This is a genomic window from Xanthomonas sp. NCPPB 3583, from assembly GCF_041475715.2.
In the GTDB taxonomy this organism is placed as follows: Bacteria; Pseudomonadota; Gammaproteobacteria; order Xanthomonadales; family Xanthomonadaceae; genus Xanthomonas; species Xanthomonas euvesicatoria.
Window position 1 is genome coordinate 1,991,555 of sequence record NZ_CM191263.1, and the last position, 57,671, is coordinate 2,049,225.

The window sequence follows — 57,671 nt, forward strand, 5'->3', positions numbered from 1 at the left end:
TGGCGCTACGCAGCGACAGTTTTGTGGTGCTCAGCGGCGACGATGGCAGCGCGGCGCACGCAATGTTGTCCGGCGCTGCCGGGCTGATCTCGGTCGCCTCCAACGCCTTGCCGGCGGCGTACCGGCGCCTGTGCGATCTGGCCCGCGATGGACAGCGCGATGCTGCCACCGCCTGGGACGCGCGGTTGAGCGAATACCACAGCTTCTGCGGAATCGAATCCAATCCCATCCCGGTCAAGGCGCTGCTGCAGCGCGCCGGGATCGGCCACGGCCTGCGCTTGCCGCTGCTGCCTCTTTCTGCGGCGCACCAGCCTGCTGCCGACCGCCTTGCCGCCGACGCCATTGCGTTGGAAGCGCTTTCCAGCCGCGAAATGCTCGCGGCCTGACCCAGGAGATCTATCGATGCGTCATTCCGTTTCCCCCGTCCGCGTGCTGTCGCTCGCGTTGCTGGCGACCGCCACTGTCGCTGCCACGAGCGGTTGCAGCTGGTTTCACAAGGGCGCGCGCGGCGACTATGCGCTGGCGCCGGAAGCCCGTCCGCTGGAAGTGCCGCCGGACCTGAACCTGCCCGACACCTCCGGTGCGATGAAGGTGCCGACGCTGGCCTCCACCACGCAGCAGAACAGCAACACGCCGCCGTCGGCGAGCGCCAACAGCGGTTTTACCGTGCCGGGCGAGCGCGACGAGGTGTTTGCCAAGGTGGGCGCGGCGTTGGCCGATATCCCGGGCCTGACCATTGCCAGCAAGGCCCAGATGCTCGGTTCCTACGATGTGAGCTACGAAGGTTCCAGCTTCCTGGTGCGCGTGGTCAAGGTCGATGCGGGCAGCTATGTGTCGGCCGTGGACCCGCGCGGCATGCCGGCCACGGCGGCTGCGCCGGTGGCGGTGATCTCCTCGCTGAAGAGCAAACTGGGCGGCTGAGGCCGGTTCGGTTTGCTGGATGGCAAAACGGGCGCCTCAGGCGCCCGTTTTGCGTTAGTGCCGAGTGCACTGCGAGGTGCGTGCAGCGGTGTGGCTCCGGGCCGCGCCCGGTCGTGCAGCTCAGCGCTGCAGCAGCGGCAACTTGTTGGGCTTGCCATCCCATTCGGCGGCATCCGGCGCCGGCTCCTGGCGCACGGTCAGCACCGGCCAGGCCTTGGCGAGTTCGGCGTTGAGTGCCACGAAGGCTTCCTGGCCCGCCGGCACGTCATCTTCGGGATAGATCGCGTTGGCCGGGCATTCCGGCTCGCACAGGGTGCAGTCGATGCACTCGTCCGGGTCGATGACCAGGAAGTTCGGGCCGACGTGGAAGCAATCCACCGGACAAACCTCGACGCAGTCGGTGTATTTGCACTTGATGCAGTTTTCGGTGACAACAAAAGGCATGGCGGAATCCGGCGTTTAGCCTTCCAATTCTAAAGCAGTCGCGTGATGGGTGTGGAGTTGTTGGCGCTTTTCGTGCCGGGCTGTCAGGCCAGTCCGCGCTGCCTGGCCAGCGCGAACAACCCTGCCGCAGCCAGATCTTCCGGGTGCAGCCGGCTTTCGACGCCCAGGTGCTGCAGTGCCAATGCGTAGCGTTGCGCCAGAGCAGGGCTGCCGACCAGATGCACGATGGCGTGAGCGCCGCGGTGCGCGCGCAGTTCGTGGCCGATCAGCACGCCCGAGAGGTAGGACGGCAGCGCCGCGGAGGACAGGCGTTCGAACAGGCCGAGCGTGCGGGTGCCGAACAGGTGGTGGCTGAGGCCGCCGGGGTCGTTGCTGCGGTCGACACCTTGGAGGAATGCGTCAGCGTCCAGCGCGGCATGATCGTCGTCCATCAGCTTGCCCAGGATGCTGTGCTGACGCAGCACGGCGTACAACTCGCCGGTCATGACGGTGGCAAAACCCGTCAGCTGGCCGTTGGCGATCTGCGCCCATTTGCTGTGCGTGCCGGGCAGGCAGGCGACATGCGCGCCGTCGCCGAGCGCGGCGATCAGCCCGACCAGTTGGGTTTCTTCGCCACGCATCACATCGGGCACGCCGGCCTGTTCGCCGGTGCTGACGCCGGGCACGAACCACAGTGCGCGGCCGGGCAACAGGGCGTCGTAGCAGCGCATCGCCTGGGCGAGCGCGGCGGTGTCGGCCGGGCAGGGCAGGTAAGGTTGCTCGACCCAGCCATTGCGGCTGCCGATCATGCCCGAGAGCAGCAGTGGGCCGTCCCAGCCGTCGACCAGGCCAGCCAGCACTGCGTCGAAGCGGCCCTGGCAGGCCAGGATGCCGTCGCTACCGCGGCGCTGCGCAACGACCTTGCCGTCGGCATCGAGCAGATAGCCACGCAGGCTACTGGTGCCCCAATCGATGGCGATCATGCGCTCGCCACCCGGCTTTCGGGCAGGCCCGCGATGGCGAGGTCGCAGACAAACAGGCTGCCGGCTTCGGGCATGCGCGCGAGTTCGTCGGCGCTATGGTCCAGGCGCGAGCTGATCACATGCAGGCGGTCCAGTGCCGCGCCGCCGAAGGCGCTGCAGGTGGGATGCTTGATCGGCAGCTGCACGATGCGCTCCACGCTGCCGTCGGGGCGATAACGCACTACGCGCGACGCACGCCATTGCGCGTTCCACAGGTGGCCTTCGCTGTCGATGATCGAGCCGTCCGGCTCGGCGTCATCGCGATCGAGGGTGGTGAACACACGCGTGTTGGTGGTTTGCGCCGTCTGCGGGTCGTAATCGCAGCACAGGATCTGCGGGCGCACCGAATCGCAGTAATACATGGTGCGGCCGTCGAGGCCGAAGCAGATCGAATTGGGGATCGAAACGCCCGGCAGCGGCAGGGCGCGCAAGCCGTGCTTCAGCGAAAATTGGTAGAACGCACCGCGTGCGGCCTTGCTGTCGTGCTCGTCCATGGTGCCGAACACCAGGTTGCCATGCCGGTCGACGCGGCCATCGTTGCTGCGCGTGAGCGGGTTGTCCGCTTCCACATCGGCCAGTTTCTCGAAGGGCAGCGCGTCTTCTTCGACGGTGTCCGGATCGACAATGCCGATCGCCTTGGCCAGCGCGACTAGCACGCGGCCGTCGTCCATCAGGCCGATGCAGCCGGGGCGGTCGGGCAGCGTCCAGTAGCGCGACTGCGCGCTGGCCGGGTGGTGCCGCCACAGGCGTTTTTCGCTGATGTCGACCCAGTACAGCGCCTGGCGCTGCTCGCACCACAGCACGCCTTCGCCATGCGTGCAGCGGCTGTCGACCGCCAGCACGGCGGTGTGTTCGGGCGTGCTTACCATTCGGCGATGCTGCCATCACTGTGGCGCCACACCGGGTTGCGCCAGTCCGGCGGATTTTCGTTTGCGCGCTTGAGCATCTCTTCGTCGATCTCCACACCGAGCCCAGGTTTGGGCAGGGCCGCAATGCTGCCATCCACGCAGTGAAAATCGTCTTTGTTGATGACGTAATCGAGCAGGTCGGCGCCTTCGTTGTAGTGGATGCCGATGCTCTGTTCCTGCAGCACGGCGTTGTGCGAAACGAAGTCCACGTGCAGGCACGCGGCCAGTGCGATCGGGCCGAGCGGGCAGTGCGGGGCAAAGCCCACATCGTAGGCTTCGGCCATTGCGGCGATCTTGACGCATTCGGTGATGCCGCCGGCATGCGACAGGTCCGGTTGCACCATGCCGATGCCGCCGGCGCACAGCACGTTCTTGAATTCGAAGCGCGAGAACATGCGCTCGCCGGCGGCAAGCGGAATGGAAGTGCTGGCGGCCAGGCGTGGGTAATACTCGGCCTGTTCGGCCAGCACCGGTTCCTCGACGAACAGTGGCTTGAACGGTTCGAGCTCGCGCAGCAAGGCCTTGGCCATCGGCGCGCCGACGCGGCCGTGGAAGTCGATGCCGAAGTCGATGCTGTTGCCGAAGGCCTCGCGAATTTCCGCCACCTTGACCACCGCCGCATCGACCGCGCGCGCGCTGTCGATCAGCTTCATTTCTTCGGTGCCGTTGAACTTGAAGGTGTCAAAGCCCAGCGCGCGATAGTCGGTGATCTGCTGGATGATGGCGCCGGGGCGGTCGCCGCCCACCCAGCGGTAGGTCTTCATGCGGTCGCGCACCAGCCCGCCCAGCAACTCGTACACCGGCACGCCCAGCGTCTTGCCCTTGATGTCCCACAACGCCTGGTCGATACCGGCGATGGCGCTCATCAGGATGGCGCCGCCACGATAAAAGCCGGCGCGGTAGAGGGTCTGCCACAGGTCGTTGATGCGCGCCGGATCCTTGCCCACGACATAGCCGGCCAGTTCGTGCACGGCGGCCTCCACCGAACGCGCGCGGCCTTCGATGACCGGCTCTCCCCATCCGGTGATGCCCTCGTCGGTCTCGACCTTGAGGAACAGCCAGCGCGGCGCGGCGTGGTAGGTGGTGAGGCGGGTGATCTTCATCCTTGCAGTTCCTGGTAGGCCTGCACGAAGGCGCGTGCATGCGTCTGGGTTGTCTGGAGCGATTGGCCGGGCTTGTACAGTTCGCCACCGATGCCGGCGCCGGCAGCGCCCTGGGCGATAAAGCCGGCCAGGGTCTGCGGGCTGACGCCGCCCACCACGTAGACCGGGATGTGCGTGGGCAGCACCGAGCGCAGCGCGCGCACATGCGCGGCGCCATAGGTCGCGGCCGGGAACAGCTTGAGAATGGTTGCGCCGGCGTCGATGGCGTCGAACGCCTCGCTGGCGGTGGCGAAACCAGCCACCACGGTCAGGCCGCGCGACACCGCGTGACGGATCAGGCTGGGGCGCGTATTCGGGGTGACGATAAAGCGCGCGCCGATCTCGACCAGGGTGTCGACATCGTCATTGCGCAACACGGTGCCGGCACCGATCCAGGCGCGCTCGCCATAGGCCTGTTGCGCCAGCGCGATGCTCTGCTCCCAGCGCGGCGAGTTGAGCGGGATTTCGATCGCATCGAAGCCGGCGTCGATCAGTGCGCCGACATGGTCGAGCGTCTCTTCCGGCGTGATGCCGCGCAGGATGGCGACCAGGGGCAGGACGAACGGGCTGGCGGTGGTATCTGAAGTCATGCGGTTACTCGCGGTAGAGCGGAAAGCGGCGGTTGGCGACCGGGTGGCCGGCAACGTCGGGGGAGGCTGCGCGACTGCGGGTCGTGGCGTGGCGGCCGATGCGCAACATGGGAGCAGAACGTGTGACGACGAAGGCGATGGATTCCGACCTTGAGGGAGCGCCGCCTGGACACGCGTGCGCCGTCCTACGGCCTGCAATCAGCGGGCATGATGCCGTCATCGTTCTCCACCTCCGCATATTGGGCTGCGTGTTGCCGCCCGCGGACGGGCAGGTCACGTCTGTTCTGACCGCGCCCGGGAGGTAGGGGCTCCTGCTGCGGCGTTCGATAGCCTCGCGCGGGGAGATATGTGCTGCAAATGAAATTTTCGGCATATTCTATTCCTCCGACGAATACACGGCCGCAACCGCACGCTATGGCAAATTCCGGTACTCCCTGGTTCAACGCAGCCCGGCTCAAGACGCGCCAGCTCCTGCTGCTGCTGCATTTGCACGAACAGCGCTCGGTGTTGCGCGCGGCTGAGGCCGCTAGCATGACGCAACCGGCCGCGTCCAAGCTGCTGGCGGAAATGGAAGACATGCTGGGGGTGAAATTATTCGAGCGGCATGCCCGTGGCGTTGAGCCCACCTGGTATGGCCACGTGCTGATCCGGCGCGCGCGCGCGGCCATGTCGGAGATTGGGCGGGCGCAGGAAGAAATCGCCGCGCTACGCGCCGGGCGCATGGGCCAGGCTTCGATCGGCACGGTGGTCAATCCGGGCACCAACCTGGTGCCGCAGGCCATCGCCGAGGTCAAGCGCGAGTTTCCGGACATTCTGGTGCGTGTGGAAATGGACTACAGCCGTCCGCTGGTGGCCAAGTTGCTGGACGGGCAGCTGGACATCGTGATCGGGCGCATCCTCGGCCCGGAAGGTGTGGGCGAACTGGAGTTCGAACCGCTGGCCGACGAGCCGCATTCGGTGATCGCGCGTGCCGGGCACCCGCTGGCCAGCCGCGCCGGCCTGCAGCATGCCGATCTGGTACGGCATGGCTGGATCTTGCCGCCCGCCGACAGCGTGTTGCGCGCGCGCCTGGATTCGATGTTCATGGAGCACGGCGTGCAGACGCCGACCAATGCCATCGAAACCTCATCCCTGCCGGTCACCTCGACCCTGCTGCGCGGCACCGACATGCTGACCGCCCTGCCGGTGGAATCGGTGGCGCCGTTGATCCAGGCGAAATTGCTCACCGTGCTGCCGATCGAACTGGGCGTGCGGATGGAATCGTTCGGCATCATCCGACGACGCGACTACATCCTGCCGCCCGGTGCCGAGCGCATCTTGCAGGCGTTGCGCACCACGGCCCGACGTCTGTATCCCGCGCTACGAGTGCCGGACTCCCTTGCCTGACCAATGCGTCCCTCGCTATTCCGCAGCGGAATAGCAGCCTGTGAAATTTTCATTGGCTGGCGCTGCGTGGTGCGCCTATACGTGTGAGCCAGATCGCATGCTGAAGCGCACGTAACGTCGGGCACGCGATCGGCGGCCAAGCCGCCTGCTGGAGGGAATTGACGGGCGACATCGCCCGTTTTTTGCGTGATCACGCCGCGCGTCTGCGCGGCGACAACCCGTTTCAATCGTCTTGCGTCCTGGGAGGGATTCAGATGTACCAGTGTTCCAGCCATGCCTCGGCAGGTACGGGCGTGTTCGCCCGTCGTTTGCCTTCGTTGCGCCGTTCCGCCGTTCCGCCATGGCCATCAGCATCGGGCTCTTGCTCGCTGCGCCGGTCTATGCGCAGCAGGCGCAGTCGTCCCAGAATGCTTCCTCGAGCACCGCGAGCAAGGCCACCGACCTGGATGCGGTCGAAGTGCGCGGCGTGCGCGCCAGCCTGATCAAGTCGCAGTCGATCAAGCACGATGCCGAACAGATCGTCGATTCGGTCAGTGCCGAGGACATCGGTGCGTTGCCCGACCGCAGCGTCACCGAAACCCTGCAACGGGTGAGCGGCGTGACCATCGATCACTTCATGGCGCGTAACGATCCGGACCACTTCTCTGCCGAAGGCAGCGGCGTGATGATTCGCGGCATGACCCAGGTGCGCGGCGAGCTCAATGGCCGCGACAGCTTCAGCGCCGCTAGCGGCCGCGGTCTGAGCTTCGAGGATGTGCCGGCCGAACTGATGGCAGGCGTGGACGTCTACAAGAACCCGTCGGCCGAGATCATCGAAGGCGGTCTGGGCGGGACGGTCAACCTGCGCACGCGCATGCCGTTCGACCAGCCGGGCCGGGTGATCGGTGCGACCGCCGACGTGAACTACGGCGATTTCAGCAAGACCTACAAGCCATCGGGCTCGTTTCTCTTCAGCGATCGCTGGAACACCGGCCTCGGCGAGATGGGCTTGATGGTGGATGTGGCGCATTCGGAACTGGCCACGCGCAGCGATGGCATCCAGGTCGAGCCGTTCGTGCGTCGCACCGATGCGGCGCTGCTGGAAGGCACCAGCTTCGACAAGGTCTACGTGCCTGGCGGCGTCAACTGGCGGCAGCTCGATTTCGAGCGCAAGCGCAATGGCGTGGCCGGCGCGTTCCAGTGGCGGCCTAGCGACGACACCGAGATCTACGTGCAGTACATGCGCTCCAGTTACGACATGAACTGGCAGGAGCGCGCGGCGTTCTTCAACGACGACACCAACGCGATTGGCCCGGCCCCCGGAACTCAATTTACCTACGATGCCGACGGCCGCTTCGTCAGTGGCTCGCCGGCATCCAGTTCCTGGCGCGGCAACGTCACCGGCAACGATGGCGTGCGCTTCTACACCAACAACCGCTACGCGCAGCAGAGCACGACCACCTCGGATTTGTCCGGCGGCTTTACCCACAAGCTCACCGGCAACCTCACCGTGCGCGGCGATATGCAGCTGGTGCGCTCGGAAAGCGATTCGCTGGACTTCACCCTGTTCGATTCGATCTACCTGCCGGGCCTGACCTTCGATCTGAGCGGCAAATATCCATCGGTCGGGATTGCCGACAGCACCTACACCAGCAACCCCTCCAATTATTTCTGGAGTGCGGCCATGGACCATCTGGCGAAGAATCGCGGCCGCGAACTGGCCACGCGCTTCGACCTGGAATACGCATTCGACGACAGTGCCTGGCTGCGCACCTTCCGTGCCGGCATCCGCGCCACCGACCGCACCCAGATCAACAAAAACTCCGGCTACAACTGGGGTGTGATCAGCGATAACTGGGCGCAGATTCCCGACACCGCCAATGGGACCGGACTGGCCGATCTGGCCACCTACATGACCGGCACCTCGCAGCTGTATTCGTATTCCAATCTGTTCCGCGGCAAGATCGATGTGCCCAACAGTCTCTATTTTCCGAGCAACGCCGCAGTCAAGGACTACGCTGGTACCTCGAAGATGATTGAGCAGATCGTGGCGCTGCGCGGGTCGGGCTGGGCGCCGGACAAGTACCAGCTGCAGGACATCAACCGCCAGTTCGAACGCACCCAGGCCGCCTACGCGGTGATGTACTTCGGCAACGACGAAGCGCTGGGCGTGCCGGTGGACGGCAATATCGGCGTGCGCATCGTGCAGACCAAGACCGAGGCAAATGGCTACGGCCAGTTCCCCGACCTGTCGGGAAGCGCGGGTTCGGAAGAGCTGCGCGAGCAGTACACCGGGCAGTACTTCGCCAACAACGCCAAGGGCAGCTACACCAACGTGCTGCCGAGCTTCAACATGCGCTTCAAGTTCTCCGACGCGCTGCAGTGGCGTATCGCCGCATCCAAGGCGATGGCGCGCCCGGACTACACGCAGTTGCAGCCGTACCTGCTGCTTGCTGCAAACACCGAGTCCAACGGCACCGTTTCCAGGTGGACCGGTACTGCCGGCAATCCGAATCTGCAGCCGATGAAGGCCAATCAGTACGACACCGCGCTGGAGTGGTACTTCGACACCAGCGACATGATGTACCTGACGTTGTTCTACAAGAGCGTCAAGGATTACTTCTCCAACCAGACCGTCACCGAAAATTACGGTGGGCAGGACTGGCTGGTGACGCGTCCGTACAACATGGACAAGGGGCGCATCCGCGGCTTCGAATACGGCTACACGCAGTTCTTCGATTCTTGGCCGGGTTGGCTGAGCGGGTTCGGCGTCAATGCGAACTTCACCTTCGTCGACAGCAGCGGCGGCGCGAACACCGCCACCGACCCATACACCCAGACCACCGTCACCGGTGTGAGCCTGCCGCTGGAAGGCTTGTCGCGACGCAGTTACAACCTGGCCGGCATCTACGAAAAAGGGCCGCTTTCGTTGCGCCTGGCCTACAACTGGCGTTCGCGCTATCTGCTCACCGCCAGCGACGTGTCGACCAAGTTGCCGACCTGGTCGGACGATTACGGCCAGCTCGACGCCTCGGCGTTCTATCGCTTCAACCCGCATGTGCAGCTCGGCGTGCAGGCCAACAATCTGACCAACACGGTGACCAAGGTGTTGATGGGGCCGACGTCCTACACGGGGGGCGAGGTCGATAACCATCTGTATACGCGCAGCTGGTTCGTCAACGATCGGCGCTACTCGCTGGTGCTGCGCATGAACTGGTAAGTGCGGGCGATCACGCAGGCGACGTGCGCGGGCTCTCAGAGTTGAGCCCGCCACGTTCAATCTTGCGCCGTCACCCTGCGATGCCAGAGTTGCCGGGTTTTCTGGGGTTGTTATAGTTTTAGCGAATACCTTTCCAGGAATATTTCATTGGTCTGGCATGACGGCCGCGCCCTATGCTCCGGCCGCAGCTACCAGGTAAGCCTGCTCGGGTTTACACCGCATCTACGCAGCCACGGTCTTGCCGTCGGCAGATGCCAAGCCAGCACCAACGACGGGTCGGGCGCTCGCGCACCGGCCCGCTAAAAACTAGAAGTACATGCGTCCTGGGAGGGAGCACCATGTCAGTGCAACATCGCCACATTCCGGCAGGCCGGACTGTGGGTCAGCGTTCGATCCGTGATTTCCGCCGCTCCGTGATGGCTATCAGCGTGGCCACGCTGCTGAGTGCGCAGGCCTATGCGCAGGATGCGACCACCACCGCTACGCCGGCCTCGGCTGCGACCACGCAACAGCTGGACACCGTGCAGGTCACCGGTACCCGCAGCAGCGTGACCAAGGCGCAGTTGGTCAAGCAGAACGCAGAGCAGATCGTCGATTCCATCGTTGCCGAAGACATCGGCAAGCTGCCCGACAACAATGTGGCCGAAGCGCTGCAACGCATCTCCGGTATCCAGATTTCGCGCAACTATGGCGAAGGCAGCGCGATCGCCATCCGCGGCCTGACCCAGGTACGCACCGAACTCAATGGTCGCGACATCTTTACCGCCAACGACGGCCGGGGCCTGAGCTTCGAAGACGTGTCTGCCGAATTGCTCGGCGGCGTCAACGTCTACAAGAATCCGTCTGCCGACATGATCGAAGGTGGCCTGGGCGGCACCGTGGACCTGCGCACGCGCCTGCCGTTCGACTACGACGGCCGCAAGATCGCCGGCAGCGTGCAATACAACTATTACGACCTCGCCGACGACGGCAAGCCGGCGTTCTCGGGCCTGTTCAGCGATCGCTGGCAGACCGGAATCGGCGAGATCGGCATCCTGGTGAACTACTCGCAGCAGAAGAGCCCGTTCCGCCAGGACACCATTTCGATCGAGCCGTGGTACACCCAGACCGATCTGCCGGGCTACGAAGGGCAGGGCGTGTCGGTGCCGCACGGCGCCGGCATCAACACCACCGTCGGCGAGCGCGAGCGCAAGACCGGCGCCTTTGCGATGCAGTGGCGTCCGAACGATGCAGTGGAGGTCTATACGCAGGTGCTGCGTTCGGACTACGACTTCAGCTGGCACGATTATTCGTTCTTCGCGCTGACCGGCGCCAACCCGATGCAGGGCTTGCCTGGCATCCAGGTCAATAACCGCAACGAGTTCGTCAACGGCTCGTTCCAGAATGTGCCGACCGAATCCAATACCAGCCTGACCGAGCGCCACTCGGTGACCACCGATTACTCGCTGGGTGCCAAGTGGACGGTCAACGAAAAGCTGACCCTGAGCACCGACTTCCAGTATGTCGATGCCACCACCACCGGCACGCGCTACATCCTGTCCACCGGTCAGGTCACCAGCCCGCAGTTCAACGTCGATTTCCGGGGCGATCTGCCGCGCTTGTCGGTGACCGATGCCAGCGGTGCGGAAGGCTACCTGGCCGACGTCAACAACTACAACGGCTGGCGCTATCACCTGGACAACAAGGACGACAACAAGGGCACCGAATTTGCCTGGCGTTCGGATATGGATCTGGCCTTCGACAGCGACTTCGTGCGCAGCTTCAAGGCCGGTGTGCGTTACACCGACCGTGATGCCGAGACCAAGGGCAACATCTATCGCTTCATGTGCATCAACAACTGCGACGGCGCACCGTTTTCGCAGTACCCCGGCATCGGTGTGATGACCAATCCGATCACCGACTTCTTCCGCGGCCAGAGTCATGCCTTCGGGCCGACCCTGACGGCATCCGATGCGGCAGTGGCGAACTATCAGCAGACCCTGGCTGCCTTCGGTGCCAGCCCGCTGGAATTTGCACCCAACAACATCAACACGCAGAACGAGAAGACCTACGCGGCGTATGGCGTGCTGCGCTTTGGCGTGGATGGCGAGATTCCGTTCGATGGCAACATCGGCGTGCGCGTGGTGCGTACCGAAGTGGGCTCGCAAGGCGTGCGCACCGGCACCGATGCCGAAGGTGGTGGCCTGATTCCGGTGGATGCGCAGCAGACCTACACCGACGTGCTGCCCAGCTTGAACCTGCGTTGGATGCTGAGCGATCAGCTGCAGTGGCGGTTTGCCGCCTCGCGCGGTATTTCGCGTCCGACCTTCGACAAGCTCAACCCGAACCTGAGCCTGAGCACCGGCACCTCGAACGGCGCTTCCACTTTCACCGGCACCGCGGGTAACCCGAGTCTGGAAGCGGTCAAGGCCGACCAGTTCGACACCGCGCTGGAGTGGTACTTCGGCCAGGGCTCGATGATGTACGGCACCCTGTTCTACAAGAAGGTGGAAGGCTTCATCGCCAACGCCGTCTTCAACGAGGTGTACGACGGCCAGGTGTGGCAGATCACCCGTCCGGTCAATGGCGATTCGGGCAAGATCCGCGGCGCCGAACTGGGTTACACGCAGTTCTTCGACTTCCTGCCGGGCTGGTTGAGCGGCTTCGGCCTGCAGACCAACTACACCTACGTCGACAGCGAGGCGCCGAGCCCCACCGCCACCGACACCAACGGCCAGTCGCTGACGGTGCCGCTGGAGGGCCTGTCCAAGAACAGCTACAACGCGATCCTCAGCTACGAAACGGCGCGCTTCCAGGGCCGTGTGGCCTACAACTGGCGCAGCGACTGGCTGGTGACCACGGCGGGCAACGGCACCGGCAACCTGCCGGTCTACAACAAGGGCTTCGGCCAGCTGGATGCCTCGCTGCGTTTCAACATCAATGATGTGTGGTCGATTTCGCTCGATGGCGTGAATCTGCTCGATACCCGTCGCGAAAGCTATCTGGGCACCGAGTCGCGCTACCGCGATTTCGTGATCAACGATCGTCGGTATGGCCTGACGTTGCGGGCCAGCCTGTAGAACGCGCCGTAGGAAGTGCGTCGCCGGTCCGGCGAGCTGTGCAGGCAGCTCGTTGGGCCGGTGTTTTTCCTATCGATGGCCAGGCCATCGATCGCGAGGGGAGCCGGAGGAATGATCGCCGTGATCGATCCGCCTACTAAGCGCCGTTTTTCCGCAGCACATGCGTGGCTGACTGCTGTCTGCCTGACGCTGGTGGTGCTCTTCATGCCGTCCGAGGGATCTGCGGACGAGCCCGGCACGCCGGCACCGTATCAGTGGCACAGCGTGGCCATCGGGGGAGGCGGTTTTGTCACCGGCGTGCTGTTTCATCCCGCCGAACGCGATCTTGCCTATGCACGCACCGATGTCGGTGGTGCTTATCGCTGGGACGCGCAGGCGCAGCAGTGGGTCGCGCTGACCGATTGGTTGGGGGCCGACGACTGGAATCTGATGGGAATCGACGCCTTTGCGGTCGATCCTGCCGACCCGAACGCGCTGTACCTGGCTGCTGGCACCTACATGCACGAACGCGCCGGCAATGCGGCCGTGTTGCGTTCGTTCGATCGCGGGAAGCATTTCGAACGCGCCGATTTGCCGTTCAAGCTCGGTGGCAATCAATTGGGCCGCGCCAATGGCGAGCGGCTGGCGGTGGACCCGCACGACGGCCGTGTGCTGTTGCTTGGCTCGCGTGACGCAGGCCTGTGGCGCAGCGACGATCGCGGCGCGCACTGGACGCGGGTGGAGACCTTTCCAGCCGATGCACTGGCAGGGGCCACGGCACGCAACCATGTCGGAAGCGAACAGGCCGTGGGCATCGCCTTCGTCGTCTTCGACGCCGCCAGCGGCCGTGCTGGCAATCCGACACCACGCATCTATGTGGGCGTTTCCACTGCGCAAACCAGCCTGTACGTCTCCGAAGATGCGGGGCGCACCTGGGCGGCCGTGGCCGGGCAACCCAAGGGGCTGCGCCCCAACCACATGGCCGGTAACAACGCTGGGCAGTGGTACCTGAGCTATGGCGATCACCCTGGCCCGGATCTGATGGCCGGTGGCGCGCTGTGGAATTACGACGCGATGCAGGGCCGCTGGCGCGAGATCAGCCCGATCCCGCAACCGGCGAGCGGCGATGGCTTCGGCTGGGGGGCGGTGGCAGTGGATCCGCAACATCCGCAGGTGCTGCTGACCAGCACCTTCCGCCGCCGCGCGCCGCGCGATGAGGTGTTCCGCAGCGATGACGGCGGGCGCAGCTGGGTTCCGCTGTTGGCGGGTGCGCAGTTCGATCACAGCGCCGCGCCGTGGACCGCGCACGCAACGCCGCACTGGATAGGCGCGCTGGCGATCGATCCGTTCGACGGCAACCACGCCCTGTTCGTCACCGGCTACGGCATCTGGGCCTCGCGCAACCTGCAGACGTTTTCAACGCAGCCGCCGCTGCAGTGGTGGTTCCAGGACCGTGGGCTGGAAGAAACCGTGCCGCTGGATCTGCTCAGCCCGATGGCCGGTGCGCACCTGCTCAGCGCGCTGGGCGATATCGATGGCTTCCGGCATGACGCGTTGGACACCGCACAGTTGCAGTATCTGGGCCCGCGCCTGACCAATGGCGAAAGCATCGACGCCGCCGGCCAGGCACCGCAGTGGGTGGTGCGCAGCGGCACCGTGCGCGATCGCCGCAACAACGAGATCCGCGCGCTGTATTCGCAGGACGGTGGCACGCACTGGGCTGCATTCGCCAGCGAACCGCCGCGCGGGCAGGGGGCAGGCACCATTGCCATTGCCGCCGATGCATCGCAAGTGGTGTGGGTGCCGGACCAAGGCGGGGTGTGGCGCACTGGCAATTTCGGCAAGCACTGGCAGCGCGTGCAGGGCTTGCCCGACACCGCGGTGGTGGTGGCCGACCGCGTCGATGCGCAGCGCTGGTATGCGGCCGATCGGGTGAGTGGGCGCCTGTACGAAAGCAGCGATGGCGCGGCCAGCTTTCGCGATACCGGGCAGCGGGTCGGCACCCCGGCGCGCGATGAACGTGCGCGCCCGCAACTGCGGCCCGACCCATGGCGTGCGGGCGTGGTGTATCTGGCCAGCCCGACGCTGGGCGTGATGCGTTGGCAGAACGGCCAGTTGCGCACGCTTTCCAAACCCGATGAAGCGCGCTCGTTGGGCATCGGCAAGGCGCTGCGTGCCGGCGCGCCGGCGGCCCTGTATTTGGCCGGGCGCGTGGCGGGCGTGGATGGCATCTTCCGCTCCGACGACGAAGGCGCCCATTGGCGACGCATCAACGACGATGCCCATCGCTTCGGCAAACCGTATGGCGTGACCGGCGACCCGCGGATTGCCGGCCGCGTGTACTTTGCCACCGGTGGCCGTGGCATCTTCTATGGCGATCCACGATGAGCGCCGCGTCGCTGCGCGCGTCATCGCGCTGTCTTACCGTGTACGGCGCTGCGCGCCGCCTGGCTGCGCCGACTTTGGAGATCACTGCATGACCGCTTCTTTCGTTCGTCGTGGCTGCCTGCTGGGCCTGGTGCTGGTCAGTCCGGCGGCCTGGGCGGTGCCAACGCTGCCGCTGCTGTTCGCCGATGGCGCCGTGCTGCAGCGCGATCAGCCGATGCCGGTATGGGGCTGGTCTTCGCCCAACGCCGCGATCACGGTCAGCTTCGACGGCAAGCGCGCCACCGCCAAGGCCGACGCAACAGGGCAATGGAAGGTCAGGCTGCCTGCGCACGCTGCCGGTGGCCCCTACCTGCTGCGTGTGCAGGGCGACGGGGGGGAGCTGCAGGTGCGCGAGGTGCTGGTCGGCGATGTGTGGCTGGCCAGCGGGCAATCGAACATGGAATGGCCGCTGGCCCAGGCCAGCGACGGCCCGCAAGCGGTGGCCGCTGCCAACGATGCGCAGCTACGGCATTTCAAGGTGCCCAAATCGTGGTCGGTGCAGCCGCAGACGCGCCTGACCGGCGGCGAGTGGAAGGCCGCAACGCCTGCCAACGCCGGTGAATTCACTGCGGTTGGCTATTTCTTCGCCAAGGAGCTGCGCGCCAGCACCGGCGTGCCGATCGGCATCGTCAACAGTACCTGGGGTGGCAGCGCGATCGAAGCGTGGATGGACGCTACGTCGTTGGGCCTGAGCGCCGATCAGAACCAGGGCGCGATCGAGGCGATCAAGCAACGCGACGCCGCAGCGCAGGCCGCCACCGGCAAGCGCATCGCGCGTTGGCCCAAGGTGGAAGGCGAGATGCCGCAATGGCGCGAAGCGGCGTTCGACGACAGCGACTGGGACAGCATCCCGGTCACCAAGCAATGGGAATCCAGCGGCTACGACGGCATGGACGGCATCGCCTGGTATCGCACGACCATGACGCTCAGCGCTGCCGAGGCCAAGGCCGGCATCACCTTGGGCGTGGGCCAGATCGACGATTCGGATACCACCTACGTCAACGGCCAGCAGGTCGGCAGCACCGAAAAGCAATGGAACCTGCCACGCGTATATCAGGTGCCGGCTGCAGCGCTCAAGGCCGGCGTCAACCACATTGCGGTCCGCGTGGAAGACCTCAGCGGCGGTGGCGGCATGCATGGCCCGGATGAACAACGCTTCGTGCAGACCAGTGCCGGTGCCAAGCGTGCGCTGGGCGGCTGGAAATTCCGCCCGGCCGCGGTGCGGGTGTCGTTGACCGACAACAAGAATCAGCTGCCCACGCTGCTGTACAACCAGATGATCCATCCGCTGCAGCCGTTCCCGGTCAAGGGCGTGATCTGGTACCAGGGCGAAACCAATGCCACCGACACCGGCGCGGTGAAATACCGCGAGCAGTTCGCAGCGATGATCCGGCAATGGCGTGCCGAGCGCGGCGACAAAACGCTGCCGTTCCTGTGGGTGCAGCTGGCCAACTTCAAGGCCGGTGGCGACACGGGTGAGCTGAGCCCGTGGGCACTGTTGCGCGAGTCGCAGTCCAAGACGCTGGCGCTGCCGGCAACCGGGCAGGCGGTGATCATCGACATCGGCAACCCCACCGACATCCATCCCACCAACAAGCGCGATGTCGGTCATCGCCTTGCGCTTGCTGCACGCCATGTGGCGTACGGCCAAACGCTGGTGTACAGCGCGCCGGTATTCAAGCGCGCGCGCTTTGACGGCGGCAAGGCGGTGCTGAGCTTCGACTTGCAGGGCAGTGCGCTGCAGGTGCGTGGCGGCGGTGCCGTGCAGGGCTTTGGTATTGCCGGCGCCGATCAACGCTTCCACCCGGCCAGCGCGCAGATCGAGGGCGACCGCGTGATCGTGCGCAGCGATGCCGTCGCCGCACCGGTCGCGGTGCGCTACGGCTGGAGCGAAAACCCGGACGACGCCAACCTGATCAATCGCGACGCCCTTCCTGTTTCCCCCTTCCGCACCGATACCTGGTGACACGGAGTCTTATGTCCATGCATTCCCCCGTTGCACGTGCCATGTCCCATTCCAGCGCACGGCGTTGCCTGCGCCCGCTGCTGCTGTCCGCGCTGACGCTGGCCCTGGCTGGCTGCCAATCTGGCGACAAGGGCGATGCCGGCAAACCTGCTGCAACCAACGCTGCTGCTGCAAGCACCGCTGCGGCAACGCCGGACAACGCGCAGGCGCCGGCTGCACAGACGCCCATGCCGCAGTTCGTCAGCAAGGACGGCAAGCATGCGTTGATGGTCGACGGTGCGCCGTTCCTGATCCTGGGCGCGCAGGTCAACAACTCCAGCAACTACCCCGGCATCATGGACAAGGTGTGGCCGGCCATGCAGGTGCTCGGCCCCAACACCGTGCAGGTGCCGATCGCCTGGGAACAGGTGGAGCCGGAAGAAGGCAGGTTCGATTTCTCCTTCGTCGATACGCTGCTGGGCCAGGCGCGCGAGCACAAGGTACGCCTGGTGCTGTTGTGGTTCGCAACCTGGAAGAACAACGGCCCGCAGTACGCGCCGCATTGGGTCAAGACCGATAACCAGCGCTTCCCGCGCGTGGTCACCCGCGAAGGCAAGTCGATCGGTTCGTTGTCGCCGCATGCGCAGGCCACGCTGGATGCCGACCGCAAGGCGTTCGTCGCCTTCATGCAGCACCTGAAGAAGGTGGACCCGCAGCACACCGTGATCATGATCCAGCCGGAGAACGAGGCGGGCACCTACGGCAGCGTGCGCGACTTCTCGCCGATGGCGCAGGAGCTGTTCGACGGCGCAGTGCCGGACGAGTTGATCAAGCGCATGAACAAGCAGCCGGGCACCTGGGCGCAGGTGTTCGGTGCCGATGCCGACGAAATCTTCCACGCGTGGTCGATCGGCCGTTACATCGACCAGGTAGCGCAAGCCGGCAAGGCCGAGTATCCGTTGCCGATGTACGTCAATGCAGCGCTGCGCGGCCCGTTCAATCCAGGCCAGCCCGGCCAGTACGCCAGCGGTGGCCCCACCGACAACGTGCTGGATGTCTGGAAGGCGGCCGGCCCGCATATCGACCTGCTGGCGCCGGACATCTACATGCCCGAATACCGCATGTACACCACGGTGCTGGAACGTTACGCACGCCCGGACAACGCGTTGTTCGTGGCCGAAACCGGCAACCGCCCGGAATACGCGCGCTATCTGTACCCCACGCTGGGCCATGACGGCATCGGCTGGTCGGCCTTCGGCATCGACTACACCCGCTATTCCAACTATCCGCTCGGTGCCAAGCACGTCAACGAAGAGACGCTGGCGCCGTTCGCGCTCGGGTTTCAGGCGGTCAGCATGGGCATGCGACCGTTCGCCAAGGCCGCTTCCGAAGGCAAGCTGCATGGCACTGCCGAAGAACCCGGCCAGGCCGTGCAGGAGCTCAAGCTCAACGACCGTTGGAGCGCCACCATCACCTATGGCGTGCCGCAGTTCTGGTTCAAGGGTGACCCACCGGGTAATCCCGAACCGATCGGCGCCGCGTTGATCGCCGAACTGAGCCCGGACGAATTCCTGGTCACCGGTTATCACGCGCGCGTGACCCTACATCCGGCCAGCGATGCCACCGCCAACATGATCTACGACCGTGTCGAGGAAGGTGTGTACGAAGGCAACGATTGGAAATTCCAGCGCAACTGGAATGGCGACCAGACCGATTACGGCGTCAACTTTTCCAGCGTGCCGCAGCTGCTCAAGATCAAGCTGGCAACCTACAAATAAGCGCGCCTGCCACAACGCCGCGATGCCGCGACGGCATCGCCTCGCCTTACCCATGCGCTGCCGCCCCCGCGGCACCGTTTCGTCATTCAAAGGGAGTGATCATGCAAACCACCATCCGTTCCGCCGGCGCCGTGCCTGCCAACCGACGTACGCCACTGGCCCAGTGCCTGGCCTTGTCGCTGGCCCTTTTGGCCAACGCCGCGCATGCGCAGGAAGTACGCAAGGCCGGCGATGGCGTCACCGTGGTGCCGAGCGCCAAGGGCGCCGCGCCGGTGCGCCTGCAAGTGGTCGACAGCGGCATCATCCGCGTCAGCGCAGACCCGGACGGCGATTTCGCGCGCAGCCCCAGCCTGATGCGCGTGCCGGTGCAGGGCGACACCGCATTCCAGATGGCCGAGCAGGGCGACAGCGTGCAGCTGAAGACCGGCAAGGTCACTGCCAGCATCTCCACCGTCGATGGCCATGTCAGTTTTGCCGATGCCAACGGCAAGCCGGTGCTGTCGGAAGTGGCCGGCGGCCGCAGCTTTGCGCCGTTGAAGGCCGAGGGCAAGCAGTACCTGAGCGTGCGCCAGCGCTTCCAGTCGCCCGCTGACGAAGCGCTGTACGGCTTCGGCCAGCATCAGCAGGGCTGGATGAACCAGAAGGGGCGCAACGTCGAGTTGCAGCAGAACAACATCGACATGGCGGTGCCGTACCTGGTGTCCAGCCGCAATTACGGCCTGCTGTGGGACAACAACTCGATCACCCGCCTGGGCGACCCGCGCGGCCTGCAGCCGCTGCCGAAGACGCTGAAGTTGTACGACGCCAAGGGCAAGGCCGGCGCACTGACCGCGCGCTATGCGATCAACGGCAAGCAAATCCTCGAACGCCGCGAGAGCGAGGTGAACTACCAATACCTCAGCGATCTGCCCAAGTACCCGAAGAAGGCGATCACCAAGGACAAGAACAGCCGCATGCAAGTGACCTGGGAGGGCGAGATCGAAGCGCTCACCGGTGGCGAACACACCTTCTCGCTGTATTCGAGCGAATACGCCAAGTTGTATGTGGACGGCAAGCTGGTGATCGATCGCTGGCGCCAGAACTGGAACCCGTGGAACCACGAATTCAAGCTCGATCTCGAGCCGGGCCAGCGCCACACCGTCAAGATCGAATGGGACCTGATCGACCCCAGCTACATCGCGCTGCTGCATCGCGACCCGCTGCCGGCCGCCGAAGCGAAGGATCTGTCGTTGTGGTCCGAAGCCGGCCAGATGATCGACTATTACTTCGTCTCCGCCGATTCGTACGACCAGGCAGTGGCCGGTTATCGCGAACTCACCGGCAAGTCGACGATGCTGCCCAAATGGGCCTACGGCTTCTGGCAGAGCCGTGAGCGCTACAAGAGCCAGGACGAGCTGGTGGGCGCGGTGGCCGAATACCGCAAGCGCAAACTGTCGTTGGACAACATCGTGCTCGATTGGTCGTACTGGCCGGAAGACGCCTGGGGCTCGCACGATTTCGACAAGCAGCACTTCCCGGACCCGGACGGCATGGTCAAGGCCGTGCACGACATGCATGCGCAGATCATGATTTCGATCTGGCCCAAGTTCTATCCCACCACCGCCAACTACAAGGAACTGGACGCCGCCGGTTTCATGTTCAGGCGCAACGTGGAAGTGGGCGAACTGGACTGGATCGGCAAGGGCTACAAGAACTCGTTCTACGACCCGTATTCGGAAAAGGCGCAGGCGATCTATTGGCGCCAGATCAACGAAAAGCTCAACAGCAAGGGCTTCGATGCCTGGTGGATGGACGCCGACGAGCCGGACGTGCATTCCAACCTGGACATCGCCGAGCGCAAGGCCCGCACCACGCCCAACGCGCTGGGCTCGTCCACCGAATACTTCAACTCCTACCCGTTGCCGCACACGCATGGCGTGTACGTGGGCGACCGTGCGGCCGACGACAAGCGCGTGTTCATCCTCTCGCGCAAGGGCTATGCCGGCACCCAGCGCAATGCGGTGGCAGTGTGGAGCGGCGACATCGTGTCGCGCTGGGACGACATGCGCGACCAGATCTCCGGTGGCGTGAACATGGCCCTGTCGGGCCTGCCCAACTGGACCTTCGACATCGGCGGCTTTGCGGTGGAGAAGCGTTATGAAGACCAGGATCCGGCCCACCTGCCGGAATGGCGCGAGCTCAACACGCGCTGGTTCCAGTTCGGTGCGTTCGTGCCGATCTTCCGGTCGCACGGCCAGTTCCCGTACCGCGAAATCTGGAACATCGCACCGGAAGGTACGCCGTTCTACGAGAGCATGACCTACTACAACCGTTTGCGTTATGCGTTGCTGCCGTACATCTACAGCCTGGCCGGCGACACCTACCAGCGCGATGGCGTGATCATGCGCGGCATGATGATGGACTTCCCGAACGACCCCAAGGTCCGCGACATCAACGACCAGTACCTGTTCGGGCCGGCGTTCCTGGTCGCACCGGTGACCCGCTTCGGCGCCACCTCGCGGCAGGTGTATCTGCCGGCCGGCAGCAGCTGGCTGGATTTCGCAACCGGCAAGCGTTACGAGGGCGGCCAGAGCATCGAAGCTGCCGCGCCGATCGAGCGCATGCCGTTGTTCGTGCGTGCCGGTTCCATCGTGCCCACCGGCCCGGTGCAGGAATACGTCGACCAGGTGCCGGATGCACCGCTCACCGTGGTGGTCTACACCGGCGCCGATGGCCAGTTCTCGCTGTATGAAGACGATGGCAAAGGCTACGGTTACGAGAAGGGCGAGTTCAGCCGCATCCCGCTGGTCTGGAACCAGGCCAAGGGCGAGTTGAGCATCGGCAAGCGCGAAGGCAGCTGGACCGGCATGCAGGCCAAACGCACCATCAACGTGCGCTTCGTCGACGGCCCGCGCGAGGATGCCGGCGCGCTCGCGCCCAAGACCGACGCCAGCATCCAGTACGACGGCAAGCCGGTCAGCGTGTTGCAGCGCAAGATTGCGTCGGGCAAAGCGCGTCGTCGATGATCGCAGGCTGTCTTCAGTCGATGAGCACCCAGATGCCGGAACGCCGCAAGGCAGGCGCGCGCGGTTCCGGTCAGTCAGCACGGCGGTTGCCGTGCTGAGCCGTCGTGAGCTGTGCAAGGCAACCGGGGCCGCCATTGCGGTCCTTGGCGCCGGGCCGGCGGCTGCACAGGCCGCGCAGGCTTCGAAAAAAACCGCGCTCCCGCCCGTCGCGGCAGCGCAGGCCCTGCAGCTGTGGTATCGCGAGCCGGCCAATCAATGGGTGGAAGCCTTGCCGGTCGGCAACGGGCGATTGGGCGCGATGGTGTGGGGCGGTATCGCCCACGAGCGCCTGCAGCTCAATGAAGACACGCTGTATGCAGGCGGGCCCTACGATTCCACCAGCCCTGACGCACTGGCCGCGTTGCCGCAGGTGCGTGCGCTGATCTTCGCCGGGCGCTACGCAGAGGCCGAACAACTGGCCGATGCCAAACTGCTCTCGCGCCCGCTCAAGCAGATGCCGTACCAACCGTTGGGCGATCTGCTGCTGGATTTCGATCGCGCCGACGGCATCAGCGACTATCGCCGTCAGCTCGATCTGGACACGGCGGTGGCCACCACCACGTTCCGCTCCGGCGGCGCGGTGCATCGGCGCGAGGTGTTCGTCTCTGCGCAGGCGCAATGCATCGTGGTGCGGCTGTCGTGCGACCGCCCCGGCGGTATTTCGGTGCGTGTGGGCATCGATAGCCCGCAAACCGGCGAGGTCACCGCCGAGCAGGGCGGTTTGCTGTTCAGTGGTCGCAACGGCAGCTTTGCCGGCATCGAGGGCAAGCTGCGATTTGCATTGCGGGTGCTGCCGCAGGTGCGCGGCGGCAAACTCAGCCAAGTGCGCGACCGTCTACGCATCGACGCGGCCGACGAAGTGGTGTTGCTACTCAGCGCCGCGACCAGTTACCAACGTTTCGATGCGGTCGATGGCGATCCGCTCGCATCGACCGCCGCATGCCTGCGCAAGGCTGCCAAGCTGGATTTTCCCGCGTTGTTGCGCGCGCACCTGGCCGATCATCAACGCCTGTTCCGGCGCGTGGCGATCGACCTCGGCAGCAGCGCGGCCACGCAGCTGCCTACCGACGAACGCGTGCAGCGGTTCGCCGAAGGCAATGATCCGGCACTGGCTGCGCTGTATCACCAATACGGACGTTACCTGCTGATCTGCAGCTCGCGGCCCGGCACCCAGCCAGCCAACCTGCAGGGCATCTGGAACGACCTGATGCAGCCGCCGTGGGAAAGCAAGTACACCATCAACATCAACACCGAGATGAACTACTGGCCCAGCGAGGCCAACGCATTGCACGAATGCGTTGAGCCGCTGGAAGCCATGCTGTTCGATCTGGCCCAGACCGGCGCGCGCACCGCCAGGGCGATCTACGACGCGCCGGGTTGGGTGGTCCACAACAATACCGATCTGTGGCGCCAGGCCGGCCCGATCGACGGCGCGCAATGGAGCCTGTGGCCGCTGGGCGGCGTATGGCTGATGCAGCAACTGTGGGACCGCTGGGATTACGGCCGCGACCGCGCGTACCTGAGCAAGGTCTACCCGTTATTCAAGGGCGCCGCCGAATTCTTCGTTGCCACGTTGATGCGCGATCCGCAGACCGGTGCGATGGTGACCAATCCGTCGATGTCGCCGGAAAACCAGCATCCCTTCGGTGCGGCCGTGTGCGCCGGTCCCAGCATGGACGCGCAGCTGCTGCGCGATTTGTTCGCGCAATGCATCGCCATGAGCAAGTTGCTCGGCATCGATGCGGAGTTCGCCCAGCAATTGGCCGCCTTGCGCGAGCAGTTGCCGCCCAACCGCATCGGCAAGGCAGGGCAGTTGCAGGAATGGCAGCAGGACTGGGACATGCAGGCGCCGGAGATCCACCACCGCCACGTCTCGCATCTGTACGCCCTGCATCCTTCCAGTCAGATCAATCTGCGCGATACCCCGGACCTGGCTGCGGCCGCACGCCGCTCGCTGGAAATTCGCGGCGACAACGCCACCGGCTGGGGCATTGGCTGGCGGCTGAACCTGTGGGCGCGGCTGGCCGACGGGGAGCATGCCTACCGCATCCTGCAACTGCTGATTTCGCCCGAACGTACCTATCCGAACCTGTTCGACGCGCATCCGCCGTTCCAGATCGATGGCAACTTCGGCGGCACCGCCGGCATCACCGAGATGCTGCTGCAAAGCTGGGGCGGTAGCGTGTTCCTGCTGCCGGCCTTGCCCAAGGCCTGGCCGCGCGGCAGCGTGCGCGGTCTGCGCGTGCGTGGCGGCGCCAGCGTGGATCTGGAATGGGAGGGCGGCCGCTTGCAGCAGGCACGCTTGCACAGCGATCGTGGCGGGCGCTATCAACTGTCCTACGCAGGGCAGACCCTGGACCTGGAACTGGGCGCAGGCCGCACCCAGCAGGTGGGACTCAACAACAACCGATTGGTGACGCAATGAGCTTGTATGTAGGACTGGATGTGGGCACGCAGAGCGTCAAGCTGGTGGCCTACGATCCGCAGGATCGCGCCGTGGTCGCCACCATCGCCGCGCCCATGGAGCTGATCAGCCGCGACGACGGCACCCGCGAACAACAGGCACAGTGGTGGATCGACGGCATCGTGCATTGCTTTGCGCAGCTCGATGGCGAACAGCGTGCACGCGTGCGCGGCATTTCCGTCTCCGGCCAGCAGCATGGCTTCGTGCCGGTGGCCGCCGACGGCAGCGTCACCGCGCCGGTCAAGCTGTGGTGCGATACCAGCACTGCGCTGGAATGCGATGAAATCATGGACGCCGTCGGCGGCGCCGCAGGCAGCGTGGCCGCAGCAGGCAACCCCATCATGGCCGGCTATACCGCCTCCAAATTGCCGTGGACGCGCAAGCATCGCCCCGAAGCGTATGCCGCGATGACCACGGTGATGCTGCCGCACGACTACATCAACTTCTGGCTCACCGGCGAGCGCTTTGCCGAAGTGGGCGATGCCTCCGGTACCGGCTGGCTGGACGTGCGTACGCGGCAGTGGTCCGAGCGCATGCTGAGCGCAGTGGATGCCCAACGCGACCTGCGCGATGCGTTGCCACCGCTGGTGGACACGGGCGCGGTCTACGCGTTGTCCGATGCCGCCGCCCAGGCATTGAATCTGCCCGCCGGCGTGCGTGTCACCACCGGCGGCGGCGACAACATGATGGCCGCCATCGGCACCGGCAACGTGGTGCCCGGACGTCTGACCATGAGCCTGGGCACCTCCGGCACCTTGTTCGCCTATGCCGATCACCCGGTAGTGGACGATGAGGCGCGCTGGGCCGCGTTCTGCTCCTCCAGTGGCGGCTGGCTGCCCTTGATCTGCACGATGAACTGCACCGTCGCCACCGAGGCGGTGATGCGCATGTTCTCCATCACCCGCGACCAGACCGAAGCGATGATCGCCGACACCCCACCGGGCGCCGACGGTCTGGTGTTGCTGCCGTTCTTCAACGGTGAGCGCACCCCGGATCTGCCGGCCGCGCGCGGCTGCCTGTTCGGAATGGATATGCACAACACCACCGCCGCGCATTTCTATCGCGCCGCGATGGAAGGTGCGACCTACAGCCTGCGCAACGGCTTCGATGCCTTCGTTGCTGCGGGGTTGCAGTTCGATACCATCCTGCTCACCGGCGGCGGCAGCAAGAGCGCGCAGTGGCGGCAGATGGTAGCCGACATCTTCAACCTGCAGGTCGTCGTGCCGACCCAGCCCGAAGGCGCTGCGTTCGGTGCCGCGCTACAGGCATTGTGGGCCTGCGAGCGCGCCGATGGCGGCGATGCCGCGTTGGCCGACGTGGTGCTGGAGCACCTGCAGGTGGACGATGGGCTTGCCGCACAGCCCAACCCGCAGCGCGTGGCCCAGTATCAGCAGCACTACCAGACCTTCCTCAAGCACCTGCATGTCGTCAGTCCGCTCTATGCCGGTTGATCGATAGTTTTCTACAACTCCCCCAGCAGCAAGGACTTCACACCCCATGAGCAACACCGTGTACATCGGCGCGAAAGAATATTTCCCCGGCATCGGCAAGATCGGTTTCGAAGGCCGCGATTCGGACAACCCGCTCGCGTTCAAGGTCTACGACGCCAACAAAACCATCGGCGACAAGACCATGGCCGAGCATCTGCGCTTTGCCGTGGCCTACTGGCACAGCTTCTGCGGCAATGGCGCCGACCCGTTCGGCCCGGGCACGCGTGCGTATCCGTGGGATGCGGGCACTACCGCGTTGAACCGTGCCGAGGCCAAGGCCGATGCGGCGTTCGAGTTCTTCACCAAGCTCGGCGTGCCGTATTACTGCTTCCACGACATCGACCTGGCACCGGATGCCGACGACATCGGCGAGTACGAGCGCAACCTCAAGCACATGGTGGGCATCGCCAAGCAGCGCCAGGCCGACACCGGCATCAAGCTGTTGTGGGGCACGGCCAACCTGTTCTCGCATGCGCGCTACATGAATGGCGCATCGACCAACCCGGACTTCAATGTCGTGGCGCGTGCGGCGGTGCAGGTCAAGGCCGCGATCGATGCGACCGTTGAACTCGGTGGCAAGAACTACGTGTTCTGGGGCGGTCGCGAAGGCTATGCCTGCCTGCACAACACCCAGATGAAGCGCGAGCAGGACAACATGGCGCGCTTCCTCACCCTGGCGCGCGACTACGGCCGCGCGATTGGCTTCAAGGGCAATTTCCTGATCGAGCCCAAGCCCATGGAGCCGATGAAGCACCAGTACGATTTCGATAGCGCCACGGTGATCGGCTTCCTGCGCCAGCATGGCCTGGACCAGGATTTCAAGCTCAATATCGAAGCCAATCACGCCACGCTGTCGGGCCACAGCTTCGAGCATGACCTGCAGGTGGCATCCGATGCCGGCCTGCTCGGCAGCATCGATGCCAACCGCGGCAACCCGCAGAACGGCTGGGACACCGACCAGTTCCCGACCGATCTGTACGACACCGTCGGCGCCATGCTGGTGGTGCTGCGGCAGGGCGGGCTGGCACCGGGCGGCTTGAATTTCGATGCCAAGGTGCGTCGCGAATCGTCCGACCCGCAGGACCTGTTCCTGGCCCACATCGGCGGCATGGACGCGTTCGCACGCGGGCTGGAAGTGGCTAACGCGCTGCTGACGGACTCGCCGCTGGAGCAATGGCGCGCCGAGCGTTACGCCAGCTTCGACAGCGGCGCCGGCGCCGACTTTGCCGCAGGCAAGACCACGCTGGCCGATCTGGCCAAGCATGCAGCCGGCAATGCGCCCCAGCAGCTCAGCGGCCGCCAGGAAGCGTATGAAAACCTGATCAATCAGTATCTGACGCGTTGATGTCCCGTGGCCGGCGGCGCATTGCGTCGCCGGCCGATGGCGGCCACCCCCGTGGACGCTCCCTTGCACGTTCCCAGGTGAACCCATGTCCAGTGTTTCCATTGACGGCGCCCCCGATGCCGGCGAGAACACCCGTTTCATCATCCTGATTAGTTGCGTGGCCACGATCGGTGGCTTCCTGTTCGGCTTCGACAGCGGCGTGATCAATGGCACCGTCGACGGCCTGAAACAGACCTTCCAATCCACCGCCGCCGAGACCGGCTTCGAGGTCGCCTCGATGCTGCTGGGCTGCGCCATCGGCGCCTTCTTTGCCGGCCGCCTGGCCGACCGCTGGGGCCGCCGCGCGGTCCTGATCATTTCCGCTGCGCTGTTCCTGCTCTCGGCCATCGGCGCCGGTGCTTCGCACAGTTCCGGTTTCTTCATCTTCGCCCGCGTGATGGGCGGCTTCGCGGTGGGGGCGGCCAGCGTCATTTCGCCGGCCTACATCGCCGAGGTCGCCTCCGCGCGCTATCGCGGCCGGCTGGCCACGATGCAGCAGATCGCCATCATCAGCGGGCTGTTCTGCGCGTTTCTGAGCAACTACCTGCTGGCCAACGCCGCCGGCGCTTCCACCGAGCCGCTCTGGGCCGGGCAGGCCGCCTGGCGTTGGATGTTCTGGATGCAGGCGGTTCCCTCCATCCTGTTCCTGTTGCTGCTGCTGGTCATCCCGGAAAGCCCGCGCTACCTGGTGGTCAAGGGGCGCCGCGAGCAGGCGCTAGTGGTGCTCAAGCGCCTGTACGGCAACGCCGCCGCGCAGACCAAGCTGGGCGAGATTTCCGCCTCGATGGCGGCCGACCAGCACAAGCCCAAGTTCTCCGACCTGATCAACAAGGCCACCGGCAAGATCCGCCCCATCGTCTGGATCGGCATTGGCCTGGCGGTGTTCCAGCAACTGGTGGGCATCAACGTGGTGTTCTACTACGGCGCGGTGTTGTGGCAGGCAGTGGGCTTTTCCGAGCAGGATGCGCTGTTGATCAACGTGCTTTCCGGCGGCCTCAGCATCGGCGCCTGCCTGGTCACGGTGATGCTGGTGGACAAGATCGGCCGCAAGCCGCTGCTGTGGATCGGCTCGGCCGGCATGGCCGTCTCGCTGGCCTTGGTGACCTACGCGTTTGCCACTGCCTCGCTGGATCCCAACGGCAAGCTTGCGATGTCCGATGCCATGGGCATGCTCGCCCTGGTGGCCGCTAACGTCTACGTGGTGTTCTTCAACGCCTCGTGGGGCCCAGTGATGTGGGTGATGCTGGGTGAAATGTTCCCCAACCAGATCCGCGGCTCGGGCCTGGCCATTGCCGGTGCCGCGCAGTGGACGTCCAACTTCGCCATCACCGTCAGCTTCCCGATCCTGCTCGGCAGTATCGGTCTGGCCGGTGCGTACGGCATCTACACCGTCGCCGCCTTCATCTCGGTGTTCTTCGTGCTCAAGTACGTCTACGAGACCAAGGGCAAGGAGTTGGAGCAGATGGAGGGCTGATGGCATTTATGCCGATATCGGCATCGAAAACAAAGAAGGCCGCGCACTGCGCGGCCTTCTTTGTTGAGTGAGTCAAGTGAGAGGCGAGGTAACGACAGTCACCAATCGCACCACTGAAGTGCAAGAATATTGGGCAGGGATGGCGCAAAGAGCTGTTGCGCTTATCACTCTCGCGATCTGTGCGCTTCAGCTATACGCGGCGTGGCAAATGGCTTCACACTAGACAAAATTCGTCGACGAACCAGGGAGTGGTTGTATGGCAGTAGCAAGAGAGCTGGCTGAAGGGCTTCTGCTCAGTCTGGGTTATTGCGTTGTCTACTTGCTTGTCTGGCATCTGTCTGTTGATCAATGGTATCTACCGGCTGGCCTGAGGGCTGCGTCGCTTTTATTCATGCCATACCGTCGTTGGCCGTTTCTCTTAGTGGGGGATGCCGCCGCAATGCTCTGGTTGCGTGTCCCGATGTTGGAGACAAGGGATTACGCCCCGATTTGGGCATACCTGAGTCCTTTCCTACTCGCGCCTGCGGTCGCCCTCGCTGTGTCGGGAATTCGCCGTCATACACCAGACGTCATTACCCGTAATCGCATTCTTCCCATCATGGCGATTCTCGCTTTGTGGAGTACGTTGTGTGGCATGGCGTTGAATGTCACGCTTGGTGGCCCGATAGCTAGCTCTCCCCTTGAGATTCTGTTGAGGACTTGGCTGGGTTCATACCTCGGCATTTTGATGTTTTTGCTGCCGGGTTTGCTTTGGTACCGGCGTGCTGAAAGCTATCTTCGCGACGATTTGGTGCGTGACAGTGCAGTTGCCGGATTTGCGATGGCAGCATTGTTTTGCACCGCCAATGTTGTTCCTGAGCCACTCCTACGACAGGTTTTGATGGCGTCGCTTACTGGGCCAGCAATCGTTCTGACGCTCCGTCATGGCTGGCGGGGAGCCGCGGCTGGCGCCTTGCTGGCAAACCTTATTGCAGCGTTGTCTAGGTCGAAGTACGGAATCGCCGCATATGACTCCGAATTGTTCAGTGTCCAGCTACTGATTGCAGTGATTGCGACGGGACTCTTTGTCCTCGGTTCACGGTTGGCCTCCGCATACACGCAGGCAGGGAGCCAGGAGCAGGCACAACTGGCCGCATTGCAGTTTGCTCAGGCGGGCTATCTGGCTGCAGAGCGCACCCTTCGCAATCGCGTTGTGGATTATTCGGATATAAATGTTCATATAAACCGGTTACGCAAGGATTGTGTCGCTCAACTGCGTGAGCGTGGGCATCACGCAGCAGCCATGGAAATGACCAGAGCAGGAGTCATCGAGTCGCGATTGCTGCATGAGTATGTCGGGGGGTTATATCCGCTAGAAATCGAAACGCATGGGGTGTACCAGGCGCTGCGCTCACCCGTACTGGCACGGTTTTATAACACTGAGATCCATCACGCGCTGCGTGGTAATTGTGGCGATCTATCACTTGGCTTGCAGCTGGCAGCGTATAGGTGCGCTCTCAACGCGTTCGAAATGCTTCCCCAAGCTAAGCGGCACCTTGTGCAAGCTCGCACATGGAAAAGTGGTGGTTCACAGGGCGTTGTTATCAGAATCTTCGCTGACAGTTCATTGCTGGATGTAGTGCAGCGCGACACAACTGAAGCGGGTGCCGAATTGCGGGCGCGACTGAAAGCGCATGGCGGCATGTTTCGCCGCCGCCATACGCGAGCCCTGAGTCTGCTAGTCGCCGAGCCCGTCTCGATCACTTCGTCCGTGTGACAATCCAGCGCTCTCCAGCAGTGCCCGGGATGAGATGCACCGTGAAGTTATCGGTCTGATAAACCAATTGTGCGAGCGTTGGTCTCGTCAACGTCGAAACCGTCACACGATTGACGTCCTTACCCATCGGCAGCACCCACAGAGCTTCGCCTGCGCGACCAACCGCGCCACGCACTACGCCAGCTGCATCGTTGATCTGTAGATACAGCATGCCCTCGCGTTGAAATTCGTAAATCCGCCAGGTTGGATCTACCGCAAGATTGGTTGCGTTGGGCACGGACTCGCCCAGGCCCGTGGCAGCCAGCGTGGCAACTGTTCCATCGCCTGGGCAGCATGCACTTGCTGAACCGGTAACCGCCAGCATCGCGATAGCGGCGGCGCCAAGGGTCTTAAATGCCAGCTTTGCCTTCACTTCCATGACTTCGCCTTCTCCCGTTCACGGGAAACATTCGCCTGCAATTCAGGCATGCCTACGGTACGTGTTTCTCCGTAGTTTCGTGAGTGACTAAGTCAAAAGTTGCTGCACTTGCCTTGCGTCAATGTGTTGACGATATCTGGGTGTCAACTCTCCTGGGTTGACTTCCATAATTCTTGCTACCTTTTATTTGTATATTGTGGAATGCCGAGAGCTGACAGGATTCGTCATACATTGTGTGTCCCCACTTGCATGGACTTGATGCCACGGTTGTAGAAATTGAGAAGGCAGGTTTTTAAAGTCATATTGTCGACTCCCCGTAATTCAATGCCAGCTAAAACTAGAGGTCTGCGGTTGATGTTGATCACGGAACTCGACGGGCGTTAGCCCGCCCAGGCTGTCGTGCGGGATCTGTTGGTTGTAGTCGGCGAGCCACTGTTCGGTCTGTTCGCGGACCTCGCTTAGCGTGCGGAAGATGTGCATGTCCAATACGCCACGCCGATAACTGCCGTTGAAGCGTTCGATGAAACCGTTTTGCATCGGACGCCCCGGCTCGATGAAATCCAACGCGATACCCTTGCGCTCAGCCCACTCGGCCAAGGCCAATGCAACAAATTCCGGGCCATTGTCCAAACGCAACTTGTTCGGATAGCCGCGCCAGGCTGCGATGCGTTCCAACGTGCGGATGACGCGGGCGGCCGGAAGATTCAGGTCCACATCGATGGCCAAGGCTTCCCGACTGAAATCGTCGATGACATTGAACGTGCGGAACCGCCGACCATCCCATAACGCATCGGACATGAAATCGATCGACCATCCAGCATTGGGTCGATCGCCGCATGCCAGCGGCTTTGGATAGCGCGTCGGGACCCGGCGCCTGCTGCGACGTCGTTGATTGAGTTTCATCAAGCAGTACACGCGCCAGACCCTTTTGTGATTCCACACATGTCCGCGACGGCGGATGATCTGAAAGAGCTTCCAAATCCACGCTCGGGAAAACGCTCGGCCAACTCGGACAACAGCGCAATGACCTCCTCGTCGCGATCGGGACGGCGCCGATAGCGCGCTGTCGAGCGAGCCACGCCAACTACTGAACAGGCCCGGCGCTCGCTCCAGCCATGCCGCTCGACGAGCCAGGCCAGAAGCGGGCGTTTGTGCGTCGGGTCTACAGCTTTTTTGCGATGACATCCTTCAATGCATGGTTTTCCATCGCGAGCTCGGCGTACATGCGCTTGAGCTTGCTGTGCTCGGTCTCCAGGTCGCGGAGGCGTTGCACGTCAGCGGCCTCCATGCCGCCGTACTTGGACTTCCAGACGTAGTAGGTCGCCTCGGAAATGCCCAGCTCGCGACAGACATCCTTGACCTGGCGGCCGCCCTCGACCTGTTTCAGCGTGGCGACGATCTGGCTCTCGGTGAACTTGCTCTTGCGCATTGTTGGTCTCCTTGGTGGCTAGTGTGCTGGAGACCTCTAGTTATGGCTGGATCAATTTTACGGGAGACTGACAATATAACTTTGTGGCAAGTAGCGGTTTATTCGAAATGCGTAACCCGCCCACCTGGAAATTATTAGGTTTTCCATTTAAATGCACGATAGTCGGCGAGTCGTCTCGGATCGAATGGGTCACCGGGGTGCATAAGCGACTCATTGCAGTGCTAAAGAAATCGAGTGTCGCGGGTGGTGCGCGCCTTCCGGTTGTGGGACAAGAAGATGAACGCAAGCGCGCAGGATAGGAAGAGCTGACGTTCTTTCGCGGAATTAATGTTACTTTATAACAAATCATCGCCGCCGCGCAGTCTTGCCTCCCGTGTCCTATCTCCCGTTGTGTTGGATGTGTTGTCTGGAATCGCGCCGCAGTCAGTGCTGCGGTCTGCGGTGTCCGGTCGATTGCTCGGGTCTTGAGGTGCGCGCATGAAGCGCCGTCACCTCCTGCAGGGCGCCGCTGCAGTGTTGATGCTTTCGCCGGCGTTGGGGTCTGCACAAGGACTTCCCGTCTTACGGGCATGCAGCATGCGGCAGCAGGGCGAGCTGCTGCGCCTTCGGTTGGAGCTGGGCGCACAGGTTGCCTATCGCAGTTTCCGGTTGACCGGTCCCGAGCGTGTGGTCATCGATCTGCCTGGCGTGTCGTCGCAGTCGCCGCGCATTGATCCGATACCGGGCGGCGCTGCGGTGACCCGCATACGCAGTGCGCCGCATCTGGATGGCCTGCGCGTCGTGCTCGACCTGCAGCAGCCATGTTCGACCAACCTGCATTGGGAAGCCGGCGCGCTGGTGCTGGAGCTTGCCGCTATGCCTGGCAGCGTAGTGTTGTCCACGAGCGATGGCGCGCCAGCAGCAACGGCGACGGGGCAGACAGAGCCACCGCAGCCGGCTCATTCACGCCTGCGCCCTTACGTGGTCGCGATCGATGCCGGCCACGGCGGCAAGGATCCGGGGGCGGTCAGTGCCGATGCGCGTTACGAAAAACATGTCGCCATGGCGGTCGCCGGGCGGTTGCATCGACGCCTGGCGTCCGATGCGCGCTACCGGCCGACCATGATCCGCAGCGATGACCGCTTCGTGCCGCTGCACGAGCGCGTGTTGATCGCCCATCGCCACAATGCGGACCTGTTCGTCTCCATCCATGCCGATGCCGCACCAACGCGCCAAGCGCAGGGCGCCTCGGTGTTTGCACTGTCGCAGACTGGCGCCAGCTCCGCACTGGCGCGCTGGATCGCCGATAGCGAAAACGCTGCCGACGACATGGGAGACACCGCGCGCCGGCTGCGGGTGCCGAGCAATCCGGTGTTGTCACAGGTGCTGGCCGATCTGTCGCTGAGCGGCACCATCGCCAGCAGCCTGGCATTCGGCACGTTGATGTTGGAACGCCTGCAGCAGGTGACGCGCCTGCATCAGAACCAGGTGGGGCAGGCCGGTTTTGCGGTGTTGAAGTCGCCGGACATTCCGTCGCTGCTGGTGGAAACCGGCTTCATGAGCAATCGCGACGATTGCAGCCGCCTGTGCAGCGATACGCATCAGGACGAACTCGCGCAGACATTGCATGCGGGAATCGACGACTACTTCGCTGCGTTTCCTGGCCGCGCCTGAGGCGCGGTCGTCACCTTTATCTTCGACGAGATCCCGATGTCCGCTACGCTTCCCGATGTTGCTGTGACCGAACCATCAACGCTGAGCGCGCCCCTGCGATGGGTGGGCATGCAGGACATCGCCATTCCCGTGCAGTTGGAGGCCGGTGGCAGCCAGCTTGCCGCGCGCGCCAGCGTGCAGGTCGATCTGCCGCGGGCAGAGCTGAAAGGCATCCACATGTCGCGGTTGTACCGCCTGCTGGATACGCAGCTGCAGCAACCAGTGTCGCCGGCCGTGCTCTCGGGGTTATTGCAGGCGCTGATCGACAGTCATGCCGATTGCGCGAGCCGCGCCGCTCGGCTGACGCTGAGCGTCGAACTGATGTTGCGCACGCCGGCATTGCGCAGTGAGGGGCTTAGTGGCTGGCGTGCCTATCCAGTGCACATCGCCGCGCAATGCAGTGCAGGGCGCACCACGATCCAGCTCCAGGTGGAGGTGTTGTACGCCTCTACTTGCCCCTGTTCGGCAGCGTTGTCGCGGCAGCTGCTGAGCGATGCATTCGTGCAGCAACATGCCGGGCGCGATGCGTTGGCGCTGGACGAGGTTGCGCAATGGCTGCAGGACCACGGTTCCTACGCCACGCCGCATAGCCAACGCAGCGTGGCGCAGGTACGCGTTGAGCTGCCCGCCGATGCGCAGCGCTTGGCCATCCGGCAACTGGTCGGTCTGTGCGAGCAGGCGTTGGCGACGCCGGTGCAGGCTGCAGTGCGGCGACCCGACGAACAGGCATTTGCGCGCTTGAATGGCGCAAACCTGATGTATGTCGAAGATGCGGCGCGACGCCTGCGCCAGCAGCTGGCAGAGCACTACGCGGCCTTCCATGTGGCGGTACGCCATCTGGAAAGCCTGCATGCCCACGATGCCGTCGCCGAAACCGACAGCGACGACGCGGTGCTTGGGCCGACGACCATGTGAGCAAACGCGATGCACTGCAAATTCCCAGGGCGGCCGGCACGCATGGTGCACGGGCGAAACACCTCCACTCACGTCACCGCGCAGCGAATGCGTACCGGCGAGCGCGCAGCGATGAGGCCCGTTCTCTGTGTGCTGATGTGGCTGATCTGAGCTGCGTCCCTGAGATCGACACATCGTCTGACACTTGCCATGCGATGCCGCGAATCTGCATGCGTGTTGGCTGGAGCGCGTTGAGGGCCTTGGCCGTATTGCATCCCGACAACGCACTGCCGCATTGCGGATTTGAGATGGAATCCGGCGCCGTGGATGCGGCAACCAACCTCGACCAATCCCGGGCCCCTGCGGTCCTGACCGGGCTAGATGCGAGGCGGAGATGGTCGCGGCCTGCGCGATGGCACGCAGGCCAATGCACATGCAAAGGGCCTGCGCCACAACGCAAAAGCCCCGCATTGCGGGGCTCTGGCGTCTAGCAGTCAGACCGATCGTGGTGCTCCCTAGGGGACTCGAACCCCTGTTTTAGCCTTGAGAGGGCCACGTCCTAACCATTAGACGAAGGGAGCGCTTTTGTCACGTCTTGTGCAGCGCGCTAGTATAGTGAGGTAATAGCCGTTGGGCAATCCTGCAACACAAGACGGAAGCGCCATCATCGAACCCTCAGTTACATCTCCGTTCACGCTGCGCGTCATTCCACGCGACCAGCACACCATCTCGCGCAAGGACATCAGCCCCAACGCGTTGCGCGTGTTGTACCGCCTGCGCGAATCGGGCTTTGGCGCCTATCTGGTCGGCGGTGCGGTGCGCGACCTGCTGGTCGGCGGCCACCCGAAGGATTTCGACGTGGCCACCGATGCGACGCCGGAAGAGGTCAAGGCGCTGTTCCGCAACTGTCGTCTGATCGGCCGCCGTTTTCGTCTGGCACATGTGGTGTTCGGTCGCGAAATCATCGAAGTGGCCACCTTCCGCGCCAACGTCGACGATGGCAGCGGCGACCGCGAACTCGATAACGGCCGGCTGGTGCGCGACAACGTATACGGCACCATCGAAGACGACGCGATCCGCCGCGACTTCACCTGCAATGCCCTGTATTACGCCATCGAGGATTTCTCGGTACGCGATTACTGCGGCGGCTTCGAAGACGTGCAGGCGCGCCTGATGAAGTTGATCGGCGACCCCGAGTTGCGCTACCAGGAAGATCCGGTGCGCATGCTGCGCGCGGTGCGCCTGGCGGCCAAGTTGAATTTCGACATCGAAGCCGGCACTGCCGAACCCATTCCGCGTCTGGCCGGGCTGCTGTCCGAAGCTGCGCCTGCGCGGTTGTTCGAAGAAATCCTCAAGCTGTTTCTGTCCGGGCACGGTGTGGCCAGCTTCGAAGGCCTGGAGCGCTATGGCTTGCTCGGCGTGCTGTTTCCCGAAAGCGCGGCGGCATTGAAGTCCAATCGCAGTGGTGCGTTGCGCGCCATGGTGCTGGAAGGCCTGCGCAATACCGATGCACGCGTGGCCAACGACGAGCCAGTGTCGCCGGCCTTCCTGTTTGCATTGCTGCTGTGGCCGGCGTTCTGCCGCACCCTGATGGCTCTGCAGGCGCAAGGCGTGCAACCGGAAGATGCGCAGCGCCGTGCGGCCGATCGCGTCACCTTGCATCAGCTGGAGCGCGTCGCGTTGCCGCGCCGTTTCTCGCTGCCGATGCAGGAAATCTGGTTGCTGCAGACGCGCTTCTCCTCGCGTCAGCGCAAGCGGGTATTACGCACCTTGTCGCATCCGCGCTTCCGCGCGGCGTTCGATTTCCTGGTGCTGCGTCAGTTCGCATCGCCCGATCACGCGGCCGATGTGGAGTTCTGGCGTGAGGCGCAGAAGTCGTCCGGCCAGGAGCTGGTGGATGCGATCGAATCGGCGCAGGCCGACCAAGACGGCGATGAGGGCGCACCGCGCAAGCGTCGCCGACGCCGCCGTCGGACCGGCGCGCCCGCAGGCGAGTAGGGCATGCAGACCGCCTTTGTCGGCCTGGGTGCCAACCTGGGCCAGGCCGAGGCCAGCGTGCGCGCGGCCATCGCCGCGCTGGGCGTCGTGCCGCAGACCACGCTGATCGCCGCTTCGCGTTTGTATCGCACGCCGGCCTGGGGCCGCGAAGACCAGCCCGATTTCATCAATGCTGTGGCCCAGCTGCGCACCGATCTTGCGCCGCTGCCGTTGCTGGAGGCCTTGCTGGGCATCGAACAGGCGTTCGGCCGCGAGCGTCGCGTCGGCGAGCGCTGGGGCCCGCGCACGCTGGACCTGGACCTGCTGCTGTACGCCGACCAGGTGATCGACCTGCCGCAGCTGCAGGTGCCGCATCCGCATCTGCACGCGCGCGCCTTCGCCCTGCTGCCGCTGTCGGAGCTGGCGCCAGAGGCGATCATTCCGGGGCATGGAACAGTGCGGCGCGCCCTGCACGCCATCGATACCTGCGGGCTGGAGCCGATTGGGTAGATAATGGCCGGCTTATCACCCCACGTAATGACTTCATGAGCAGCCACGCCGACAGCAAGCCCTGGACCGTGCCCGCCTTGGCGCAGGCCAAGCGCGAGGGTCGAAAACTGGTCATGTTGACCGCGTACGACGCCGGTTTCGCGCGCACCTTCGACGCCCATGGCGTGGACCTGATCCTGGTCGGCGATTCGCTCGGCATGGTGGTGCAGGGGCACGATTCCACCTTGCCGGTGACCACCGCCGACATGGTCTACCACACCGCCGCGGTGGCCCGTGCGCTCGATCGCGCCTTGCTGGTGGCCGACCTGTCGTTCCAAGCCGATGCCACCCCTGAACGTGCATTGGATGCCGCCACCCAGCTGCTGCAGGCCGGCGCGGAAATGGTCAAGATCGAAGGCGCCGGGCACAAGCTGGAAGTCATCCGTTACCTGGTCGAGCGCGAGATCCCGGTCTGTTCGCACCTGGGCCTGACTCCGCAATCGGTGCTGCGGTTTGGCGGCTACAAGGTGCAGGGCCGCGGCGAAGCTGGCGAGCAGCTGCGTCGTGACGCACAGGCGGTGGTCGATGCCGGTGCGAGCTTGTTGGTGCTGGAATGCGTGCCGACACCGATCGCCACGCAGATCAGCGCCGACCTTAGCGTTCCCACCATCGGCATCGGTGCCGGCCCCGGCTGCGACGGCCAGGTGCTGGTGATGCACGACATGCTTGGGCTGGACAGTGGCCACCGCCGGCCCAAGTTCGTCAAGGATTTCCTGGCCGAAGGCGGCTCGGTCGCCGGCGCGGTGCGCGCCTATGCGCAGGCCGTGCGCGACGGCAGCTTTCCCGATGCAGAGCACGCGTACGCCGCATGATCCAGACCCTGACCGATCTTTCCGCATTGCGCGCCCTGGTCAATGGCTGGAAGCGCGAGGGCCTGCGCGTGGCGCTGGTGCCCACCATGGGCAACCTGCACGCCGGGCATTATTCGCTGGTGATGCTGGCGCGCCAATACGCCGACCGCGTGGTTTCCAGCGTGTTCGTCAACCCGACCCAGTTCGGCCCGAATGAAGATTTTGCGCGCTACCCGCGCACGCCCGAGGCCGACCTGCGCGGCCTGGAAGATGCCGGCTGCGATGCGCTGTGGCTGCCGGATGTGGACACCATGTACCCGCTCGGCACCGCGCTGGCTACGCCGATCCACGCGCCCGGTGTCAGCGATGTGCTGGAAGGCGAGTGCCGGCCAGGGCATTTTGATGGCGTGTGCACCGTCGTGGCGCGCTTGTTCAACCAGGTGCAGCCGGACGTGGCCGCCTTCGGCAAGAAGGATTACCAGCAGTTGGCGGTGATCCGGCAGATGGTGGCCGACCTGGCGTTTCCGATCGAAATTTTGGGCGGCAGCATCGTGCGCGAGGCCGATGGCCTGGCGATGAGTTCACGCAACCAGTATCTGTCGGCGGAAGATCGCCCGATCTCGGCCACGATCCGCAAGGTGCTGTTGCAGATGCGCGACAGCTACGCCGCCGGCACGCCGCGTGCGCAGGTGGAAGATGCCGCCAGCCAAGCGCTGGAACAGGCCGGTTTCCGGGTCGATTACGCGGTGGTGCGGCTGCCTGACCTCAGCGAGCCGGGCGACAGCTACACCGGCGCGCGCGTGGCCTTGATCGCGGCTCGCCTGGGCAACACGCGTCTGATCGACAACCTGGAATTCTGAGCAGGCCGACGCAGCGATGCGGCGTCTGAGCGGTCCGGAGCGCCAGCGAACGGGGGCGCGCGTTTGTTCGCGCTGCGCGGGCCTGAAGCCCTCACCACCGGCGGCCGCGCAATCCGGTGGGGGCGGGCGCTTTCCGCTAAAATGCCGGCTTTCCTTTTGTCGTTGCCTTCCGTCCATGCATCTGTCCCTGCTGAAAGCCAAGATCCACCGCGCCACCGTCACCCATTCCGAGCTCAACTACGAAGGCTCGATCGCCATCGACGGCCTGCTGCTGGAAGCGACCGGCATCCGCGAATTCGAACAGGTCCATATCTGGGACGTCACCAACGGTGCGCGTTTCAGCACCTATGCCATCCGCGCCGAAGAGGGCAGCGGCATCATGTCGCTCAACGGCGGCGCAGCGCGTCACGTGCAGGTGGGCGATCTGATCATCGTGGCGGCGTTCGCCAGCATGAGCGAAGACGAAGCCAAGACCTTCAAGCCCAATCTGGTATATGTGAACGCGCACAACGCGATCTCCCACACCAACCACAGCATCCCCACGCAGGCCGCATGACACAGACCAACGGATTCGACGCGCTTCACGCCCACGCCCAGCGCCTGCGCGGCGCTGCCATCCCCGCATTGCTTGCCGCCGAGCCGCAGCGGCCCACGCAGTACGCCAGGCAAGTCGGTCCGTTGTATTTCAACTTCGCGCGGCAGAAGTACGACCGCGCCGCGCTCGATGCCTTGTTCGCCATCGCGCGCGAGCGCGATCTGGCCGGCGCGTTCCAGCGCCTGTTCCGTGGCGAGCAGGTCAATGTCACCGAACAACGCGCGGCCTTGCATACCGCATTGCGCGGCGATTTGACCGACGCGCCCGTGGCATCGGAGGCCTACGCCACCGCTGCAGAAGTGCGCCAACGCATGGGTGCGTTGATCCAGCAGCTGGAAGCGACCGAGGTCACCGACATCGTCAGTGTCGGCATCGGTGGCTCGGACCTGGGTCCGCGGCTGGTGGCCGATGCACTGCGTCCGGTGAGTGGGGCGCGGTTCCGCGTGCACTTCGTCTCCAACGTCGACGGTGCGGCGATGCAGCGCACGCTGGCCACGCTGGATCCGGCACGCACCGCCGGCATCCTGATCTCCAAGACCTTCGGCACCCAGGAAACCCTGCTCAACGGCAGCATCCTGCATGCCTGGCTCGGTGGCAGCGAGCGGCTGTACGCAGTCAGCGCCAACCCCGAGCGCGCCGCCAAGGCCTTCGATATCGCACCGGGCCGCGTGCTGCCGATGTGGGATTGGGTGGGCGGGCGCTACTCGCTGTGGTCGGCAGTGGGTTTCCCGATTGCATTGGCCATTGGTTTCGAACGTTTCGAACAACTGCTGGAAGGCGCCGCGCAGTTCGATGCACATGTGCTCAACACGCCGCTGGAAGAAAACGTCGCGGTGTTGCACGGCCTGACCGCAGTGTGGAACCGCAACCTGCTCGGTAGCGCCACGCACGCGGTGATGACCTACGACCAGCGCCTGGCGCTGCTGCCGGCGTACCTGCAGCAGCTGGTGATGGAGAGCCTGGGCAAGCGCGTCAAGCTCGACGGCTCGGCGGTGGACAGCGATACCGTGTCGGTGTGGTGGGGCGGCGCGGGCACCGATGTACAGCACAGCTTCTTCCAGGCGCTGCATCAGGGCACCAGCGTGGTGCCGGCCGATTTCATCGGCACCGTGCACAACGACGACCCGTACGCGGAAAACCATGTCGCGCTGATGGCCAACGTGCTGGCGCAGACCGAGGCGCTGGCCAACGGCCAGGACAGCAGCGACCCGCACCGCAGCTACCCGGGCGGCCGCCCGAGCACGGTGATCCTGCTCGATGCGCTCACTCCGCAGGCACTGGGCGGGCTGATCTCGATGTACGAGCACAGCGTCTACGTGCAATCGGTGATGTGGGGCATCAATGCGTTCGACCAGTTCGGCGTGGAACTGGGCAAGCAGCTGGCCAGCCAGTTGCTGCCGGCGCTGAAGGGCGAAGCGGCCGATGTGGCCGACCCGGTGACACGCGAGCTGCTGAGCAAGTTGCGCGGCTGAGCAGTTGCGCATCGTACAGATAGAGAACGGGGCCTGCGGGCCCCGTCTTGTTTTGGACGACGTGGCCGACTGCGTTGAGGTCAAAATGGACAAATTTCCTAAATTGGGAATTGGAGAGTAGGCTGATCGCCAACACTCCGCCCGGACTGCCCCCATGTCGCGCTTCCAGGATCTGCCCGATCTCGAAAAATCCCCCGCTGCCGACATCAAGGTAAAAGGTTGGCCCAGCCTGATGCGCAAGGTGCGCTCGCACGGGGCGGTGGTGATCACCAACCACAATCATCCCGAAGCGGTGGTGGTGGATGCCGAGGCGTATCGGCGCCTGGTCAATCAGGCGAGTGCGGCGGCCGCAACCTCGGCGCGCGCGCAGTCGCTGCAGGCTTTGCAGGCGAAGTTCGACGCGCATCTTGCCGCAGCGACCGAGGGTGCGGGCGTGGCCAGGGCGATCGCCACGCCGGCACGCCGCGGCCGCAAGGTCGCCTTGGGCCCGTCGCTGTAAGCGATGGGCAATCTTCTGGTGCTGGCTGGCGTCAATGGCGCAGGCAAGAGTTCGTTACTGGGTCGTTTTCTGCAAGAGGACGGCGCCACCTGGTTCAACCCGGACGCCTTCACCAGGGACTTGGTGGAGCAGGGCTGGGCGCCTGCGGAAGCGAACGCGCAGGCCTGGCAGGAAGGCGTACGGCGGCTGCGCCAGGCCATGGCCGATAACAGCGATTTCGCCTTCGAAACCACGCTGGGCGCGACGACCATTCCGCGCCTGCTGCGCGAAGCCTGCGCCCAGCACACGGTGGCGGTCTGGTTCTGCGGGTTGGCGACGGTGGAGCTGCACATCGAGCGCGTGGCGGCGCGGGTTGCGGCTGGCGGACATGCCATTCCCGAACACAAGATCCGCGAGCGTTACGATGCCTCGCGCGCCAACCTGATCGCGTTGCTGCCCGATCTGGCCGTGCTGCATGTCTACGACAACAGCGCACCGGCCGATGCCGCGGGTCAGGCATCGCCCATGCTGGTACTGGAACTGGACCGCAGCGGCCTGCAATACCCGCAGACGCCGGACGAATTGGCACAGGTACCCGATTGGGCCAAGCCCATCGTGATGACGGCGCTGGAGTTACGGCAGTGCTGAGCGGCGCACTCAGGCACGTGCGTCAGATCCGTCTCACCGACGTAGCCAGAGACCCATCGACCGTACCCGTAGGAGCGCAGCGGCGCGCGACAGGCCACATCGGCAACGCTCCTCGTGCCCGTGCGCGCTCCTACCGGTCTGCGACAGCAGCGGGAATGCCCCGCTGCACGTGTCGGCTGTCGCGTCATGCAGCGCCGCAACTGGAAACGGCAGCGCTTACGCCTTGCTCAACTGCACGGCCATCGGGTCGCCGGTGAGATAACCCACCGCTCCACCGAAGCGGTCCTTGTAGTTGGCGCGGACCAACGGATCCAGCGTGGCCTTGACGGTGTCGTGCAGCGGGCTTTCCCAGTCGCCGGGATGCTGGAAGTTGCTCATCACGTAGGTCCAGCCGTGGATCTCGTCGACGGCATGCAGGCCGGTCGATTCGGCGCCGGCCGGCACCGACAGCACGCGCGTCAACGTGCCGCTGTCCACGTTGTAGGCCCACAGGAAATTGTTGACATGCAGGCTGCTGTCTTCGCCGATGAACAAGGTGCGCAGCGATTCGGAGAACTTGAGATTGTCCGGGTTGGCGATCCGTTCGGGGTCGGCCAGGTTGCCTAGTGCGTCGGCCTTGGCCAGGTTGTGGCCGGTGAGGGCAGCCGGGGCGGCCATGTCGATCGGCACCCAATCGCTGTGGATCGGGGCGCCCTGGCTGTCGCGCTGGCCGCCACGCAGGTTCAAGGCGTACACCGCGCCAGCTTCCGGACCCTGCACTTTCACATCGCCCGAGCCGTTGAGCATGCTGGTGACGATGTAGGACATCGCCATGTAGGCGACCTTGTCGCGTGCGTTGACGGTGGTGCCTTCGAGCTTGGTGAAGCCCAGGCTGCCGCCGGCCAGCGCGGCATAGCGATGGGTTTCCAGATACGTGGCAGCCTTCTCCATGCCGGGTTTGATGCGGATCCAGTTGAAGGTGCCGTTGAACGGAATCTTGGTGAACGAGGCATCGCCCGGGTCGCTCAGGTGCACGTCGAGGATGTCGGCGGCGGTGAGGCGGTCGGCCATGGCCTGGATCTCGGCACTGGTGGCGTGGCCGAGCTTGATCCAGCGCAGCGTGGCCGCGCCCGGGCCGATGCCCGAGGTCTGGTGCCACTTGCCGACATACAACGTGCCGGCGGAGAGATCGGCCTTGCGGTCGGCGATGAACATGAAGAGCCCGCCGTTGGTCGCGTCGTCGCCCATCAGCACGGTGCGCTGGTCGGGCATCACCTGCACCAGCTCGTGCGAGATGCGGCCCAGGCAGTAGTGCTTGCGCACGCTGCCGGTGCCGTCCGGGTGCACGGTGATTTCCGGCAGATGGCCGTAGTGGTACGGATTGGCTTTATTCGGGTCGCCGTACAGATGCGTGCTGTAGCTGCGGAACTGGGTGTTGCCGGCCAATGCCGTGGCATCGGGCTCGTATTCTTCGCTGGACAGGTGGGTATTCCACGGCGACAGGCTGGCGCCGCAGGTGGTCCACAGCCCATGGACCGGTGCGGTGTCGACGTTGTGGTACTTCACCAGCGACAGCTTGCCGGTGGCCGGGTCCTGATCCAGCGTCAACACGGCGATCGGCGCAGGCAGGTGACGGTTGGTGTCGTTGCCGGCCTGGTCGCGGGTGGTGTATTCGAACTGCACCACTGCGAACACGTGGTTGCCCTTGACGCCTGGCACCTTGGCATTGGGCAGGGTCAGTAGTGAGGAGCCGTCCGGGCAATCGGAAAAGAACGGACGTTCGGCACCGGGTTTGGAGCGGTCGATGATCGGGCGATGCTGGATGTCGTAGTACCCGCCAGCCAGCACGGTGCCGCCGTTGCCGTCCGGCACCTGATCGCCGGTGATGAAGAAGGGGTGGTAGGCCAGTGCGTAGCGCTGCGTGCTGCCGTCGCTGCGGGTCACGCTGAGTGCCGAACCGACCGTGGTGGTGGCCATTGCCGCCGGGTCGGCCAGGCTCGGCGCCGGCATGCCGTGGAAGGTGGCCGAGACCAGGCGGGTCGGGTTCTCCGATGGCCGCAACGGGCGCGCGGCCCACGCCGCACCGCCAAGCTGTTGCAGGGCGGCAGCGCTGGCGTTGCCGAGCGGCAACAGGGGAACGGCCGCCAGCAATTGCATCAGGCGACGACGGGAGGGGTCGGGGGAGGGGGACATCGAAACTCCAGGCAAAGGCGACGATCGACGATGGCAATGGCGCATCGCCAAGCCGGTCACGCTAGGCCGCTGGTATGACACTTGTTTGACAGCAGGCTCACCCGTTGGCCTGGGTTCGAACGTGTCGTGGCAAGCGAGCGCTGCCAGGTTCCCTTGACACGCCGATGCTGCGCATTGGTCAGACCGGCGGGTGGTGCGATGCAGCAAAGTGCATCTGCTCGCGCTGTCAGACGCGGCAGCGGATTGGGTGGTTTTGCGCGGTTTCACAGGTGCTGCCGGTATTCCAATGCTATAGCCGCGGCCAATAAGTTGCCCGGTATTCGGCATACGGGCAGCTGTGGTTGACAGGGTAGGGGAATCACGCAAGCGTACGCCGCCTAATGGCCTGCGGCGCAACGCGTCGCCGTGGGAGAACCACCCTGGAGAAACGAATCTTGGACAAGCTGCTCCGTCGTACCGCCGCGCCCGTCGCGCGTCGCGCCCTCTGCCTGGCCACCGCTGCGGCGGTGCTGATGCTGGCCGCCTGCCAAGGCAAGGACACTGCTGCCGAAGCGAGCAAGACCGCCCCGGCCGCCGCACCTGCCGAGGCGTCGACCGCCATCCATCCGGATCAGTGGCCGTCGCCGAAGTGGCCGTTCCCGCAGGACGCGGCGCTGGAGCAGCGCATCACCGATGTGATGGCCAAGATGAGCGTGGAAGAGAAGGTCGCCCAGACCATCCAGGGCGATATCGCCAGCATGACCCCGGATGACGTGCGCAAGTACCGCATCGGCTCGGTGCTGGCCGGCGGCAATTCCGATCCGGGCGGCAAGTACAACGCCAGCCCGGCCGAATGGTTGAAGCTGGCCGACGCGTTCTATGAAGCGTCGATGGACACTTCCAAGGGCGGCAACGCGATTCCGATCATCTTCGGCATCGATGCGGTGCACGGCCAGAGCAACATCGTCGGCGCCACGCTGTTCCCGCACAACATCGGCCTGGGCGCCACGCGCAACCCGGACCTGATCAAGAAGATCGGCGAAGTCACCGCTGCCGAAACCCGCGTCACCGGCATGGAGTGGACCTTCGCGCCCACCGTGGCCGTGCCGCAGGACGACCGCTGGGGCCGCACCTACGAAGGCTATTCCGAATCGCCGGACGTGGTGGCCAGCTTTGCCGGCAAGATGGTCGAAGGCGTGCAGGGCGTGCCGGGCACGCCGCAGTTCCTGGACGGCAGCCACGTGATTTCCTCGGTGAAGCATTTCGTCGGCGATGGCGGCACCACCGACGGCAAGGACCAGGGCGACACCAAGGTGTCCGAAGCCACCATGCGCGATATCCACGCTGCCGGTTATCCGCCTGCGATTGCCGCTGGCGCACAGAGCGTGATGGCCTCGTTCAACAGCTTCAACGGCGAAAAGATGCACGGCAACAAGGTCATGCTGACCGACGTGCTCAAGGGCCGGATGAATTTCGGCGGTTTCGTGGTCGGCGACTGGAATGGCCACGGCCAGGTCAAGGGCTGCACCAACCAGAACTGCCCGGCCTCGTTCATTGCCGGTGTCGACATGGCGATGGCCGCCGACAGCTGGAAGGGTATCTACGAAACCGAACTGGCGGCGGTGAAGTCCGGCCAGATTTCGGCCGAGCGTCTGGACGATGCCGTGCGCCGCATCCTGCGTGTGAAGATGCGCCTGGGCCTGTTCGAGGCCGGCAAGCCGTCCAAGCGCCCACTCGGTGGCAAGTACGAATTGCTTGGCGCACCCGAACACCGTGCGATCGCCCGCCAGGCGGTACGTGAGTCGCTGGTGCTGCTGAAGAACCAGGCCGGCATCCTGCCGCTGAATCCGACCAAGCGCGTGCTGGTGGTGGGCGATGGCGCCAACGACATGGGCAAGCAGTCCGGCGGCTGGACCCTGAACTGGCAGGGCACCGGCACCAAGCGCAGCGACTACCCCAACGGCACCACCATCTGGGAAGGCCTGGACAAGCAGATCAAGGCCGCCGGCGGCAGCGCCGAGTTGGCCGTGGACGGCGCCTACAAGACCAAGCCGGACGTGGCCGTGGTGGTGTTCGGCGAAAACCCGTACGCCGAATTCCAGGGCGATATCGCTACCTTGCTGTACAAGCCGGGCGATGAAAGCGAACTGGCCCTGATCAAGAAGCTCAAGGCCGACGGCATCCCGGTGGTGGCGGTGTTCCTGAGCGGGCGTCCGCTGTGGATGAACCAGTACATCAACGCCTCCGACGCGTTCGTCGCTGCCTGGTTGCCGGGTTCCGAAGGCGAGGGCATTGCCGATGTGCTGCTGCGCAAGGCCGATGGCTCGGTGCAGAACGACTTCAAGGGCAAGCTCAGCTTCTCCTGGCCCAAGACCGCGGTGCAGTTCGCCAACAACGTCGGCCAGAAGGACTACGACCCGCAGTTCAAGTTCGGCTTTGGCCTGACCTATGCCGACAAGGGCGACCTGGCGGCGTTGCCGGAAGAGTCGGGCGTGTCCGGCGAGCAGTCGGTAGGCGGGATGTACTTCGTGCGCGGCAAGCCGGCACTGGGTATCGCGATGCAGCTGTCCAACGCCGGCCAGGCCAACATGCCGGCAACCACGCTGCCGGTGGGCCTGTCCGATGGCAGCCTGAAGATGAGCGCAGTCGATCACAAGGCGCAGGAAGATGCGCGCCGTCTGGTGTGGTCCGGCAGCACCGCCTCCAGCGTGTTGCTGGTGTCCGCCAAGCCGGTGGACGTCTCGCGTGAGAGCAACGGCGATGTGCAGTTGCAGCTGACCCTGCGCCGCGACAGCGCCGTGACCGCGCCGGTGTGGCTGGGCGTGGGCTGTGGCGACAAGTGCGGTGGTCGCGTGGATGTGCGCAAGACCCTGGCCGCGCTGCCGCAAGGCCAGTGGAAAGTCGTCGGCGTGCCGCTCAAGTGCTTTGCAGTGGCCGGTGCGGATGTGAGTAAGCTGACCCAGGTCGCCAGCATCGAAAGCGCCGCCGCGCTGGACCTGTCGGTGTCCAAGGTGGCGCTGGGTGCGCTCAACGAAGCCGAAGTTACCGTCGACTGCCCGGTCAAGTAAGCAGCATTCCCGCAGGCGTAGGCGCGCCTGCGGGAGATCGGATGAAACAGGCGCGTCGCCAGTGCTGGCGGCGCGGTATAGCGGCCACCCTGATCGGTGGTGTCATCAGCCGCCGCGGGACGCGCGCGTCGATTGGCCGGGATGGCCTGCAGCTGCGGTTCGCCGCGCTGCCGTGACGCACGCCGTGCGTTGCGGCGGCATTCTGCAGGCCTGTCTGGCGTTCGATGCACATCCCAGAGCCAGACAGGAGAGTGCAGTGGGTTTGGCGACGTTGGATATCGTGATCGTGCTGGTCTACCTGACCGGCATCTTCGTGCTTGCGCAGTGGGTCTCGCGCGAGAAGGCAGGCCACAGCAAGAGCGCCGAGGATTACTTCCTGGCCAGCAAGTCGCTGCCGTGGTGGGCGATCGGCGCCTCGCTGATTGCGGCGAACATTTCGGCCGAACAGATCATCGGCATGGCCGGTTCCGGCTATGCGATCGGCCTGGCGATCGCCTCCTACGAATGGATGGCGGCGCTGACGCTGCTGATCGTCGGCAAGTTCTTCCTGCCGATCTTCCTGCGCAATGGCATCTACACCATGCCGCAGTTTCTGGAGCAGCGTTACGGCAAGTGGATCCGCACGTTGATGGCGGTGTTCTGGCTGCTGCTGTACGTGTTCGTCAATCTCACCTCGATCCTGTGGCTGGGATCGATCGCGGTCAGCCAGGTCACCGGTATGGACCAGACCCTGGCGCTGGCACTGATCGGCGTGTTTGCGCTGGTCTACCAGCTCTACGGCGGGCTGAAGGCGGTGGCGCTGACCGACATCGTGCAGGTCACCCTGCTGGTGCTGGGCGGGCTGCTGGTGGCCGGGTTGACCCTGGCGCGGATCGGCGACGGTGCCGGCGTGCTGGCCGGCTTCCAGCACCTGTGGAGCGCGCACCCGGAGCACTTCCACATGATTCTGACCAAGGACAACCCGTTCTACAAGGATCTGCCGGGCCTGAGCGTGCTGCTTGGCGGGCTGTGGGTGATGAACATCAGTTACTGGGGTTTCAACCAGTACATCATCCAGCGCGCGCTGGCGGCCAAGAACATCGGCGAGGCGCAGAAGGGCATGGTGTTTGCCGCGTTCCTGAAGCTGCTGATGCCGTTGGTGATCGTGGTGCCGGGCATTGCCGCGGTGGTGCTGGCGCCGGATCTGGCCAAGCCCGATCAGGCCTACCCGACCATGATGCAGCTGTTGCCGACCGGCATCCTGGGCCTGGTGTTTGCCGCGTTGGTTGCGGCGATCGTGGCCTCGCTGGCCTCGAAGATCAATTCGGTGGCGACGATCTTCACCCTGGATTTCTACGCCAAGTTCCGCCCGCAGACCGGGCAGAAACAGCTGGTGCGCGTAGGCCGTATCGTGGCCGCGCTGTCGGTGCTGATCGGCATCCTCACCGCGCGGCCGTTGCTGGGCAACTTCGATCAGGGCTTCCAGTTCATCCAGGAATTCACGGGCTTCTTCACTCCCGGCGTGGTGGTGATCTTCATGCTCGGCCTGTTCTGGAAGCGCGCCAACGAAGCCGGCGCACTCACCGCGGCGATCGGCTCGGTGGTGTTGTCGTTCGCGCTCAAGTTCGCCTGGCCCGAACTGCCGTTCATGGACCGCATCGGCGTGGTGTTCGTGGCCGCGCTGGTGTTGGCGGCGGTGGTGTCGTTGCTGACGCCGGCCACCCAGGCACGCGATCTGATCCGTACCAACGACGTTGCCTACGGCACCACGCCCGGCTTCAAGATCGGCGCGGCGGGCGTGATCGCAATTCTGATCGTGCTGTACACCGTGTTCTGGTAAGCAGTGATGTCTTGAAACGCGGCGCGGCACCTCGGTGTCGCGCCGCGCTGCGTTGACAGCCTGCCGTTTCGGCGGCGCGAGCCCTCGTCAAGCGCGTTTGGATGGCCCGCAGCAGCCACTGCGCCCGCGTGGCAGATGCCACTCAAGTACCGCCTGCGCCGCCGAGTGGTGGACGCGGTTGGTGTGCCGGCTGCGCTTAGACGCGTGCCGCGGCCAAGCTGGCGGCAAGCAGGTTGACCGGCGCGGCATGTTGCTCGTGCCACGGCGTTTCCAGCCAGGTTTCCAGCGCGGCGGCCGGCATCGGTTTGGCGATCCAGTAGCCCTGGCCTTCGTCGCAGCCCCAGGCGCGCAATTGCGCGTACGCTTCCGCCGATTCGATGCCTTCGGCCACCACGCGCTGGCCCAGACTGTGGCCAAGCTGGATCATCGCCGGCACCAGGGTGCGGTCGGTGCGGCTGTCCGGCAGCGAACGGATGAAGGATTGATCGATCTTCAACGAACTGGCCGGCAGCTGCTTGAGATAGCTGAAATTGCTGTAGCCGGTGCCGAAGTCGTCGATGGCGATATGCACGCCCAGCGCTGCAATGGCGGCCAGTTGTTCGGCCAGGTGGTCGGGGTGGCGAATCATCGCGCTTTCGGTGAATTCGATTTCCAGCCGGCGCGGGTCCAGCTTGTGACGATCCAGGCCGCGCCGCAGCAGGCCGGCAAAGCCGGGGCGATCCAGATCGGCGGCCGACACGTTCAAGGCCAGGTTGAAGTCCAGGCCTTGCTGCTGCCAGCGCGCTGCCTGCGCGATGCCGTTGTCGATGACCCAGGCGGTAATGCGGTTGATCAGCGCGGTTTTCTCGGCCATCGGAATGAAATCCGACGGCACCACCGGGCCGATCATCGGGTGCTGCCAGCGCAGCAAGGCTTCCACGCCGACGCAGCGGTGGTCGTGCAGATCCACGCGCGGTTGAAAATGCAGGCGCAGCTGGCTGGCGCTGTCCAGGGCCGCGGGCAGGGCGGCGAGCAGGCGGAAGGTATTGCGCTGGGCAACATCGTGCTTGCGCTCGTACAGGCTCCACGGCAGGCAGCGCTCGCGCGCAATATCCACCGAGGTGGTCAGCGAGCGGATGGTATCGGCGGCGCCGTAGCTGGACTGCAGCGAGACCGCGCCGATCGAAGCCACCGCGGTGTGCGGGATGCCCTGATGTTCCAAGGGCTCGGTGAACGCCTTGGCGACCTTGGTGCATAGCGTGGCCAGACGCTGGCCTTCCGCCTGCGCCAGGAAGCCGAAGGTCGTCGGGTCCAACCGATACAACAGGGTGCCGCCGGGCAGATAGGCGGCAAGGCGACGCTGTGCCAGGGCGACGTAGCCGTCTGCGTATTCCCAGCCCAGCGCCTTGACCATATCGCGGAAATAATCGCTGCCGCAGACATCGATGGCCACCGCCGTGGTGGCCGGTGCAGTGTCGCGTTGCGACAGCCAGGTATCCAGGTCTTCGCTAAAGCGCGCGCGGTTGGGCAGCCCGGTCGGACCATCGCGGTAGGTGGTACTGCGCAGGTTTTCCACGCGCAGCACGGCCAGGTCGCGCAGGCCTTCCAGTTGCGTGATTGCTGCTGCATCTAGTCCCTCGCGCGGGCTGGTGCCGATCACGCACAAGGTGCCGATGCTATGGCCATCGCGCAGCTTCAGCGGTGCGCCGGCATAGAAGCGAATGAACGGCGGCCCTAGCACCAGCGGGTTGTCGCAAAAGCGCGGATCCAGCCGCGCATCCGGCACCACCATCACTTCGTCCGAGCGGATCGCATGCGCGCAGAACGCCTGACTCCGCGGCGTTTCGCGCGCTTCCAGGCCAATGCGTGCCTTGAACCACTGGCGGTGCTCGTCCACCAGCGATACCAACGCAATTTCCGCGTCCAGGCTGCGCGCGGCCATGGCGGCCACGGTGTCGAACACCGGGTCTGGCGGCGAATCCAGCAGGCACAGGCCGCGCAGCACCTCGAGCCGGGTGGACTCGTCGAGCGTGGGCGGAAGAAGAGACGCGACAGAGGCAGGCAGGGAAGGCATGCGCTCGTATCGGCCTGAAGCGTGATCCCTTGATTGGCGATGATTGGCGCCGTTCAGTTGCAGCACGCGGCCCAGGCCGCGTTGGGATGCATGAACAGTGCCGTGTCCGCGCCAGACGCGCGTCGCACGCGATTCCAAGGCCCTCTGCGCGGCGCTGTCGCAGGCCGTACGCCGTCTGCCGGGGCTGGAATGCGTGCCAACACCCACGCGCAAGGCGCATGTGTGGTCCGGTGGCAGCGCCTAAATATCCCGCGCGCGCTGCCGATCACCTTTTGACCGCAGCGGTGCCGACGCAACGCAACCATCTGCATCGCGCATGCAGCCAATGCTCTTTCGCCGATGTCTGCTTTTGTGATGTGCATTCGCCTTATGCGTGTCACGAATTGACACAGTCTTCACTCGCGCTGTGAGTTTCGCCATCGCGGCTCTTGTCATTTCTATTTTGGAATCATCGTGAATTCATTGCTGTCTTTTGCACAACGCACGCTCCTCGTCGTCGCCGGTCTGGCGCTGTCGTCTGCCGCCCATGCAGGGCTCACGGTGTCCGGTACGCAGTTGCGCGAGTCCAATGGCAACGCATTGGTGCTGCGCGGCGTCAACCTTCCGCATGCCTGGTATGCGGGCCGCACCGATGCGGCATTGGCAGCCATCGCGGCCACCGGCGCCAACAGCGTGCGCGTCGTGCTCAGTTCCGGCTACCGTTGGACGCGCACACCGGAGGCCGATGTGGTCCGCATCATCGCGCGCTGCAAAAGCCTGGGCTTGATCGCCGTGCTGGAGGTCCACGACACCACCGGCTACGGCGAAGACACCGCCGCTGCGAATCTGGTCAATGCGACCAATTACTGGATCGGCATCCGCAAGGCGCTGATCGGCAACGAAGACCATGTGGTCATCAATATCGCCAACGAACCGTTCGGAAACAGCCTAACTGCCAGCGAATGGGTCAACGGCCATGCCACCGCCATCGCCACCTTGCGCAAGAATGGATTGACCCACGCCTTGATGGTGGATGCGCCCAACTGGGGCCAGGACTGGCAGTTCTACATGCGCGACAACGCCGCTGTGCTGCTGGCCCGCGACAGCCGCCGCAACCTGATGTTCAGCGTGCACATGTACGAAGTGTTCGGCAGCGATGCCACGATCAACAATTACTTGCGCGCCTTCAACAATAAAAAGCTGGCGCTGGTGATCGGCGAATTCGGTGGCGACCATCGCGGTGCGCATGTGGACGAAGCGGCGATCATGCGCCGCGCGCGCGACTACAACGTTGGCTACATGGGCTGGTCATGGTCGGGCAACGACAGCAGCACGAAGTCGCTGGATATCGCGATCGGCTGGAATGCGGCACAACTGAGCACCTGGGGGCGCAACTTGATCCTGGGCGCCGACGGCATCACAGCAACCTCGCGTCGGGCAAGCGTGTTCGGCCCGTTGTGAGATGAAGTCCTGCAGTCGGCCGCGGTAGTTTTTCGGCACGCACAAGGGCACTGCAACGCGGTCGGTCTGCGCGCCGCTACAGGGCCGGCACACGGGCGCGGAACGCGTTTGCAGGTGCGTCCTTGTCAGCCTCCCCACCCAGCGTCCGTGCCGCGCGGGCTTCGGCGACAGGGCGGGACGGCTAGCGTAACGGCCCCGGGCTCGGGCGCTTGGTCAGCTTGCGCTGCAGCGATCGGCGATGCATGCCCAGCAGGCGCGCGGCCGCCGACACGTTGCCGCCGGTTTCGTGCAGCGCCTGCTGGATGTGCTCCCACTGCAAGCGGCTGAGCGGCGTCATCATTTCCTGCGCGCTTTCTTCTTCGTCCGGCTCTGGCAACTCGTCATCCTCTTCGCCCAGCGCCCGCATGATGGTGGGAATATTGGCCGGCTTGGGCAGGTAGTCATCGGCGCCGAGTTTGATCGCCTCCACCGCCGTGGCGATGCTGGCGTACCCTGTGACCAGCAGGATGCGCATGTCGGTGCGGATCTCGCGCAGCGGCTGGATCAGGCTCAAGCCGGAATCGTGGCCGAGCTTGAGATCGATCAATGCAAAGTCCGGCATCGCGCTGCGTGCCGTGGACAACGCACTGGCCGCATCGGTGGCGGTGAGCGTTTCCACGCCGCGGCGTGCAAGGCTGCGTTGCAGCGTGCGCAGGTACAAGGTGTCGTCGTCGACCAGCAGGCCGGTACGGATCGGGGGACTTGTCATGCGAGTGCCTCGTGGTCGGAGAGCGGCAGACGGAAACCGACGCGCGCGCCGCTGCCTTCGGCGGGCAGCATCCACAACTCGCCCTGCAGGCGTTCGACAGTGGCATGCGAGAGCGCCAACCCCACGCCCATGCCGTCGTGCTTGCCGCTATTGAACAGCGTGCCCGGCAGCATCGCTTGCGCGGTGTCGAAGCCGGGTCCGTAGTCGCGTACTTCGCCGCTGAGATGGTCGTGTTCCACCCGCAGCGTCAGATCGATCTGCGGGCGCCCGACGCGTTCGCCGGCATCGGCGGCGTTGTTGAGCAACACCATCAGCAGGTGGCTGACGCCGGGCTGCAGCATCAGGCGCATGGGCGCGTCCTCGTTGCGGCGCAGTTCGATGGTGGGGCGCACCAGGCGCCATTGTTCCAGCACTTCTTTCACGGCCACCTCGCGGCTCAGATGGCCGTTGTCGGCAGGTGCCGCCAAGGCCAGGACGCGTTCGTGGCACTGCACCAGCAGCTCGCGCAAGGTATCCAGGTCTTCGCGCAATTCGCCTTGCTCGCACTGGTCGGCGATGTCGTCCACCAGCAGGGTCATGGTGGCCAGCGGCGTGTTTAATTCGTGCGCCACCGACGCTGCGTGCGTGGCCAGCGCCACGATGCCTTCGTTGCGCGCAAAGCGCTCACGCAAGGTAGAGATCTCGCGTTCGCGCTCGCGCATGGAAAAAGCCAGCCGTGTCGCGAACGCCAGCACCACCACGGTGGACAGCAGGAAGTTGGCCGCCATGCCCCACATGTGCAGGCTGAGCGGGTCGAAGCCGCCATAAGGCAGCGGCAGCCCGAACGCTGCGCTGATCACATAGCCGGCCACGCACGATGCCGCCACCGCCATCGCCCAGCTCAGCGGCAGCGCCAACGCGGCCAGCGCAATCAGCACCAGGAACAACGAACCGAACGGGTTGGCGATGCCGCCGCTCCAGCCCACCATCCAGGTCAGGACCGTCACGTCGACCAGGATGTGGCCGAACTCGGTGGCCGGGCTCACCGCGCCGCGGTGCGCCACACGCAGCTGCGCATACAGGTTGAAGACCGCCAACGCGGCTACGCCGGCCCATAGGGGTTGCTGCGGCAGGTTCAGGCCCATCAGCCCGGTGGCGACCAGGATGGTGGCGGCCTGGCCGGCGGTGGCCAGCCAGCGCAGGCTGCAGAGGGTCCGCAGGAAGGAAGCGTCGGAGCTGTTCATCACGGCAATGCTATGCGCTTGGGAAGATGGTGGCCTGCGACAAACCGTCGCATCGGCCTGGAGCGTGTGATGCACGTTGAGATGAGATGCGTTGGCCGCCCGCTGCGTTCCGCTGGCGGCCAACCCTCCGGGAAGCGTCCTGTGGCGCGCCGATACCGCGTTGCGCGCCTTGCCCAGGCGTCCATCCTGGGCCGCAGCGCACGCCCTGTCTCGACGCGCCACCGGACGCTTCGCACTCACCTCAACGTACATCACACGCTCTAGAGATCGGTGCGCCTCTCGCTTCAGCTGTGAGCGCACGGCGGACAGGCTAAAATAGCGCGATGCATGACGCCGTGACCCGCCCAACCCCTCCCGCCGACGCCACCGCCTGGCCGCGTCGCATCACCCAGGCCGTCAAGATCGGCAGCGTGACCGTGGGCGGGGGCCATCCGGTCGTCGTCCAGTCGATGACCAACACCGACACCGCCGACATCGCCGGCAGCGTCAAGCAGGTCGCCGATCTGTGGCGCGCCGGCTCGGAAATGGTGCGCCTGACCGTCAACAATGCCGAGTCCGCTGCCGCCATTCCGCGCATCGTCGACAAGCTGCGCATGATGGGCATCGAAGTGCCCTTGATCGGCGACTTCCATTACAACGGCCATCAACTGCTCGCTGCCGAGCCGGCCTGTGCCGAGGCGCTGGCCAAGTACCGCATCAATCCGGGCAATGTCGGGTTCGGCAAGAAGAAGGATCTGCAGTTCGGTCAATTGATCGAGTTCGCCATCAAGTACGGCAAGCCGGTGCGCATTGGTGCCAACTGGGGCTCGCTGGACCAGTCGCTGGCAGCGCAGCTGATGGACGAAAATTCGCAACGCGACGCCCCGTGGGATGCCGGCCGGGTGCTGCGCGAGGCGCTGATCCGCTCGGCGGTGGATTCGGCCGAGCGTGCGGTGGAGCTGGGCCTGCCGCGCGAGCGCATCATCCTGTCGGCCAAGGTGTCCGGCGTACAGGAGCTGATCGCGGTGTACCGCGACATGGCCAGCCGCTGCGATTTCGCGCTGCATCTTGGCCTGACCGAGGCCGGTATCGGCAGCAAGGGCATCGTGGCCTCGGCGGCGGCACTGAGCGTGTTGCTGCAGGAAGGCATCGGCGACACCATCCGCATCTCGCTGACGCCCGAGCCTGGGCAGTCGCGCACCCAGGAAGTGGTGGTGGCGCAGGAACTGCTGCAGACCACCGGCCAGCGTGCGTTTACCCCGATGGTCACCGCCTGCCCGGGGTGCGGCCGCACCACCTCCGAGTTCTTCCAGGAGCTGGCCGGCGTGGTGCAGAACCATGTGCGCGCCAAGATGCCGGAATGGAAGATCACCAACCCCGGCGCGGAAAACATGACCCTGGCGGTGATGGGCTGCGTGGTCAACGGGCCGGGCGAATCGCGCCACGCCAATATCGGGATTTCGCTGCCGGGCACGGGCGAGGCACCGTCGGCACCGGTGTTCATCGATGGCGAAAAGAGCGTCACCTTGCGCGGCGAAAACATCGCCTACGAATTCATTGAATTGATCGATCAATACGTCGAACGTACCTATGTCCGCCGCGCCGGCTGAATCGCCGGCCGGGTTCAAGGGATGGTTGCGTAGCAATGCGTGGCGCATGGCGTTGCTGTTTGCCGGGGTGCTGCTGCCGCTCGGGCTGTTCGTGGACCTGGCCGATGAGGTCCACGCGCTGGAAAATGTCTACTTCGACGAGCCGCTGCTGTGGAGCATGCGCAGCATCGCCACGCCCGGCCTGGATGCGTTCTTTGGTGCGATCTCCAAGGCGGGCTACCAGTACGGCGTGATTCCGGCCGATATCGCCATCGTGCTGGTGTTGCTGGTCTTGCAGCGTTGGCGCGAGGGCACGTTTGCCGCGCTGGGATTCGGCGGCTCGGCGCTGTTGAACATGGGCGCCAAGCAGTTTTTCCAGCGCGATCGCCCCAGCTTGTGGGAATCGATCGCGCCGGAGAGCACGTTCAGTTTTCCCAGCGGCCACGCGATGGGCTCGATGACATTGGCAGCGGTGGTCATCGCGCTGGCCTGGAACACGCGCTGGCGCTGGCCGGTGACCATTGTCGCCAGCGTGTTCGCGCTGCTGGTGGGCATCTCGCGCATCTACCTGGGCGTGCATTACCCGTCCGACATCCTGGGCGGCTGGTCGGCCGCGCTGGTATGGGTGGTCGGGCTGTATCTGGTGATGTTCCGCGGCGCGCGGCGGCCGCATTGGCGCACGCCGGCTGGAGCGGTGGCGGAGCAGCCCGGGCGCGTGCCGTTTGCCGATTAACCGCGGCCGATCCGCTCCCGTTGCGATAACCGGGCGCCAACCATGGCGCCGATGGAAGCCAGCAAGATGACGTAGTACGCCGGCCCCATCGGGTGCTGCTTGAGCAGCATCACCACCAGCAGCGGAGTCAGGCCGCCGAATACGGCATAGCCCAGGTTGTAGGCGAACGACACGCCGGATAGCCGAACCACCGGTGGAAACGCCTCGACCATCACGCGCGGAATCGCACCCAGCACGCCCAGCGCAGCGCCGAGCAGGGCATAGAGCGGAAACAGCAGGCGCGGGTCGCCCGCAAAGCGGTAGAACAGCCATGCGCTGATACCCAGAAGCACGCTGCCGGCCAGCAGCACACGCCCGTTGCCCCAACGGTCCGAGAGTGCCCCGGCCACTACCGAGCCGATCGCCTGCAGCAGCACTGCCAGAAGATTGGCCTGCAATGCCACCGGTGCCGGATAGCCGTACGCACTCTGCAGCAGCGCGGGTGTCATCAGCGACACCACCAGCACTGCAGCGGCGATCACCCAGGTCAGCCAGAGCGACATTGCCAGACTGCGCGGGTGATCGCGCAGCACCACCTTCAGTGGCGTCTCGCGCGCCAGCGCGCGCATGGCGACCAGTTCGGCGAACACCGGCGTTTCATGCAGCCAGCGCCGCAGGTACACCGACAGCAGGCC

At 64.7% G+C, this 57,671-nt stretch carries 41 protein-coding genes, 1 tRNA gene and 1 pseudogene (2 of these 43 running past the window's edge); 30 read left to right on the forward strand and 13 right to left on the reverse strand.

Going from position 1 to position 57,671, the window contains the following annotated elements; translation table 11 throughout:
* Together dapA and ACCQ07_RS08970 are read left to right on the forward strand one after the other, a co-directional pair.
* Window positions 1-386: the 3' portion of a 4-hydroxy-tetrahydrodipicolinate synthase gene (dapA, locus tag ACCQ07_RS08965; RefSeq protein ID WP_218498926.1), read on the forward strand. 523 nt of this gene lie to the left of the window's left edge; the window shows 386 of its 909 coding nt (coding positions 524-909); its start codon lies beyond the left edge, outside the window; it ends in the stop codon at window positions 384-386.
* A 16-nt stretch (window positions 387-402) separates the two neighbouring features.
* A complete protein-coding gene (locus ACCQ07_RS08970; protein ID WP_008574742.1) occupies window positions 403-921 on the forward strand; it encodes a hypothetical protein in 519 nt (172 codons plus the stop codon).
* A gap of 120 nt (window positions 922-1,041) precedes the next feature.
* Here ACCQ07_RS08970 and fdxA read toward each other — a convergent pair whose 3' ends face one another.
* From fdxA to ACCQ07_RS08995, 5 genes are all read right to left on the reverse strand, one after another.
* Window positions 1,042-1,365: a ferredoxin FdxA gene (gene fdxA / locus ACCQ07_RS08975; protein WP_003481917.1), complete on the reverse strand. Its 324-nt coding sequence runs from the start codon at window positions 1,363-1,365 to the stop codon at window positions 1,042-1,044.
* An 83-nt stretch (window positions 1,366-1,448) separates the two neighbouring features.
* Window positions 1,449-2,327 (reverse strand): 2-dehydro-3-deoxygalactonokinase, encoded by an 879-nt coding sequence (locus tag ACCQ07_RS08980; protein WP_008574741.1) that lies wholly within the window; start codon window positions 2,325-2,327, stop codon window positions 1,449-1,451.
* On the reverse strand, window positions 2,324-3,235 hold the full coding sequence (locus tag ACCQ07_RS08985; RefSeq protein ID WP_046932056.1) for an SMP-30/gluconolactonase/LRE family protein: 912 nt from the start codon (window positions 3,233-3,235) through the stop codon (window positions 2,324-2,326). Before ACCQ07_RS08985 ends, ACCQ07_RS08980 begins: the two co-directional genes overlap by 4 nt.
* Window positions 3,229-4,377, reverse strand: a complete 1,149-nt coding sequence (gene dgoD, locus ACCQ07_RS08990) for a galactonate dehydratase (protein WP_008574447.1) — start codon at window positions 4,375-4,377, stop codon at window positions 3,229-3,231. The genes ACCQ07_RS08985 and dgoD overlap by 7 nt, the downstream gene beginning before the upstream one ends.
* Window positions 4,374-5,006 carry a 2-dehydro-3-deoxy-6-phosphogalactonate aldolase gene (locus tag ACCQ07_RS08995; protein ID WP_008574445.1) on the reverse strand — a complete coding sequence of 211 codons (633 nt, stop codon included), beginning with the start codon at window positions 5,004-5,006 and terminating at the stop codon, window positions 4,374-4,376. The genes dgoD and ACCQ07_RS08995 overlap by 4 nt, the downstream gene beginning before the upstream one ends.
* A 414-nt stretch (window positions 5,007-5,420) precedes the next feature.
* Here ACCQ07_RS08995 and ACCQ07_RS09000 point away from each other — a divergent pair, with 414 nt between their 5' ends.
* The 12 genes from ACCQ07_RS09000 to ACCQ07_RS09055 all read left to right on the forward strand — a co-directional run bounded on the left by ACCQ07_RS09000 (window position 5,421) and on the right by ACCQ07_RS09055 (window position 30,391).
* Window positions 5,421-6,392 carry a LysR family transcriptional regulator gene (locus ACCQ07_RS09000; RefSeq protein ID WP_007966740.1) on the forward strand — a complete coding sequence of 324 codons (972 nt, stop codon included), beginning with the start codon at window positions 5,421-5,423 and terminating at the stop codon, window positions 6,390-6,392.
* 340 nt (window positions 6,393-6,732) lie between these two features.
* Window positions 6,733-9,591: a TonB-dependent receptor gene (locus ACCQ07_RS09005; protein ID WP_008574442.1), complete on the forward strand. Its 2,859-nt coding sequence runs from the start codon at window positions 6,733-6,735 to the stop codon at window positions 9,589-9,591.
* A 338-nt stretch (window positions 9,592-9,929) separates the two neighbouring features.
* Window positions 9,930-12,650 (forward strand): TonB-dependent receptor, encoded by a 2,721-nt coding sequence (locus tag ACCQ07_RS09010; RefSeq protein WP_031422326.1) that lies wholly within the window; start codon window positions 9,930-9,932, stop codon window positions 12,648-12,650.
* 111 nt (window positions 12,651-12,761) lie between these two features.
* A complete protein-coding gene (locus tag ACCQ07_RS09015) occupies window positions 12,762-15,017 on the forward strand; it encodes a WD40/YVTN/BNR-like repeat-containing protein (protein ID WP_372363991.1) in 2,256 nt (751 codons plus the stop codon).
* Between the two features lie 88 nt (window positions 15,018-15,105).
* Window positions 15,106-17,022 (forward strand): sialate O-acetylesterase, encoded by a 1,917-nt coding sequence (locus ACCQ07_RS09020; RefSeq protein ID WP_372363992.1) that lies wholly within the window; start codon window positions 15,106-15,108, stop codon window positions 17,020-17,022.
* A gap of 11 nt (window positions 17,023-17,033) precedes the next feature.
* The gene (locus tag ACCQ07_RS09025) at window positions 17,034-18,779 is read left to right on the forward strand and encodes a DUF5597 domain-containing protein (RefSeq protein WP_372363993.1); all 1,746 of its coding nucleotides are present in this window, start codon (window positions 17,034-17,036) and stop codon (window positions 18,777-18,779) included.
* Between the two features lie 101 nt (window positions 18,780-18,880).
* On the forward strand, window positions 18,881-21,784 hold the full coding sequence (locus ACCQ07_RS09030; protein WP_372363994.1) for a TIM-barrel domain-containing protein: 2,904 nt from the start codon (window positions 18,881-18,883) through the stop codon (window positions 21,782-21,784).
* Window positions 21,785-21,875: 91 nt separating this feature from the next.
* Window positions 21,876-24,248, forward strand: coding sequence for a glycoside hydrolase family 95 protein (locus tag ACCQ07_RS09035; RefSeq protein ID WP_372363995.1), 2,373 nt, complete (start codon window positions 21,876-21,878; stop codon window positions 24,246-24,248).
* Complete coding sequence (gene xylB / locus ACCQ07_RS09040; RefSeq protein ID WP_338339927.1) at window positions 24,245-25,738, forward strand: xylulokinase; 1,494 nt, start codon at window positions 24,245-24,247, stop codon at window positions 25,736-25,738. The genes ACCQ07_RS09035 and xylB overlap by 4 nt, the downstream gene beginning before the upstream one ends.
* 46 nt (window positions 25,739-25,784) lie before the next feature.
* Window positions 25,785-27,122: a xylose isomerase gene (xylA, locus tag ACCQ07_RS09045; protein ID WP_372363996.1), complete on the forward strand. Its 1,338-nt coding sequence runs from the start codon at window positions 25,785-25,787 to the stop codon at window positions 27,120-27,122.
* 85 nt (window positions 27,123-27,207) lie between these two features.
* The gene (locus tag ACCQ07_RS09050; RefSeq protein ID WP_008571269.1) at window positions 27,208-28,635 is read left to right on the forward strand and encodes a sugar porter family MFS transporter; all 1,428 of its coding nucleotides are present in this window, start codon (window positions 27,208-27,210) and stop codon (window positions 28,633-28,635) included.
* 256 nt (window positions 28,636-28,891) lie between these two features.
* Window positions 28,892-30,391: an MASE1 domain-containing protein gene (locus tag ACCQ07_RS09055; protein WP_065628680.1), complete on the forward strand. Its 1,500-nt coding sequence runs from the start codon at window positions 28,892-28,894 to the stop codon at window positions 30,389-30,391.
* On the opposite strand, the gene ACCQ07_RS09060 is transcribed toward ACCQ07_RS09055, so the two are convergent.
* Together ACCQ07_RS09060 and ACCQ07_RS09065 are read right to left on the reverse strand one after the other, a co-directional pair.
* The gene (locus tag ACCQ07_RS09060) at window positions 30,375-30,809 is read right to left on the reverse strand and encodes a hypothetical protein (protein ID WP_008571267.1); all 435 of its coding nucleotides are present in this window, start codon (window positions 30,807-30,809) and stop codon (window positions 30,375-30,377) included. The two genes, ACCQ07_RS09055 and ACCQ07_RS09060, sit on opposite strands and share 17 nt — an antisense overlap.
* A gap of 321 nt (window positions 30,810-31,130) precedes the next feature.
* Window positions 31,131-32,238: pseudogene (locus tag ACCQ07_RS09065) on the reverse strand (IS3 family transposase).
* A gap of 477 nt (window positions 32,239-32,715) precedes the next feature.
* On the opposite strand from ACCQ07_RS09065, the gene ACCQ07_RS09070 reads away from it, so the two are divergent.
* Both ACCQ07_RS09070 and folE2 read left to right on the forward strand, forming a co-directional pair.
* Window positions 32,716-33,891 (forward strand): N-acetylmuramoyl-L-alanine amidase, encoded by a 1,176-nt coding sequence (locus ACCQ07_RS09070; RefSeq protein ID WP_218556505.1) that lies wholly within the window; start codon window positions 32,716-32,718, stop codon window positions 33,889-33,891.
* A 36-nt stretch (window positions 33,892-33,927) separates the two neighbouring features.
* Window positions 33,928-34,845, forward strand: coding sequence for a GTP cyclohydrolase FolE2 (folE2, locus tag ACCQ07_RS09075; RefSeq protein ID WP_218503128.1), 918 nt, complete (start codon window positions 33,928-33,930; stop codon window positions 34,843-34,845).
* Between the two features lie 485 nt (window positions 34,846-35,330).
* On the opposite strand, the gene ACCQ07_RS09080 is transcribed toward folE2, so the two are convergent.
* Window positions 35,331-35,405, reverse strand: a tRNA-Glu gene (locus ACCQ07_RS09080).
* 49 nt (window positions 35,406-35,454) lie between these two features.
* Here ACCQ07_RS09080 and pcnB point away from each other — a divergent pair.
* The 8 genes from pcnB (at window position 35,455) to ACCQ07_RS09120 (ending at window position 42,194) form a co-directional block, all read left to right on the forward strand.
* The gene (gene pcnB / locus ACCQ07_RS09085; protein ID WP_218195644.1) at window positions 35,455-36,822 is read left to right on the forward strand and encodes a polynucleotide adenylyltransferase PcnB; all 1,368 of its coding nucleotides are present in this window, start codon (window positions 35,455-35,457) and stop codon (window positions 36,820-36,822) included.
* Between the two features lie 3 nt (window positions 36,823-36,825).
* The gene (folK, locus tag ACCQ07_RS09090; RefSeq protein WP_372363997.1) at window positions 36,826-37,311 is read left to right on the forward strand and encodes a 2-amino-4-hydroxy-6-hydroxymethyldihydropteridine diphosphokinase; all 486 of its coding nucleotides are present in this window, start codon (window positions 36,826-36,828) and stop codon (window positions 37,309-37,311) included.
* A 35-nt stretch (window positions 37,312-37,346) separates the two neighbouring features.
* Entirely contained in the window at window positions 37,347-38,162 is an 816-nt protein-coding gene (gene panB / locus ACCQ07_RS09095) for a 3-methyl-2-oxobutanoate hydroxymethyltransferase (protein ID WP_008571262.1), read from the forward strand.
* On the forward strand, window positions 38,159-39,001 hold the full coding sequence (panC, locus tag ACCQ07_RS09100) for a pantoate--beta-alanine ligase (protein WP_011347142.1): 843 nt from the start codon (window positions 38,159-38,161) through the stop codon (window positions 38,999-39,001). The genes panB and panC overlap by 4 nt, the downstream gene beginning before the upstream one ends.
* Window positions 39,002-39,176: 175 nt before the next feature.
* Window positions 39,177-39,557, forward strand: coding sequence for an aspartate 1-decarboxylase (gene panD / locus ACCQ07_RS09105; RefSeq protein WP_008571260.1), 381 nt, complete (start codon window positions 39,177-39,179; stop codon window positions 39,555-39,557).
* The gene (gene pgi, locus ACCQ07_RS09110; protein WP_031422349.1) at window positions 39,554-41,068 is read left to right on the forward strand and encodes a glucose-6-phosphate isomerase; all 1,515 of its coding nucleotides are present in this window, start codon (window positions 39,554-39,556) and stop codon (window positions 41,066-41,068) included. Before panD ends, pgi begins: the two co-directional genes overlap by 4 nt.
* A 154-nt stretch (window positions 41,069-41,222) precedes the next feature.
* Window positions 41,223-41,567: a type II toxin-antitoxin system prevent-host-death family antitoxin gene (locus ACCQ07_RS09115; RefSeq protein ID WP_008571258.1), complete on the forward strand. Its 345-nt coding sequence runs from the start codon at window positions 41,223-41,225 to the stop codon at window positions 41,565-41,567.
* Window positions 41,568-41,570: 3 nt separating this feature from the next.
* Window positions 41,571-42,194 (forward strand): ATPase, encoded by a 624-nt coding sequence (locus tag ACCQ07_RS09120; protein ID WP_008571257.1) that lies wholly within the window; start codon window positions 41,571-41,573, stop codon window positions 42,192-42,194.
* Between the two features lie 216 nt (window positions 42,195-42,410).
* On the opposite strand, the gene ACCQ07_RS09125 is transcribed toward ACCQ07_RS09120, so the two are convergent.
* On the reverse strand, window positions 42,411-44,366 hold the full coding sequence (locus ACCQ07_RS09125) for a PhoX family protein (RefSeq protein WP_033478420.1): 1,956 nt from the start codon (window positions 44,364-44,366) through the stop codon (window positions 42,411-42,413).
* A 434-nt stretch (window positions 44,367-44,800) separates the two neighbouring features.
* On the opposite strand from ACCQ07_RS09125, the gene ACCQ07_RS09130 reads away from it, so the two are divergent.
* The 3 genes from ACCQ07_RS09130 (at window position 44,801) to ACCQ07_RS09140 (ending at window position 49,232) form a co-directional block, all read left to right on the forward strand.
* The gene (locus ACCQ07_RS09130; RefSeq protein WP_218489422.1) at window positions 44,801-47,413 is read left to right on the forward strand and encodes a glycoside hydrolase family 3 protein; all 2,613 of its coding nucleotides are present in this window, start codon (window positions 44,801-44,803) and stop codon (window positions 47,411-47,413) included.
* A 41-nt stretch (window positions 47,414-47,454) separates the two neighbouring features.
* The gene (locus tag ACCQ07_RS09135; RefSeq protein ID WP_008571254.1) at window positions 47,455-47,589 is read left to right on the forward strand and encodes a hypothetical protein; all 135 of its coding nucleotides are present in this window, start codon (window positions 47,455-47,457) and stop codon (window positions 47,587-47,589) included.
* A gap of 80 nt (window positions 47,590-47,669) precedes the next feature.
* Entirely contained in the window at window positions 47,670-49,232 is a 1,563-nt protein-coding gene (locus ACCQ07_RS09140; RefSeq protein ID WP_014090020.1) for a sodium/sugar symporter, read from the forward strand.
* 196 nt (window positions 49,233-49,428) lie between these two features.
* On the opposite strand, the gene ACCQ07_RS09145 is transcribed toward ACCQ07_RS09140, so the two are convergent.
* Complete coding sequence (locus tag ACCQ07_RS09145) at window positions 49,429-51,285, reverse strand: putative bifunctional diguanylate cyclase/phosphodiesterase (RefSeq protein WP_277570094.1); 1,857 nt, start codon at window positions 51,283-51,285, stop codon at window positions 49,429-49,431.
* 453 nt (window positions 51,286-51,738) lie between these two features.
* On the opposite strand from ACCQ07_RS09145, the gene ACCQ07_RS09150 reads away from it, so the two are divergent.
* On the forward strand, window positions 51,739-52,725 hold the full coding sequence (locus ACCQ07_RS09150; RefSeq protein ID WP_033478414.1) for a cellulase family glycosylhydrolase: 987 nt from the start codon (window positions 51,739-51,741) through the stop codon (window positions 52,723-52,725).
* Between the two features lie 181 nt (window positions 52,726-52,906).
* Here the strand turns inward: ACCQ07_RS09150 and ACCQ07_RS09155 are convergent, their stop codons facing one another.
* The gene (locus ACCQ07_RS09155) at window positions 52,907-53,473 is read right to left on the reverse strand and encodes a response regulator transcription factor (protein ID WP_011347151.1); all 567 of its coding nucleotides are present in this window, start codon (window positions 53,471-53,473) and stop codon (window positions 52,907-52,909) included.
* Window positions 53,470-54,696 (reverse strand): ATP-binding protein, encoded by a 1,227-nt coding sequence (locus ACCQ07_RS09160; protein WP_008571249.1) that lies wholly within the window; start codon window positions 54,694-54,696, stop codon window positions 53,470-53,472. The genes ACCQ07_RS09155 and ACCQ07_RS09160 overlap by 4 nt, the downstream gene beginning before the upstream one ends.
* Window positions 54,697-55,019: 323 nt before the next feature.
* On the opposite strand from ACCQ07_RS09160, the gene ispG reads away from it, so the two are divergent.
* Together ispG and ACCQ07_RS09170 are read left to right on the forward strand one after the other, a co-directional pair.
* Window positions 55,020-56,285, forward strand: a complete 1,266-nt coding sequence (gene ispG / locus ACCQ07_RS09165) for a flavodoxin-dependent (E)-4-hydroxy-3-methylbut-2-enyl-diphosphate synthase (RefSeq protein WP_209262039.1) — start codon at window positions 55,020-55,022, stop codon at window positions 56,283-56,285.
* Window positions 56,266-56,997, forward strand: a complete 732-nt coding sequence (locus ACCQ07_RS09170) for a phosphatase PAP2 family protein (protein WP_008571247.1) — start codon at window positions 56,266-56,268, stop codon at window positions 56,995-56,997. The genes ispG and ACCQ07_RS09170 overlap by 20 nt, the downstream gene beginning before the upstream one ends.
* Here the strand turns inward: ACCQ07_RS09170 and ACCQ07_RS09175 are convergent.
* On the reverse strand, window positions 56,994-57,671 hold the 3' portion of the coding sequence (locus tag ACCQ07_RS09175) for an MFS transporter (RefSeq protein ID WP_372363998.1). The gene runs 606 nt beyond the window's last position; the window shows 678 of its 1,284 coding nt (coding positions 607-1,284); its start codon lies off the right edge, out of view; its stop codon occupies window positions 56,994-56,996. The two genes, ACCQ07_RS09170 and ACCQ07_RS09175, sit on opposite strands and share 4 nt — an antisense overlap.

What these genes read in the sequence shown, in the direction of transcription:
- ACCQ07_RS08970 (WP_008574742.1), top strand. Translation starts at nt 403, where the DNA reads ATGCGTCATTCCGTTTCCCCCGTCCGCGTGCTGTCGCTCGCGTTGCTG.
- fdxA (WP_003481917.1), bottom strand. Translation starts at nt 1,365, where the DNA reads ATGCCTTTTGTTGTCACCGAAAACTGCATCAAGTGCAAATACACCGAC.
- ACCQ07_RS08980 (WP_008574741.1), bottom strand. Translation starts at nt 2,327, where the DNA reads ATGATCGCCATCGATTGGGGCACCAGTAGCCTGCGTGGCTATCTGCTC.
- ACCQ07_RS08985 (WP_046932056.1), bottom strand. Translation starts at nt 3,235, where the DNA reads ATGGTAAGCACGCCCGAACACACCGCCGTGCTGGCGGTCGACAGCCGC.
- dgoD (WP_008574447.1), bottom strand. Translation starts at nt 4,377, where the DNA reads ATGAAGATCACCCGCCTCACCACCTACCACGCCGCGCCGCGCTGGCTG.
- ACCQ07_RS08995 (WP_008574445.1), bottom strand. Translation starts at nt 5,006, where the DNA reads ATGACTTCAGATACCACCGCCAGCCCGTTCGTCCTGCCCCTGGTCGCC.
- ACCQ07_RS09000 (WP_007966740.1), top strand. Translation starts at nt 5,421, where the DNA reads ATGGCAAATTCCGGTACTCCCTGGTTCAACGCAGCCCGGCTCAAGACG.
- ACCQ07_RS09005 (WP_008574442.1), top strand. Translation starts at nt 6,733, where the DNA reads ATGGCCATCAGCATCGGGCTCTTGCTCGCTGCGCCGGTCTATGCGCAG.
- ACCQ07_RS09010 (WP_031422326.1), top strand. Translation starts at nt 9,930, where the DNA reads ATGTCAGTGCAACATCGCCACATTCCGGCAGGCCGGACTGTGGGTCAG.
- ACCQ07_RS09015 (WP_372363991.1), top strand. Translation starts at nt 12,762, where the DNA reads ATGATCGCCGTGATCGATCCGCCTACTAAGCGCCGTTTTTCCGCAGCA.
- ACCQ07_RS09020 (WP_372363992.1), top strand. Translation starts at nt 15,106, where the DNA reads ATGACCGCTTCTTTCGTTCGTCGTGGCTGCCTGCTGGGCCTGGTGCTG.
- ACCQ07_RS09025 (WP_372363993.1), top strand. Translation starts at nt 17,034, where the DNA reads ATGTCCATGCATTCCCCCGTTGCACGTGCCATGTCCCATTCCAGCGCA.
- ACCQ07_RS09030 (WP_372363994.1), top strand. Translation starts at nt 18,881, where the DNA reads ATGCAAACCACCATCCGTTCCGCCGGCGCCGTGCCTGCCAACCGACGT.
- xylB (WP_338339927.1), top strand. Translation starts at nt 24,245, where the DNA reads ATGAGCTTGTATGTAGGACTGGATGTGGGCACGCAGAGCGTCAAGCTG.
- xylA (WP_372363996.1), top strand. Translation starts at nt 25,785, where the DNA reads ATGAGCAACACCGTGTACATCGGCGCGAAAGAATATTTCCCCGGCATC.
- ACCQ07_RS09050 (WP_008571269.1), top strand. Translation starts at nt 27,208, where the DNA reads ATGTCCAGTGTTTCCATTGACGGCGCCCCCGATGCCGGCGAGAACACC.
- ACCQ07_RS09055 (WP_065628680.1), top strand. Translation starts at nt 28,892, where the DNA reads ATGGCAGTAGCAAGAGAGCTGGCTGAAGGGCTTCTGCTCAGTCTGGGT.
- ACCQ07_RS09060 (WP_008571267.1), bottom strand. Translation starts at nt 30,809, where the DNA reads ATGGAAGTGAAGGCAAAGCTGGCATTTAAGACCCTTGGCGCCGCCGCT.
- ACCQ07_RS09070 (WP_218556505.1), top strand. Translation starts at nt 32,716, where the DNA reads ATGAAGCGCCGTCACCTCCTGCAGGGCGCCGCTGCAGTGTTGATGCTT.
- folE2 (WP_218503128.1), top strand. Translation starts at nt 33,928, where the DNA reads ATGTCCGCTACGCTTCCCGATGTTGCTGTGACCGAACCATCAACGCTG.
- folK (WP_372363997.1), top strand. Translation starts at nt 36,826, where the DNA reads ATGCAGACCGCCTTTGTCGGCCTGGGTGCCAACCTGGGCCAGGCCGAG.
- panB (WP_008571262.1), top strand. Translation starts at nt 37,347, where the DNA reads ATGAGCAGCCACGCCGACAGCAAGCCCTGGACCGTGCCCGCCTTGGCG.
- panC (WP_011347142.1), top strand. Translation starts at nt 38,159, where the DNA reads ATGATCCAGACCCTGACCGATCTTTCCGCATTGCGCGCCCTGGTCAAT.
- panD (WP_008571260.1), top strand. Translation starts at nt 39,177, where the DNA reads ATGCATCTGTCCCTGCTGAAAGCCAAGATCCACCGCGCCACCGTCACC.
- pgi (WP_031422349.1), top strand. Translation starts at nt 39,554, where the DNA reads ATGACACAGACCAACGGATTCGACGCGCTTCACGCCCACGCCCAGCGC.
- ACCQ07_RS09115 (WP_008571258.1), top strand. Translation starts at nt 41,223, where the DNA reads ATGTCGCGCTTCCAGGATCTGCCCGATCTCGAAAAATCCCCCGCTGCC.
- ACCQ07_RS09120 (WP_008571257.1), top strand. Translation starts at nt 41,571, where the DNA reads ATGGGCAATCTTCTGGTGCTGGCTGGCGTCAATGGCGCAGGCAAGAGT.
- ACCQ07_RS09125 (WP_033478420.1), bottom strand. Translation starts at nt 44,366, where the DNA reads ATGTCCCCCTCCCCCGACCCCTCCCGTCGTCGCCTGATGCAATTGCTG.
- ACCQ07_RS09135 (WP_008571254.1), top strand. Translation starts at nt 47,455, where the DNA reads ATGAAACAGGCGCGTCGCCAGTGCTGGCGGCGCGGTATAGCGGCCACC.
- ACCQ07_RS09145 (WP_277570094.1), bottom strand. Translation starts at nt 51,285, where the DNA reads ATGCCTTCCCTGCCTGCCTCTGTCGCGTCTCTTCTTCCGCCCACGCTC.
- ACCQ07_RS09155 (WP_011347151.1), bottom strand. Translation starts at nt 53,473, where the DNA reads ATGACAAGTCCCCCGATCCGTACCGGCCTGCTGGTCGACGACGACACC.
- ACCQ07_RS09160 (WP_008571249.1), bottom strand. Translation starts at nt 54,696, where the DNA reads ATGAACAGCTCCGACGCTTCCTTCCTGCGGACCCTCTGCAGCCTGCGC.
- ispG (WP_209262039.1), top strand. Translation starts at nt 55,020, where the DNA reads ATGCATGACGCCGTGACCCGCCCAACCCCTCCCGCCGACGCCACCGCC.
- ACCQ07_RS09170 (WP_008571247.1), top strand. Translation starts at nt 56,266, where the DNA reads ATGTCCGCCGCGCCGGCTGAATCGCCGGCCGGGTTCAAGGGATGGTTG.